This window comes from Actinomadura fulvescens, from assembly GCF_039533225.1.
Taxonomy (GTDB): Bacteria; Actinomycetota; Actinomycetes; order Streptosporangiales; family Streptosporangiaceae; genus Spirillospora; species Spirillospora fulvescens.
The window spans coordinates 864,667-921,331 of the sequence record NZ_BAAATD010000002.1 but is presented as its reverse complement, the minus strand read 5'-3'; the positions used below and the strand labels follow the sequence as shown (position 1 = coordinate 921,331).

Here is a 56,665-nt window from a genome sequence, read left to right as displayed (position 1 = left end):
CTCCGGCGTTCACCAGACGGACGGCCTGCGCGAGTTCGGCGGCGGGCAGGTCTTTGAGCAGGTAGCCGCTCGCGCCGGCCCGCAACGCGGCGAAGACGTACCGCTCGTCGTCGAAGGTCGTGAGCATCAGGATCCGGCAGTCCGGCAGGCTCGCGCGCAGGAGGGCCGTGGCCTCGATGCCGTCCGTCCCGGGCATGCGGACGTCCATGAGCACGACGTCGGGTGTGAGGGCGAGCGCCTTGTCGACGGCCTCCCTGCCGTCCTCGGCGACCGCGACCACGGTCACGGCGGGCTGGAGGCCGAGCAGGGAGGCGATGCCCTCGCGGATCAGCCGCTGGTCGTCGGCGACGAGCACCCGGACGTCCTTCATCGCGACGTGCCCGGGACCGTGGCCGTCACGCGGGTGCCGCTGCCGGGCGCGCTGTCGATGCGGAGTGAGCCTCCCACGAGTTCGAGGCGCTCGCGCATACCGCGTACGCCGAAACCTTCGGTGGACGTGAAGCCGCTGCCGTCGTCGGTGACCACAAGACGCGCCTCCCTGCCGTCCAGGACCGCTTCTACCGTCACCTTGGTCGCGGCGGCGTGCCTGCGGGCGTTGGTGAGGCTCTCCTGGGCCGCGTGGTAGAGCGCCGTCAGCGCCGGGCCGTCGAACCTGGACTCGTCACCGGTGACGTCGACCGTGACCCCCATGTCGAAGCGTGCGGCCATATCCGTCAGTGCGGTCGAGAGCGACACCCGGCCGTCAGTTCGCAGGCCGCCGACCGATCGCCGCACGTCCTCCAGCGCCAGCCGCGCGGACTCGCGGGCGTCTTCCAGCGCCTGGGCGGCGGTCTCCGGGTCGAGGGTGCGGAACGCCGCCGACTTCTCCAGCTGGACGGAGATCACGGTCAGATGATGCCCCACGTTGTCGTGGATGTCGCGGGCCAGCCGGGCCCGTTCGGCGGCGATGGCCAGCTCGGCGGCCTGGTCGGCGTACCGGTGCGCCACGGTCGCCATGGCGATCGCGAAGACCAGTCCGATCACGAACATCAACAGGTCCGAGACCGCTTCGGAGTCGGTGTACCAGCCGGGCCGGGTGGCGAGCGCGGCGACCACGGCGGCCAGGCACCCGCCGGCGAGCCCGTATCCGGCGCGGCGGCCGAGCGTGAAGTAGCCGATGAACGGGATGAGCAGGAACAGCGAACGGCCCGTACCCGAGCAGTCGAGCACGGCGACCGACACGTAGAGACCCGCGCGGACCGCCAGCATGAGGGCCGCCGGCCGATGCCGGCCCACCGCTTCGAGCACCAGCAGGACCGCCAGCGCACCGACGAAACCGGCGGTACGCGGCGTACTGGCATGGCACAGGCCGGCCACCTGTCCGTACAACCCCGCCACCAGAACGGTGACGTACAAGAATGTCGCCAACCACGACACCATGCGAGGCATGCGCTCAGACTAGGAGCAGTGCCCCTCGGCCGATATGGAACGGCGACGACACTGGCCAAAGGTCATGGGTCGGGCAGCGACCTGACGTGCGGGCACGGTGCGCCACGTTCCGCCGTCGTCGGCGGACACCTCGACCGTGACGTTCCGGACCGTCGCGCCCGGCGCGTCCCGGTTGCGCTCCAGGCGAAGGACCAGGCGATCTTGACCCCGGTCGACAGTATGCATATGGGCCGGAGTGCTCGGCTTGGCGAACAGGGGGAGCCTCGGCCGTGCGCGAGGGGTCGTGGCGGGTGTCTCTAAGCCGGCGACAGCCCCGGGGTTTCGTCCGGGCCGCCGCCGTCAGTGCGGCGCGGCCTCCGCCACCACGCGGTGACGGCGAACGCGATGACGGGAACGACGATCGCCGCCAGGTCGGTGGGCACGAAGGGGCCGACGAAGGTGATCGCCGGAGTCAGCGACGTGATGGTGATCAAGGCGCCGAGGGGCACGGCCAGCAGGAGCATGGTCCGCCTGCCGACCGGGGACCACGCGGCGGTGCCCGCGGCCCAGCCGTACAGCAGCGGCACGAGCACGGTCAGCGGCCACAGCTCCGTCGGCTCGGAGAACACGAACCACGGCGCCGCCGCCAGCACCAGCCCGGAGGACAGGCACCACAACAGCAAACCGTGGCTCCGCATGAGCTCCAGACCGGAACGAGGGGCAACCGGCACGCTGAGCAACAAGGCCGCCACCAGCGCAACGGCCACCGACTCGTACGACGCCATGCCGGCGGCCGGATCGGAGTCCACACCCAAGTCCGCCGCCGCGGCGGTACCGGCGAGCGTGGCCCACGCCCCGAACACCGTCAGCGTCCGGCGTCCGGCCCAAACGCCCGCGGCCATCAGCACGGTCGTCGCCGGGACGATCACCGTGAGCGGATCCGGGGAGCCCAGCAGGTTGCCGAGCCCGTGATAGACCAGATTCGGCAACGCCATGATCAGCATCAACGCGGCCAGCGCCGCCCCGGCCGTCGCGGCCGCCTCACGCCACCGCGCGCGGGCGGCGCGGCCGAACGAGCCGCGCAGGCGCACCCGCACGGCACCCAGCAGCAGGTCGGCCGCCTCACGAACGCCCGGGCGGCGCCTGCCGTCCTCGGAGGCCGCCAGCAGAACGCCCACCAGCTCCTCCTCGTACTCCTGGCGGTAGGCGCGCGGGTACCAGGCCAGCAGCTTGCGGTAACCGGTCTCCAGTGACGTCATGACGTTCCTCCCGCCAGGCGACGGCCACCGGTGGCCAACCGCTGCAATGCGCTGTCGGCGTTGCGACGCATCCGGTCGGCCTCGACGGCCAGCCGCTCGGCGCCGGTGGCCGTGATCCGGTAGTAGCGGCGCAGCCGGGTGTCCACGACCTCCTCCCGATCCACCTCCACCAGGCCCTCTTCGCGGAGCCGGTCCAGCGCCGCGTACAGCGTGCCGGGCCGCAGCTTGACGCGCCCGCCGGAGATGTCCGTGACCTCAGTCATGATCGCGTAGCCGTGCTGGGCCTCCGCCGCCAGCACGGTCAGGATCAGGAACGAGGGTTCCTGCATCGGTCTGACACTCATGCGCCATGTATATACCGATGACGAGAGTATGACAAGACATCAACCGAGCCGGCCGTCCATCTGTTCTCGTGTGAGCAACGGTGCGCGGCCACCTTGCTGACTGCCTCGTGACCGGCGGGCGGACGCGTGGACGCGTCCGTGTGACAACGCCGTTGAGCTGGGAAGGCTACTGCCCATGAACCAGCATTGGAACGGGCGTGTCGTTGTGGTGACGGGGGCCAGCGGAGGGATCGGCCGTGCGACCGCGAGGGCGTTCGGCGCGCGCAAGGCCCGGGTGGCGCTGATCGCGCGCGGTGAGGCGGGGCTGCACGCCGCCGCCGAGGAAGTCACCGCGGCCGGTGGGCAGGCGCTGGTGCTGACCGCCGACATGGCCGACTTCGCCCAGGTGCGGGCGGCGGGACGGCGCGCCGAGGCCGAGCTGGGGCCGGTGGAGGTCTGGATCAACGCGGCGTTCAGTTCGGTGTTCGCGCCGTTCAGCCAGATCGATCCGGCCGAGTTCAGACGTACGACCGAGGTCACCTACCTCGGCTTCGTTCACGGGACCAAGGTCGCCCTGGAGCTGATGACCCCGCGCGATCGCGGCGTGATCGTGCAGACGGGCTCGGCGTTGGCCAAGCGCGGCATCCCCCTGCAGTCGGCCTATTGCGGAGCCAAACACGCCATCCAGGGCTTCCATGAGTCACTGCGGACCGAACTGCTGCACGACCACAGCGGCATCCAGACCACGATCGTGCACATGCCCGCGGTGAACACTCCGCAGTTCGACTGGGTGTTGTCCAAGCTGTCCAAGCGCCCCCAGCCGGTCCCGCCGATCTACCAGCCCGAGGTCGCCGCCCGGGCGCTGGTACATGCGGCCCAACATCCCCAGCGGCGCGAGTACTGGGTGGGCGCCAGCACCGTCGCGACCCTGCTGGCCAACAGGATCGCCCCGGGCCTGCTCGACCGCTACCTGGCCCGCACCGGGTACGGCTCCCAGCAGACCGACCAGCCCGCGGACCCCCACCAGCCCGTCAACCTGTGGGAGCCGGCCGACGGCCGCGATGGACGCGATTTCGGCGCGCACGGTGACTTCGACGACCGGTCACACGCCCACAGCCCGCAGCTGTGGATGTCCCGGCACCGGCGAGCCCTCACCGCCACCACGCTCGCCGCCGCATGTGCCGCCGGCGCCGCCACGCTGCGCCACCGCTCACAATGACCTGGGGATCGCCGCGCGCCTCGCGGTGACCGGTCAGCTGTCGGCCGCGAGGGTGACGCCCAAGCCGATGAACACGGTGCCGGTCGCGGCGTCGATACGGCGGCGCACCGCCTGGCGGGCACGCAGCCAGCCGCCGATCCGGCCGGCGAGGACGCCCACCGTTCCGTCGGCCAGGAACTCCAGGACGATCAGGACGCTGCCGAGGATGGCGAACTGCAGCCAGACCGGTCCCGCGGCGGGGTCGATGAACTGCGGCAGGAAGGCGACCATGAACGTGAACGTCTGCGGGTTGGCCGCGGACGACACCACGCCGTTGAGGAAGGCGCGCCTGCCCGGCATCCCGCTGCCGGCCAGATCGTCGGCCTGGCCGTTCCTGCGGTTGCGGATCATCTGGACGCCGAGGTAGATCAGGTACGCGGCGCCGGCGATCCGCAGCACCGTGAACACCACCGGGAACGTCGTCAGCAGCACCGCCAGCCCGGCGGCGGCAGCGGCGATGTACAACGCGTCACCGGTGATCACGCCGAGCGTGGCCAGCAGCCCGGCCCGGGCGCCGCCCTTGAGGCCGCATCCGAGGACGAACAACATGTCGGGCCCGGGGGTGATGAGGGCGATGATGGTGGTCATGGTGAACACGGCGAGCAGATGCGGATCGATCGGCATGCGATGATCTTCCCATCTCACCGCCGGGGCACCTCGCCTAGTCAAGCGTTTGACTAGAACGTTCCCCATTACGATGACCACCATGGGCGGGCGGGCTGGACGTGCCAGGCGGGTCACCGCGGCGGATGTGGCGCTGGCCGCCGGGGTCTCCACCACGACGGTCTCCCTGGTCGTCAACGGCAAGGACACTCGCCGCGTACTGCCCGAAACGCGGCAGCGCGTGCTGGCCGAGGCACGCCGGCTCGGCTACCAGGTGGACCGGCGTGCGCGGAGTCTGGCGACCGGACGATCCGGGATCGTCGGCTTCGCCGCCACGGGACTGTCGAACTCGTTCTTCGGCTCCGTGCAGATGGGGCTGCTGGAGGAGTTCGGCGACCGTGTCCAGATGTTGTCGGTCGCCACGGAGGTCGGGCACACCGGCGCTCGCGCGAACATGACCACGCTCCTGTCGGTCGGCGTGGACGGCGTGATCGTGGAGGCCGACGCCCTCGACGTGGTCGGCGACCGGCCGCCCGTACCGATCGTCCTGCTCGACTCGCCCGGCGGGCCGCAGGAGTTCGTGCGCGTCAACTTCGACCTCACCACGGGCGCGGATTCGCTGGCCGCCCACCTGCTCGAACTAGGGCATCGCCGCATCGGCTACCTCCAGGCGGGCCGCAACGGCAGCACCTTCGCCGTGCGCTTCAAGGCGTTCGCCGACCGGATCCGCGCGGCGGGCGGGACCGTGGTCGAGGCCACGTCCGCCATCAACATCGAGGGCGCCTCCGAGCGCATGCTCAAGGTGTGGCCCGAGTGGGACGCGCTCGGGGTGACGGCCATCGTCTGCGCCTGCGACGTCCTGGCCTACGGAACGCTGGACATCCTGCGGAGCCTGGGGGTCGGCGTACCGGATCGCGTCGCCCTGGCCTCCTTCGACGACCTTCCGACCGCCGCCCTGATGAATCCCGCGCTGACCTGCGTTCACCTGCCCGCCCTCGAACTCGGCCGGCAGGCGGCCCGGGTCTTCCTCGACGTGCTGGCGGGGAACACCGCCGCCCGCGAGGTGGTGCTTCCCTCCACGCTGGTCGTGCGCGCCTCGACGGGACCGGTGGCCGGCCGCTGACGGCGGCCGATCTGCAGTCAAACGCTTGACCACGTTCGGCGAAGTGGGATATCAACAGCTCACCCGAATCAGGACATCGGCGTCCTACCGATCTGGGCCCTCACACCTGAAGGGGCGTTGCCGATGAAACCGTCCGCTCTCCGCCGGGCCGCGCGCGCATGCGCCGCCCTCGCGACCGTCTCAGCCGTGGTCACGGCAGGAGCGGGGATCGCGTCCGCCACCCCGCGACCCGGATCAGGGGGCGGCGCCCTCGTCGTCAGAACCGACCTCGGTGTCGCTCGTGGCCTCGACAACGGTTCCAGCGTGGAGTTCCTGGGGCTGCCGTTCGCCGCGCCGCCGGTGGGCAAGCTGCGCTGGAAGCCGCCTGTCCCCGCGCGACCATGGCGAGGCGTCCGGGACGCGACCAGGCCCCACCAGCAGTGTTCCGCCGTGGCCGGAGGCGACGGCCTCGAAGTGGTCAACGAGGACTGCCTGTACCTGAACGTCTACCGCCCCGCGAAGGTCTCACCCGGCAAGCGGAAGCTGCCGGTGATGGTGTTCATCCACGGCGGCGCGTCCACCCAGGGCTCACCCGGCATCTACGACGGCCGCAAGCTCGCCGACGCCCACGAGGCCGTCGTGGTCATGCCCGCCTACCGCCTCGGCGTCTTTGCCGGGCTCGCGCTGCCCTCCCTGACCACCGAGTCGGCCGACCGTTCGTCCGGGAACTACGGCCTGCTCGACCAGCAGGCGGCATTGCGCTGGGTGCGGCGCAACGCCGCGGCGTTCGGCGGCGACCCGCGCGAGGTCTCGGTCCTCGGCCAGTCCGCCGGCGGAAGCGCCGTCTGCCACCAACTCGTCTCCCCGACCGCTGCGGGGCTCTTCACGAGCGCCGCGATCTGGAGCGGCGGTTGCTCGGCGCGTCAGCAGGCCGACGCGTACGTGGCCGGAAAGCGCGTGGCCACCGCTCTGGGCTGCGAGGACGCCAGGTGCCTGCGCGCGCTGCCCGCCGACAGGGTCTTCCGTGCGGCGCAGGGGGTGGCCGGAGGCAACAGCGGCAGCCCGGTGATCGGCGGACGCGCGCTCCCGCTGGACCCGATGCGGGCCATCACCACCGGCCGGATCAACAAGGTCCCCGTCGTGATCGGCGTCGCCCGCGACGAGTGGATGGGCTTCGCCTTCGGCCTCTACCCGCTGTCGCCCGAGGGCTACGTCAAGGAGGTCACCGCTAAGGTCGGGCAGGCGAACGCGCAGCGCGTGCTGTCGGCCTATCCGCTCCGCGACTACGAGCACACCGAGTACGCGATGGGCACGGTCAACACCGATCAGTACATCTGCAGGACGCTGCAAACGGCCGGCCACCTCGCATCGAAGACCCGTACCTACTTCTACGAGTTCGGTGACCGCGACGCACCCCAGTGGCGGTCGATCGGAACTCCGATGCCCCCGCCGCCCGGGTACCACGCCGGGGCCGCCCACACCACGGAGATCCAGTACGTCTTCGCCTACAAGGCCACCCCTGGGGCACTCAACGCCGCACAGCTGAAGCTCTCCCGGCAGATGCGGAACTACTACCTTTCCTTCGCCGAGAAGGGCACGCCCAAGGCCTACGACGGCCCCCGCTGGCCGACGTTCGACGCGGCGAGGCAACGGAGCCTGTTCCTGGACACGGTCAACAAGAACAACCCCGTCGGCACCCACGTCAGCACCAGCACCGGCGACCGCCACAAGTGCGGCCTCTGGAATTCGCTCTGACCATGCTCACCGCCCTGCGAGGTGACCGGTGATGAGGATCGCCGTGGTCGGTACGGGCGTGACCGGGCTGAGCTGGGCAGAACTGTTCCTGTCGTACGGACACGAGGTGATCGCGGCCGATCCCGACCCGGCCGCCGAAGAGCGGCTGCACGCGGCTCTGCCGGGCCGGGACGGGCTGTCCTTCACCGCCGACCCGGCCGAGGCCGCGGCGGAGGCTGATTTCGTCCAGGAGAACGGCCCGGAACGATCCGACGCCAAGGACGAGATCTTCGCCGTGCTCGACCGGGCGGCCCCCGCCGGAGCGGTCCTGGCGAGCAGCTCGTCCAGGTTCATGCCAAGCCGGATCCAACGGGCCTGCGCACGCCGTCCGGAGCGGATGCTCGTCGGGCATCCGTTCAACCTGCCGCACCTGGTCCCGCTAGTGGAGGTGGTGCCAGGCGAACAGACCTCGCCGCAGGCCATCGAGATGGCGATGTGGTTCTACCAGGAGCTCGGCAAGAAGCCGATCCTGGTGCGGCAAGAGCTGCCCGGCCACGTCGCCAACCGGCTGCAGGCGGCGCTGTGGCGCGAGGCGTCCTCGCTGGTGCACCGCGGAGTCGTCACGATCGCCGAGATCGACACCGCGATCAGCCATGGCCCGGGCCTGCGCTGGGCCGACCTCGACGACCCGCGCCTCACCCCCGAACTCGCCAGCGATCCTCGTCGCCGGCGCTCTACGAACGGGAGGCGGCCCGTCCGCGGTGTCAGGCGGGCTTGCGGGCCTCGATGAGGAAACGGGTGGTGTGCGCGACGAACGGGCCCTGGTCGTTGATGCGGTCGTGCAGCTGCCGCAGCCGGTCGCGATACTGGTCGACGGTGAATCCGGGCACCATCCAGATCACCTTCCGCAGGAAGTAGATCACCGCGCCGACGTCGAAGAACTCGGTGCGCAGGGACTCCGAGCGCAGGTCGACGACCTCCAGGCCGGCCGCCTCGGCCGCCCGCCGGGCGTCGCCCGGGTGCCGCCCGGCCGGAGCACGCGGGCGAGCTCCTGCCACCACACGGTCACCGGATGCCGGCTGACCACCAGATCGAAGGCCTCGTCGGCGAACGGAAGCGGCGGCTCGTCCTCGTCCGCGACGACCACCACGCCCAGCGGATGCAGCAGCCGGGTGGCCTTGGCCACGTTCGGCGGCCAGGACTCCGTCGCCGCGACCAGCGGCGGCAGCGTCGGCACCCCGGCCAGGACCTCCCCGCCGCCGGTCTGCACGTCCAACGCGGCCGAGGCGCGGGCCATCCGCTCGCCCATGAGCCGCTGGTAGCCCCACGACGGGCGTTGTTCGGTGGCCCGGCCGTCCAGCCAGGAGAAGTCCCAGCCCTCCACCGGGGCCGCCTCCGCCTCCCCCACCAGTTCCTCGAAGCTTCGCGCCATACCTGGATCGTCTCAGGCCCGCGCCGGCGGAGTCATCGCGAGAAGCCGTTGAGGAGGGCGTCGACCATCTGGGCCGGCTCGGGCATCGGCAGGCCGATGAGGACGCGGTAGACCACCAGGCCGACGACCAGGTCCGACAGCAGCCACAGATCGGCGTCGGGAGACAGCTCGCCCCTGGCGATCGCGCGGTCGTAGATCGCCCAGTCGCGTTCCCTCTTGTCGCGCATGCTGGTGCGGATGACCTCGGCGACGCCCGGGTCCCGGCCCGCCTCGCCGAAGATCTCCCTGGTCATCTTCGTGAACTCGGGTACCTGCACGCCGGCGAGGGTCTGGGTGACGATCACCGTCAGGTCGCCTTCGAGTGACCCGGTGTCGGGGGTCTCGGGTACCTGGGCGTCGAGAGCGAACGCGAGTGCTTCGAGCAGCATGTCGCGTTTGGTGGCGTAGCGGCGGAACACGCTGGCCCGGCTGACACCGGCGGCGGCGGCCGCCTCGTCCATGGTGAACGACACGCCCTTGGTCACCAGCAGGGTGACCGCGGCCTCCTTGATGCGCGCATCGATGCCGGGATCGGGCTTGCGTCCGCGTGCCTTCATTGTGATACTCCAAGTATCAGAAACTGTAGGTCTCAAATTAAGGACAGGACAGAGGGTACTCATCGCCGGCGGAGGTGTCGCGGGACTGGCCGCGGCGCGCGGGCTGACCGCGGCGGGTCATGACGTCGAGGTGTACGAGGCGGCCGCCGCCTGGAGACGCTGGAGACCTGGTCCGTACGCGAGCGCACGCTCGGCAAGATCGACCTCAGCGTGGCCGAGCGCCGCTTCGGCGGCCTGTACTCCATGCACATCGCCAGGCACGAGCTCGTGGAACGCCTCGCCGACGGCGTGCCCGTCCATTACGGCCACCGGATCGAACGGGCGGGCGCTCGGCAGCATGGCTCCGGCCGAGCACGGGAAGGTGCTGTGGTGGTTCGACCTGCGCGCCAAGCCGGGCAGCCCGTTCTGGGGGGACGCGCCCCACCTGATGGACCGGCTGCGCGAACGGTTCGGCCACTGGCCGGAACCGTTCCCCACGGTGCTCGCCCAGGCCGAGACACCGATGTTCTATCCGCACTACGGCCACCGCGTGCCGGACGTCTGGAGCCGCGGCCCGACCACGCTCATGGGCGACGCCGCCCACACGATGTCACCGGCGATGGCGGCAAGGACCACTGGCGGGCCTCATCCCCGACACGTTCTCCACCAAGTCCACCCTCTCCTGGCTCCACTCGGCCAGCGGCTACCTCCAGCAGGAAGCCTGGCACGAGCGCCCCCTGGCGACCCCCGTCACCGAATGACGAGCATGGAGGTGGTCAGGCGGCCAGACCTGGGCCTGGCCGCCGTTCGGTCCTCTTCCGCGCGGCTTCCGGGACGGTTTGTTACGGCCTGCCGGGGAGATCGCCCGACTTGTTCACAACGCCGCGCTGGAGGACCGCGGTGGTGGCGGTGACCATGCCCTTCTTGGCCGCCTTGGTGTCCTCCACCATGTAGCCGCGCTCGCCCAGGTAGTTCAGCGTCTTCTTGTCGAAGATCCATTCGCTGCGCTCGCCGTGGGCGACCAGCGCGACGGCCACGCCGTGCCGGCCCGCCGCGTCGACCGAGTCGGGCACCACGAGGACGCCGGGGATCTTCGCGGCGGCGCGGTAGATGGCGGCGGCGAGCTTGGGCGGCAGGATCTGCTCGCTCAGGAGCCGGCCGAGTTCCTGGAAGGCCGCGGCGTTCCGGGCGGCCGGGTCGGCGGTCTTGCCGGACTTCGGGATCTTCGCGTAGACGCCGGCCAGCAGAGCGCCCGGCTCGGTCGGCATGGCGGCGAGCTTCCGGTAGGTCAGGTCGTTCCTCGAACCGACCAGCACCATCTTCTTTGCCCAGCCCGCCTCCCGGATCAGGCCGCGCTTCCCCGGGCTTTGCGGCAGCCAGATCTCCCGCTCCCGCAGCGGCTGCGGAACCCGCGGTCCGTTGCCCGTCTGGGTGGTCCACGCGACCTTGCTCTTGATGTAGACGAACTGGTTGTCGCGCACAGGCGAAGTGGGCCGGTGTTCGGCGGCCAGCGAGATGCGGTCCAGCAGCACGGTGGCGCCGTTCCCGCCGCCGGGCTTGGCCGCGGGCGGGGGTGGGGTGTCACCGCTGCCGTGCAGGCCGGTGAACAGGCCCGCCGCCACGGCCGCGGCGGCGAGCGGGGCCGCCAGCAGTACGAGTCGGCGGCGCTTGGGCCGGTGCGGGGCGGTCGCGGGCTCTTCGATCTGCAGCATCAGATGCTCCTTGAGGAGGTGGTGCCGGCCGTCGGAGAGCTCCGGGTCGCCCGGGGGCGGAAGGAGCCGCACGAGCTCGGCGAGCTCGCCGGGTTCTGGTCCGCGCTGTGGGGTGCCGTTCATGAGTGCCTCTCCTGCTTCGACCGGACCGCGTTCGCGCGGTCGTCACTGATGAGCTGTCCGCCGCCCGGCGAGGGTTCCCGTTCGTCGTCGGTGAGTTTGCGCAGGCGGGCACGGGCCCGTGACAGCCGCGAACGCACAGTGCCCTGCGGAACGCCGAGTGCTTCGGCCGCCTCCGCGTAGTTCAGGCCCGCCCACACACAGAGCGTGAACACCTCACGTTCGGCCTTGCGCAACCTGCCGAGCGCGGTATGTGCGGCGGCCAGCTCCTCGGCGTCGGCGAGACGGCCCACGAGCTCGTCGGAGAAGTCCGGCACTACGCCCCGGCCGGGCATCCGGCTCAGCGCCGCCTCGTGCCGCCGCGCGGACCGGGCGGCGTTCCGCAGGACGTTGGTCGCGATACCGAGCAGCCAGGGGCGCAGCGACTCGCCCTCCAACCGGACCTTCTCCCGCAGGCGCCACGCCTCCAGGAAGGTGAGCGACACGATGTCCTCGGCCGCCGCCCAATTCCCGGTGACCCGGACCGCGTAGCGGTACACCACTCGTGCATGCTCATCGAATAGGTCCCCGAACGCGCCGGGGTCACCTGCCCGTATCCGGGCTCGCGTTGACAACTCCACATCCTGTCCTGTCCGGCGGCCCCGCCGGGTTCCGTGTGACCCCGGTCACTGTAGGCGGGCGACTTGACCTCAAGTTTGGTTGAGGCCCCAAGATCAGGTCCATGACGGAAACCAAGAGCTCAGCGCGTCGGGTGGCAGTGATCGGCACAGGAGCCATCGGCGGTGCGGTGGCACGCCGGCTGCTCGCCGAGGGGCACCACGTGGTCGTGTGGAACCGGACCGCGAGCCGTTCGGCCGATCTGGTGAACGCGGGCGCGAGGCCGGCGGGATCGATCGGCGAGGCGGCATCCTCCGCTGAGCTGATATTGCTCACCCTCACCGACTACGCGGCGGTCCGGCAGTGCCTTGCCCAGCTGGACGGCGACCTGTCCGGGCGGACGATCGTCGTGATGTGCACCGGGACCGCCGACGAGGCGCGGCAGGCCGCCCGGCAGGTCGCCGCACTGGGGGCGCACTACCTCGACGCGGGCGTCCAGGCCTCGCCCGAGATGATCGGCACCGAAGCGGCGACCATCCTGTACAGCGGCTCGCGGCCCGCGTTCGAGCGGCACCACGCCATCCTGGGGCTGCTGAGCGAGCCGCGCTTCGTCGGGGAGACGCCCGAGGCGGCCGCGATCTGGGATCTCGCCCTCTTCGGCGTCTGGTACGACGCGCAGCTCGGCCTGTTGCGGGCCCTCGACACGGTGCGCGAGGCCGACATCGACGTCGCCGAGTTCGCGCGCACGGCGGCCACCCAACTCGGTCACGTGGTCACAGCGGTCCCCGCCACCGTCTCCGAGCTGCGGGAGGCCGACTATCCCGCAGGACCTGCCAACCTCGCCGAGCACCTCACGGTCGTACGCCACCTCATCGGGCTGCGGGCCGGCCGGCGTCTCGGCGACGGAGGACTGCCTCCGGTGGCGGCCAGGATCGAAGAACTCATCGCGGACGGGCGCGGAGACGAGGGACTGACCGCGGCGATCGGGTGACGGCGCCACGCGGCGATGCCGGTCAGCTGGCTTTGAGGCACGGGCTAGGCGGCGGCGGAGATCCGTGTGCCGATCCGCAACCAGTAGGAGGTGGTGACCGTTTGGCGGGGCGGGGCGGTGATCTGCGGGTCGGCCGCCGCCTGCGCGCATCCCGCGGCCGACAGCTTCACCAGGGTGTCGCTGGCGTTGACGACCGTGGTGACGGGGCCGAAGGACGACGTGGGCGTCGTGGTGCACTGGCCGGGCGGCGGCGCCGTCACGACGAACATCACCTTTCCCGACGGGTCGTAGCCGCACACCTGGCCATTGCCGCAGATCCAGGGGACGGAGGCGTGCGCGGGAGCGCCGATCACCAGCGTCCCGGCACTGAGGGCGAGCGCCAGGACGGCCATCCCGGCGCGGTTCCTGTACGAAGCGACGAAGTCCACCGAAGACTCCTTCCGACCCTGGCATTGTGCACGGCGTGGGCCGGTACGGCGAGGTCATCCGGCGGCCGGCGGCGGCGATCCGCCTGGAGAACTTCGGCGGGAGCCGACGGTCCGGGCCATGAAGGCTTCGATCCGGCCGTCGGCCGCGGCGGTCCGCCACAGCCGCGCCGTCGTCGCCTCGCCCTCGCGACGATCGTCGGCGTCGCCGCGCAACTGCCGCTTGGTGTGCCGGAGGACGTCGGCGGGCACGGCGGTGGCCAGCCGGCCGGCCACGGCCAGGGCACGGTCCAGCAGTTCTCCGGGCTCGGCCAGCTCGTCGACGAAGCCGTGGGCGAGCGCCTCGGCGGCGGTGTGGTTGCGGCCGTCCAGGATCGCCCGGCGCGCGGCGACCGGCCCCAGCGCGTACTCCATGATCTCCAAGGCCACGGCCGGGAACGGCACCCCCACGTACAGCTCGGGTACGCCGATCGTGCCCGTTCCGGCCGCCATGACGCGGTGGTCGCAGGCCGCGGCCAGTACGCAGCCCCCGGCGATCGCGTGGCCGTTGACCGCGGCCACCACCGGCTTGCCCGCCTCGAAGACGGCACGGAACGCACCCGTCAGCGCCGGCAGGTAGTCGTCGACATAGCCCGCGCCGCCCTCGACGATGCGCGCCAGATCGACCCCGGCGGAGAACGCCCGTCCCGTGCCGGTGAGCACCACGGCCCTGGCCGGCCCGGCGTCCAGGTCGCGCAGCGTCTCCTCGATCGCCCGGCACAGCTCCAGGTCCAGGGCGTTGACCTTGCCGTGCGCCAGCCGCACGACCCCGATCCCGTCGGTGACATCGACCTCGATCACAGCGCTCCCTCCGAGCGGAACCCATTGGACTCGGCAGGCTACCGGGCTTCGGATTCAGGTCCCCGGTGAGAGGGACCGGGTTTTCCCCTCGGCGAGGGACGACGACGGTCGACGGCCTTCCGTAGCGTTCCGGGAATGCGAACAAACCGTTGTTCTCCCGGTGCCAGAACGGTCGCGGTCGCGGTCGGAATGATGGGCGTTGTCGGTGCGTGCGGCGGGGACCCTGACCGAGGCGCCGCCGCGCTCCGGCACGCTGATCGCCCTGTTGCGGCATCGGCACCGGAACGTACCGACGCGTCCATTCAGAGCTTTCTCGACAAAGCTTTGCCGAAGGGCCCCGGCGGAACGGTCGTCGCGGCCCACGATGGCAGGCTCGTTCATTGCAAAGGCTTCGGACTGGCCGACCGCGAAAAGAAGGTTCCAGCGCGCTGCGACACCGCCTACGACATCATGTCCATCACCAAGCAGTTCACCGCCGCCGCCATCATGAAGCTGGAGCTGATGGGAAGGCTGCGGGTGTCCGATCCGATCAGCCGGTACCTCGGTCCCGTGCCCGCGGGCAAACGAGAGATCACCCTCCACTCGCTGCTGACGCACACGGCGGGCCTGGACGACGACGCGATCGGCGGCGACGACTATGAGCCGGTCTCGCGCGACGGCATGCTCGGCATCGTGCTGAAATCCAGGCTCCAGTCCGTTCCGGGCGCCGCGTTCCACTACTCCAACGCGGGATACAGCGTCCTGGCGGCGATCGTCGAGAAGGTCTCGGGCGTCGGTTACGAACGTTTTCTCGCCCGGCACCTGTTCGCGCCGGCCGGGATGACGCGGACCGGGTACGTGCTGCCGAAGTGGGACCGTGACCAGATCGCCGTCGAATACGACGAGGACGGCCGGCGGAAGGGCAGGCCGAACGAGCACCCGTGGGCCGCCGATGGCCCGCACTGGTTTCTCCGGGGCAACGGCGGCGTGATTTCCACGCCGCGCGACATGTTCCGTTGGCATCGCGCGTTGGAAGGCGACCGGATTCTTTCCCGTCAGGCCAAACGGAGGATGTTCAAGCCGCACGTGGCCGTCGGCGTCCGGAACGGCTTCACGTTCTTCTACGGCTACGGCTGGGGAATCACGCTCGCCGGCGGCCGCAGGATCATCGAGCACGACGGCGGGAACGACTGGTCGTTCGGCGAGTTCGCCCGGTTCCCCGACCGCCGCGCGATGGTCTTCTGGATCAGCAACCACGCCCACCGGAAGGGTGTCTGGGACCTTCCGGAGCAGAACGCGGAACTGACGCTCGGCATCGAGGCCCGCGCCCGCGACTGACCGTGCCTGTGATTGACCGCGTCCGCTCAGATGCCGAGCAGGTCGACCAGGTCGTCGGCGTGCTCCTCTTCCTCCTCCAGGATCGACTCCATCAGCCGCCGGGTGGTCGGGTCGCCCTCCCCCAGCCACCTGATGATCTCCTGGTAGGTGGAGATGACGATGCGTTCGGCCTCCAGGTTGTCGCGCAGCATCGTGTTCAGGTCGTTGTCGGGCGGCGTGGTGTAGTCGGTGTGGGAGCGCTGGGCGAGCTTGGCCGGATCGAAGTCGGGCGAACCGCCGAGCTGGTTGATGCGCTCGGCCGCGCGCAGCGCGTGGTCCATCTCCTCCTTGGCGTGCTCGGTGAACTCGGCCGACACCTGCGCGCGGTCGATGCCGGAGGCGCTGATCGCGTGGCGGGTGTAGCGCAGCCAGCAGACGACCTCGGTCGCGACCACATCGTTGAGCACCTCGATGACGCGGTTCTTGTCATGCCCGTAGGTGCCGGTGACCGCCCCGGCGTCCATCTTCTGGCGGACCTGCTCGCGGATTCTGGTGACGTCCAGGACGAAGTCGTCGCTCATGGAAAGGGCTCCCGGCTGTTGGAAAGGCGGTGAACGGACGCCTCGTTGATTCCCGGACACGTTCCAAGAGAGGTCCCGGAAGGGGTAAAGCGCGGAGCATGATCGCGGCGGTGCTCGGCCGTGAGCTCGGCGAACGCCCGGATGGCGGCGGTCTCGGCGGCGGTCGTCCACATCGGCGCCAGGTGCTTGGCGCCCGCGTCGCGCATGGGCACGAGGTCGAGGCCCTGGTACGGGAAGTGTTCCAGCAGCGTCGTGATGCTGACGTAGAGGCCGCGTCCCAGGGCGACGAGGAGCATCAGGTCCTCGACCGTGCGCTCCCGGCCGCCGCCCATGGTCATCACATCGTCGGCCGTGTAGCGGAGGACACGGCCGGACGGGGCCGAACGCGGCGTCCACAGGTCCCGCAGCTCCGGGCGGACGGTGTTGCTCGGGTTGAGCAGCTCGTAGTTCGCCAGGTCGTCCCAGGACACGGTCTCCAGCGCGGTCAGAGGATGCCCCTGGGGGACGACGACCGCGCGAGGCGTGCTGATGAACGTCGAGCCGACGGTCAGGCCCGCGGCGGCCACCACCCTCGGGTCTCCGCTGGGCGCCCAGGCCACGACGATGTCCCACTCCCCGGAGGCCAGGGCATCGTAGGGGATGAGTGCGGCGGGCAGCGGGATGGAACTGGCCTCCACGCGGCAGTCGGCGTAGCGCGCCTGGAAGGCGGCCACCATCGGCGCGATGTAGGCCCCGGCTCCTGGAAGGTAGCCGATCCGCAGCAGGCCGCCGACGCTGGTCGCCGCCTCCTGGCATTCCCGCAGAGTCCCCATCAGCTGCTCGTAGCCCGCCAGTGCCCCGGCGCGGAACCGTTCGCCCAGCAGGGTGAGCCGCACCTTGCGGCTCGTGCGCACGAACAGCGCGGCGCCGATCTCACGTTCCAGCGAACGGATCATCTGGCTGACCCGGCCCTGTGTCACACCGAGGCGAACGGCCGCTCTGCCGAAATGCAGTTCGTCGGCCACTGCGAGGAACGCCTCGACCACACGAAGTTCCATGCCGTCCCTTCTCGTGGAAGCCCATCGCTGCATTGGACCCGTTCGGCACGGTCTCTCGTCGACGTCGGACGATTTCGCTCCATATCGGACGGCGTCGATCGCCGTCGTACACGGTCGAGGGGCCGCGACTACGCCGGCTCGCCCAGGGCCGCGATCACGTCGGGGCCGTACCCGGCCGCCGCCAGGGGCTCGTGGATGTCGGAGACCAGGTCGGGCAGGTAGCCGAGGAGGACGTCGGCGGGCCCCTCGACGCGGAGCTCTCCGAGGGCCGCGGGCATCAGCAGGCTGCATCCCGGTCCCAGCACGTCCTGCCACCCGTCCACGGTGATCTGCACCGCGCACCCGACGTTGCTCACGATGACGGCGGTGCCGAAGGCGCACCGCGCGGTCGCGCCTGCGGCCGCGCGCCACCGTTCGAGCGCGAAGTAGGGGCCGGCGCAGCAGATGACGCGTTCACCGTCGTGGTCGACGGGGAGGGACAGGCCCGGCTGGAACTCCGGACGCGGTTCCGGCTTCCACTCGGCGAGCAGCATGTCGAGGTTCTGCTCCCACTCCTTGTCGGGGAGCCGGGAGCCGTCCTCCATGCGCCACGGCATGGCCGACTGCTGGACGTCCGACGTCTGCTCGATCTCGTACACCAGCGTGTCCGGGCCGAAGCTGTGCAGCGTCCCCGCCGGTACGTAGAGCGTCTCTCCGGCGCGTACGGGCAGGCGGCGCATCACGGCGTCGAAGTCGCCGCGCACCAGGGCGTCGCGCAACGTGGCGTCGTCCACTCCCGGCTTGACGCCGACCAGCGCGGTGGCGCCGAGGGCGGCCTCAAGGATGTGCCACGCCTCGGTCTTTCCGTTGGGCTCGCCTTCCAGCGCCCGGGCGTCCTTGTCGTCGGCGTGCAGATGGACCGGCAGCGACCGGCTGGCGTCGATGAACTTCGTGAGGATCGGGAACCGGTCGCCACTCCAGCCGGAGCCCATCATCTCTTCGGGATGCCGTTCCACCAGCGAACGCAGGGACTCGCCCGCCAGCGGGCCCGCGGTCACCTCACCGACCTGCCCATCGACGTCGCTGACCTCCCAGGTCTCGGCGATACGGCCGGGCCGGGGCGCCGACGAGCGCCGCAGCCGGTCGGCGATCGCCCGCCCGCCGAACACATGCCCCTTCATGGGCGTCGTCAGGCTCAGCGGGTACCAGTCCACGCTCATCGGTCCCCCGCTCACAGAATCGGCTGGCCGCCGGTGACGGCGACCCGGGCACCCGACACGTAGGCGCCGTCGTCGCTCGCCAGCAGCACGTACACCGGTGCCAGCTCCGCGGGCTGTCCCGGCCGCCCGAGCGGTACCTGCTTCCCGAACGACTCGACCTCGTCGGGAGGCATGGTCGCCGGGATGAGCGGCGTCCAGATCGGGCCGGGAGCGACGGAGTTCGCCCGGATGCCGCGCGGGCCGAGGAGCTGGGAGAGGCTTCCCATGATGTTCGCGATCGCGGCCTTGGTGGCGTTGTACGCGAGCAGCTTGGGCGGCGGCGAGTCGGAGTTGACCGAGGTCGAGCCGATGATGGAGCCGCCCTCGCCCATGTGCGGCAGGGCCGCCTTGCAGAGGTGGAACAGCGCGGACACGTTGGTCTGCCAGGTGTAGTCCCACTCCTCGTCCGGAGTCTCTTCGAGCGAGTCCCGCGTCATCTGGTACGCGGCGTTGCTGACGAGAACGTCGATCTTCCCGAACCGTTCCACCGCCGTGTCGATCACCTGCCGGCACCGCGCCGGCTCGGACAGGTCCCCACGCACGAGCACCGCCGTGCGCCCGGCCTCCTCGACCAGCCGCGCGGTGTCCGCGGCGTCCTCGTCCTCGACCTCGCTCAGATACGAGATCACCAGGTCGGCGCCCTCGCGGGCGAACGCGATCGCCACCGCGCGCCCGATGCCGCTGTCCGCGCCGGTGATCACGGCCACCTTGCCGGTCAGCTTCCCCGTGCCGCGGTAACTCTCCTCACCGCAGTCGGGCCGAGGCGTCATCTCGGACTGCACGCCCGGGGGCTTCTGCTGTTGCGCTGGTTGTCCCACGAGGGTGCACTACCCGCAGCCGAGCGTCGCATCTCGGATGTGAGCAGACTTGAAGGACACTTGAGACAGGTGTGACGCGGCTATCACGGATCGGTGACGCGGCCTGGATTGAACGGCGTCCTGCGGGGCATCCTCGGCGAACCATTCAGACAGATCGTCGAGCTAGGGAAGAGGGGCGACGTGACGCTGACCGCAGACCGGATCGTGGACCTGGTGGAGGACCGCACGGCCGGCGAGCCCGCGACGGACGAGCAGCTGGAGCCGTTCCGGCGGCTGCGCCGGTATCCCGAGGGGCACCCGGAGTGGTGGCGCGTCCGCGAGGAGATCTTCGAGCGGTATCTGCCGATGGTGCGGAGCCTGGCCGGCCGGTTCACCCAGCGCGGCGAGCTCACCGAGGATCTCCAGCAGGTCGGCATGGTCGGCCTGGTCAAGGCGGTCAACCGGTTCGACCCCGAGCGGGGCATCCCGTTCGAGGGGTACGCGACGCCGACGATCGTCGGCGAGATCAAGCGCCACTTCCGGGACCGGGGCTGGGCCGTCCGGCCGCCGCGCAACATCCAGGAACTGCGCAACGAGCTCAACAAGGCCCGCGGAGAGCTGACCCAGCGGCTCGGCCGCTCACCCAAGGTGAGCGAGCTCGCCGAGCACACCGGCCGCGACCAGGAAGAGATCATCGAGGCGATCGCCGCCGGTGAGGCCTACCAGACCAGGTCGTTCGACCAGCCGGCCGGCGAGGACGACGAGGGGCCCGCCTACGCCGACCTGCTCGGGTACGAGGACGAGCAGCTCAACGTCGTGGAGTATCGCGAGGCCCTCAAGGCGGCGCTGGCGCGGCTGCCCGCGCGGGAGCGGCGCATCGTGCTGCTGCGCTTCTACGGGAACCGCACCCAGTCGCAGATCGCGGAGGAGATCGGGATCTCCCAGATGCACGTGTCCCGGCTGCTGGCCCGGAGCCTTCAGCAGTTGCGCGCGGAGGTCGGCGCCGTCCCAGAGCCGGTCCTGGAGCCCGCCTGAGCGGGCGGTCGCAGGCCTTGGTCGCGCGCCTGAGCGGGCGGTGGCAGGCCTTGGTCGCGCGCCTGAGCGGGCGGTCGCAGGTCCTGGTCGCCCGTCTTCTTCGTGTCGGTGGCCGACTCTAGGCTCGGGGTCATGTCACGGCGACGTTTCGACCAGGCCATGCGACTCATGCGCGAACACGACCCGCAGGTCCAGGAGGACGCCTTCGACTTCCTGCGCGAGCACGCCGACGCGTACGTGGACGAGCTCATCGAGGAGTTCAGGGCCGAGCGGGACGACCACGGGCTCCATTGCTGGCTGCTGGAGCTCATCGCCGAGGCGCGGTCCCCGAAGGCGCTCGACGTCTTCCGCGACCAGCTGGAGAGCTTGGACGAGTCGTTGCGGTTCTGGGCCGTCCGCGGCCTGGAGATGCTCGACGACCGCGAGTCCCGTCAGGCGCTCCACCAAGCGCGCGCCAACGGCTGGATCGCCTGACCTGGAAACCCTCACTGCCCGGCAAAGGAACGGCATACAAGGACAAAGGGCGGGAAAGAACGGGATCTCCGTGGCGGGTGATCGAGGAGCGTATGTGGACACGCAGGTGGACAGGCAGCAGGCTCCGGCGGCTCGACGACCCCCCGGATGGCTGGTCACCACGCTGCGGTGCCTCGCGGTGCTGCTCGCGCTCGGCGTTCTGGCCCTGTTCTCGTACGTCGCGTTCCAGCTCACCCTCACCCCGATCCACGACAACGGGCAGGCGGGCGGCAACACCGACCCGGGACGGTCGCTGCGGTTCTATCTCGACCAGCCCCCGCGGGACGCGCTCATCCAGCTCGGAGGCAACCTGATGCTGCTGGCGCCCCTCGGCGTCCTGCTGCCGGTGGTGTCGACGCGGCTGCGCGGACCGCTGCGGCTGTTCGTGGTGGGCGGCCTGGTCTCGCTGGCGATCGAGTCCACCCAGGGCCTGCTGGTCGAGGGCCGGGCGTTCGACGTCGACGACGTGATCCTGAACGCCGCGGGCGTCGTTCTCGCCTACCTCCTGGCCGGACGCAAGGTCTCGCATGTGGCACGCGGCCGGAGGCAGGGCTCGCACGGAGGCAGGTGACCGTCAAGGCGATGGACGAAGACCGCCTCCGCAACGCCGAACACGCCATCTGGCTGGCCAGGCCGCACGCGGTGGCGAGCACGGCGATCGACGTGGTCACCAGGCACTTCCCCGTCACCGGGGCCGAGGTCCTGCTCGCCGACTACCCCAACGCCTTCCTCATCCCGGTCGCGTCCGGACTGGACCCGATCCGGGTCGACACCACCGCGGCGGGCCGCGCGTTCGCCGCGCAGCGGCCCGTCGTCGAAGAGCCCGGCGACGGCGCCGACCGGCCGTACCGGGCCCATCTTCCGCTGACCGTGCACGGCGACCGGCTGGGCGTGATCACGCTCACCGCCCTGCGGCCGTTCCGGCCCGAACAGCTGGAGCGGTTCACGGCCATCGCCGTCGTGCTGGCCCGGGCCCTGAAGGTCGCCGACAGCAGCACCGACCTCTACCGGCAGGTCCGCCGCCGCAGCCGGCTGACGCTCGCCGCCGAGATGCAGTGGGACCTGCTGCCCGGCCGCTCGACGTCGTGCGAGGAGTACACGCTCGCCGGCCAGCTCGTGCCCGCCTACGCGGTCTGCGGCGACAACTACGACTGGGCCGCCACCGCCGACCGCCTCACGCTCACCGTGACCGACGGCACCGGGCAGGGCACGCAGGCCGCGCTGCTCACCCACCTCGCCATCAGCGCCATGCGCAACGCCCGCCGCTCGGGCGCCGGCATCCTGGACCAGGCCGCCCTGGCCAACGAGACGATCTACTCGCACCACGGGGGCCGGACGCATCTGGCGACGCTGCTGCTGGAGTTCGACGTCGCCGGCGGCCGGGTGCACGCCGTCGACGCCGGGTCACCGCGGCTCTCGCGGATGCGCGGCGGCAAGGCGGAGCCGATCGGGCTCAGCGCGCAGATGCCGCTGGGCATGTTCTACGACACCGTCTACACCGAGGAGTCGTTCGCCGTGGAACCCGGAGACCGGCTCTTCATCGTCAGCGACGGCGTGCACACGGCACTGTCACCGGACGGGGCCGCCTACGGGATGAGCGCCCTGCCACGCGTCCTGCGCGACACCGTGCTCCAGGGGCCTCTTGAGGTGGTCCGGACTCTCTCCCGCGGCCTGCTGGACCACCACGAGGGCACCGAACTCCTCGACGACGCCGTCATGCTGTGCCTCGACTGGAGGGGGCGGACGCCCTAGCGCCGAGGACGGCGGCCTGCTCGTCCAGGACGGCCAGCGCGGCGGCGACCGCGGGATGATCGCCTGAGCCCGACCGGATGAGGACCTCGGTCGTGCGGCCCTTCCCGGGCATCGGGACGATCGCGACGCCCGGCGGCGGGGCGCCGCAGAGCAGGCCCGGCAGGATCGTCACGCCGAGTCCGAGGGCGACCAGGGCCAGCGCGGCGGCGAGATCGTCGTACTCGTGCTCGATCACCGGGGTGAAGCCCGCGCTGTGGCAGGCGTGCAACGTCACGTCCCGGCAGCTGCTCGGCGCGGCCGTCGTGATCCACTTCTCGTCGCGCAGGACGGCCGGGCCCTCCCGTTCGACGGCGGGGCGGAGGCGTTCGGGGATCGCCAGGCAGAGCGGGTCGTCGAACAGCGGCGCGACGGTGAGCCCCTGCGGCGCCGGAGTGCCGAGGTGCAGGTAGCGGTAGTGCAGCGCCACGTCGAGGTCGCGCCGCTTCAGCATCGGGACCACGTCCTCCGGCTCGGCCTGGGTGATCCGTGGCCGGAGACCGGGATGGCGTTCGGCGAGCGCCGCGACGAACGGGGCCGCGACGGGCACGAGCGCGCTCGGGAAGCAGCCCACGCGCAGCTCGCCGACGACCTGGTCGCCGAGCGAGCGGACGATGCTCTGGGCCCGTTCCAGCTCGGCGAGCACATGCTCGCTCTGCCGCGCCAGCGCGGCGCCGACCGCGGTGAGCCGCACCGTCCGGCCCTCCCGGTGCAGCAGCGCCGCGCCCGTCTCGGTCTCCAGCGCCCGCAGTTGCTGGGACACCGCCGACGGCGTGACCTGGTGGATGTCGGCCACCGCCGTGACCGTGCCGTAGTCCGCCAGATCCCGCAGCAGCACGAGCCGCTTCACATCGAGCATGAGGACAGCTTGGCAGGAGAGGTCCACGTGGCGTTATCAAAGAGAGACGGGCGGGACAAAAACCGCTCTTGTCTCACGGTGAGATGCAGGTCACACTCTCTGACATTGAGCCGAGCTGGATTCCCACCACCGGACGGCGCTCATGCTGAGTGTTCGGAATCTCGAGGTCGTCTACCACGATGTCATCCTGGTCCTGCGGGGCGTCAGCCTCGAGGTCCCCGAGGGCGAGATCGTCGCGCTCCTGGGCGCGAACGGGGCGGGCAAGACCACGCTGCTCCGGGCGATCTCCGGGCTGCTCGACGTCCATGACGGCGAGGTCACCAAGGGATCGGTGCTGCTCGACGGGCGGCCGATCCACGAACTGGCCCCGACCCGCGTCGTGCGCCTCGGCGTGCGGCAGGTCATGGAGGGCCGGCGCATCTTCGCCGAGCTGACCGTCGAGGAAAACCTGCGGCTAGGCGCGCACACCAATCCGCGCGGTCTCGCCGAGAGCCTGACCCGCGTCTACGACCTGTTCCCCGTGATCAAGGAACGCCGCGGCCGTACGGCGGGATACCTGTCGGGCGGCGAGCAGCAGATGCTGGCGGTGGGCCGGGCGCTGATGTCGGAGCCGCGGCTGCTGCTGCTGGACGAGCCGAGCCTGGGCCTCGCCCCGCGGCTCGTGGAGCAGATCCGCGACATCATCGTGGAGATCAACCGGCAGGGCACCACGGTGTTGCTGGTGGAGCAGAACGCGACGATGGCGCTGGCCATCGCGGGCCACGGCTACGTGCTGGAGACCGGCAAGATCGTCATGGACCGGCCCGCCCGCGAGCTGCTCCAGGACGACGACATCCGGGAGTTCTACCTCGGCCTCGGCGCGGAGGGCGCGGCCCGCTCGTTCCGCGACGTCAAGCACTACCGGCGGCGGAAGCGGTGGTTGTCATGACGGAGGACGCTCCGATCGTGGAGGGCGCCGCGGTCGTGCCGGAGGGTGCCGCGATCCTGGAGCTGGCCGGCGTGCGGCTGTCGTTCGCCGGCGTGACCGCGATCGACGGTGTCTCGTTCGGCGTCGCGCCGGACGAGCTGTTCGCCGTGATCGGCCCGAACGGCGCGGGCAAGACCTCGATCTTCAATGTGATCTCCGGCGTCTACCGGCCGCAGCAGGGCCGGGTCACGTTCGACGGCGCCGACCTGCCGGGCCGGCGGCCGCACGAGATCGCGGGCCTCGGCATCGCCCGCACGTTCCAGAACGTCGAGCTGTTCGCCAACCTCACCGTCCTCGACAACCTGATGCTCGGGCGGCACCAGCAACTGCGGTACGGCGCGCTCGCCGGGATGGCCTGGCTCGGCCGGGCACGCCGGGCCGAGCTCGCGGCCCGCCTGGCGGTCGAGGACATCATCGACTTCCTGGAGCTGGAGCAGTGGCGGCGGCACACGGTCGGGCTGCTGCCGTACGGCGTGCAGAAGCGGGTGGAGCTCGGCCGTGCGCTGGCGCAGGAGCCCAAGCTGCTGCTGCTCGACGAGCCCGTGGCCGGCATGAACCTTGAGGAGACCGAGGACATGGCCCGCTACATCCTCGACATCCGCGAGGAGCTCGGCATCCCGATGATCCTGGTCGAGCACGACATGGGCCTGGTGATGGACCTGGCCGACCGGGTGCTCGTCGTCGACTTCGGCGTGCCGATCGCGCTCGGCGCCCCCGCCGACATCCGAACCGACCCCGAAGTCATCAGGGCGTATCTGGGGGAAGCCTCATGACGCAGGTGAAGACCACCACCGAACGGCCGGCGACCACGACGACCACGATCGCCACCAGGGTCCGCGACCGCGCCGCGGCGGCCCCGGGCCGCGTCGCGATGCGCGAGAAGGACCTCGGCATCTGGCAGGAGGTCACGTGGCACACGTACTGGGACACCGTGCTGACCGTCGCGCACGCGCTGCTGTCGCTCGGCGTCGAGCCCGGCGACCGGGTGGCGGTGCACTCGGAGAACCGGCGCGAATGGCTCTACAGCGACCTGGCCACCGTCGCGATCCGCGGCACCACGATGGGCCTCTACCCGACCAACCCGGCGGCCGAGGTCGGCTACCTGCTGCGGCACTCGGGCTCGAAGATCCTGATCGCCGAGGACCAGGAGCAGGTCGACAAGGCGCTCGCGGTCACCGGCGAGCTCCCCGGTCTGGAGCGCATCGTCTACATCGAGCCGCGCGGCATCAGGAACCGCTACACCGACCCGCGGCTCATGTCGTGGGACGAGCTGTGCGAGCTGGGGCTGCGCCACCGCGCCGAGTTCCCCGGCGCGGTCGAGGAACGCATGGCGGCGGCGCGGCCCGACGACGTCATGGTGCTGGTCTACACGTCCGGCACCACCGGCCCGCCCAAGGGCGCGATGCTGACGGTGGCGAACGTGGAGTTCGCGATCAAAGTGCTCATCGAGGAGGGCGGCTTCACCTCGCCGCCGCCGACGCCTCGTGACCTCGCGCTGTCGTACCTGCCGCTGTGCCATGTCGCCGAACGCATCTTCACGGTGTGGTTCAACGCCTCGTCCGGCATGCAGGTCAACTTCGCCGAGTCGATCGAGACGGTGCCCGCCAACCTGCGGGAGGTCCAGCCGACGATCCTGTTCGGCGTGCCGCGCATCTGGGAGAAGATCCTGGCGAGCGTGGAGATCCGGCTCGGCTCGGCGAGCCCGGTCAAGCGCTGGACGACCCGGCTGTGGCTGCGGCTGGCCGACCGGCTCGGTGACACGCTCGTGCGCCGCGGCGGACGGCACACGCCCGTCACCAGGCTGCTGTACGCGGTGGGCTGGGTGTTCTGTTTCCGGGCGCTGCGCGAGCGGATCGGGATGCGGCGCGTACGGTACGCGGCGTCCGGGGCCGCGCCCATCGCGCCGGAGGTGCTCAAGTTCTTCATGGGCATCGGCGTCCCCATGCACGAGGTGTACGGGATGACCGAGAACACCGCCATCGCCACCGCCAACAGGCCCGGCCGGGTCAAGCTGGGCACGGTCGGGGAGGCGCAGCCGGGCTGCGAGGTCCGGGTGGACGAGGACACCGGCGAGATCCTGACCCGCCATCGCGGGGTGTTCGCCGGGTACTGGCGCGACGAGGAGGCCACCCGCCGGGTCGTCGAGCCCGACGGCTGGCTGCACACCGGCGACGTCGGCGAGTGGGACGGCGAGCACCTGCGCATCACCGGCCGGATGAAGGAGATCATCATCACCTCCGGCGGCAAGAACGTGGCGGCGCCGCTGATCGAGAACGAACTGAAGGTGTCCCCGTACATCCGCGAGGCCATCGTCCTCGGCGACCGCCGCGCCTACCTCACCGCGCTCATCGGGATCGAGCTCGACACCGTCGGCGAGTGGGCGACGCGCCGCCGCCTCGCCTACACCACCTACCGCGACCTGTCCGAACGCCCCGAGGTGCGCGAGCTGGTGCAGGGCGTCGTGAACGGGGTCAACGCCGGTCTCGCCCGGCCCGAGCAGCTCAAGGACTTCCGGCTGCTGCCCAAGGAACTCGACCACGAGGACGGCGAGCTCACCGCCACCCAGAAGGTCAAGCGCACCGCCATCGAGCGCGTCTTCGCCGACCTGATCGACGAGCTCTACGGGAAGGCGCACACGTGATCGCGAGCGGAGCGGGGCGGCGATGACCGAGTTCTGGCAGAGCGTGGCGCGCGGGCTCGGCAACGGGTCGATCTACGCGCTGCTCGCGCTCGGCTTTGTGATCATCTACAAGTCGACCCGGGTGATCAGCTTCGCCCAGCCCGCGTTCATGCTCGCCGGCGCGGTCCTGGTCACCTATCTCGCGGCCGAGGTCAACTTCTTCGCGGCACTGCTGCTGTCGGCGGTCGCGGTGGCGCTGCTGGCCCTCGGCGTCGAACGGGTGGCGGTCCGGCCGATGGTCGGCAAGCCGGTCTTCGTCGTCGCGATCATCACGCTCGGGCTCGACATCGTCATCCGGGTCATCGTCAACGGCTTCATCGGGCTCGACGTGCGGCAGGTCGGCGACCCGTGGGGGCTGCGGACGGTCGACCTGCTCGGGGTGCCGGTGCAGCAGCGGTACCTGGCCATGCTGCTCACCACCGCGCTCATGGTCGCCGCCCTGTTCGCGTTCTTCCGCTACACGCGCTTCGGCCTGGCGATGCGGGCCGCCGCGTTCGACCAGGAGACGGCGCTCGCGCAGGGCGTGCCGGTCGGCGCGGTGTTCGCGACCTCCTGGGCGATGGCGGGCGGGCTCGCCGCCGTCGCGGGCGTGCTGGTCGGCAGCGGCGCCAGCGTCGACCAGAACCTGTGGATCATCGCGCTGAAGGCGCTGCCCGCGATCATCCTCGGCGGGCTGGACTCGCTCGGCGGCGCGGTGCTCGGCGGGCTCGCGGTCGGGCTGGTGGAGTCGCTGGTCGGCACCTACCAGGCCGACCTCGCGCCCTGGCTCGGGCAGAACTTCGCGGTCGTGTCGCCGTACGTGCTGATGCTGCTCGTCCTGCTGATCAGACCGTACGGCCTGTTCGGAACGCCGGAGGTGGAACGGGTATGACGCCTGTGCTCGAACGGCGGCGGCCTCGGGGGCGTCCCCTGCTCCACACGTCCTACAAGCAGGACATGGCGCTGCTCGACACCCCGGGCAAACGGCGGTGGCTCGGCGCGCTGCTGGTGGCCGCGGTGCTCGCCCCGTTCATGCTGACCGATGACATCCTGCAGCTGCTCGCGGTCGGCTTCGTCGCGTCGATCGGGGCGATCGGGCTCAACATCGTCACCGGCTACGCCGGCCAGATCTCGCTCGGCCACGCGTTCTTCCTGGCGATCGGGGCGTACACGGCCGCGGCGATCTCCGGCGATCCCGACGGCAAGGTCATCGGCTTCGGGGTCACCTCCATCCTGATCTGGCTGCCGGCGGCGGGGCTGGCGGCGGCGCTCGCGGGCGTGATCGTGGCGCCCCTCGCGACCCGGCTGCGCGGGCTGTACCTGGCGATCGTGACGCTGGGGCTGGTGTTCCTCGGCGAGCACATCTTCAAGGAGTGGGACAGCCTGACCGGCGGCCCCGGCGTAGGACGGCCCGCGGCGGTGCCCGAGCTTTTCGGGATCCGGCTGGACGAGGCGGGGGCGTACAGCAAGGAACAGAAGCTCTACCTGCTCATGCTGGTGATGCTGGTGCTCTTCGCGGTACTGGCCCGCAACCTCATGCGCTCGCGCGTCGGCCGCGCGTTCGCCGCCGTCCGCGACCGCGACATCGCCGCCGCGATCATCGGCGTGGACCTGCGCCGCTGCAAGCTGCTCGCGTTCGCGATCTCCTCGTTCTACGCGGGCGCCGCGGGCGCGCTGATGTACACCGTCGCCGGGTACTTCGATCCCGGCTCGTTCAACCTGCTGCTGTCCGTCCAGTTCATCGCCATGATCCTGATCGGCGGGGTGGCCACGGTGAGCGGATCGATCATGGGCGCGATGTTCATCACGCTCCTGCCCCGCATCACCCGTGAACTGCCCGGCGTGCTCCCGTTCATCAGCTCCGAGTCGGGCGACGCCCCGAACATCTTCCAGGTCGAGACCGTGCTGTACGGGCTCCTCATCATCGTCTTCCTCATCCTTGAGCCCCGCGGCCTGTTCGGCATCTGGACCCGGATCCGCAACTACTGGAAGGCCTGGCCCTTCAGCTATTAGGAGCCCACATGAAAACCAGGATCGGCGCGGTACTGGCCGCGGGCATGCTGGCCGTCAGCGGCTGCGGCGTCTTCCGGGGGGACGAGGACAGCAGCGCCCCCGGCGTGAGCAAGGACGCGTGCCCGAACGCGGTGAACAAGAACAACGGCTGCATCTACCTGGGCAGCATCTCCGACCTGACGGTCGGCCCGTTCAAGACGCTGGCCGTGCCGATCACCGAGGCGCAGAAGGCGTTCTGGAAGCGGGTGAACCAGCAGGGCGGCATCGGCGGCTACGACATCGACGTCACCAAGTACGTCCGCGACAACAAGTACAACCCGGAGACGCACAACCAGGTCTACCAGGAGATCAAGGGCAAGGTGCTGGCGCTCGCCCAGACGCTCGGCTCGCCCACCACCGCCGCCATCATCAAGGACCTCAAGTCCAGCAAGATCATCGCCGCGCCCGGCTCGTGGACGTCGGCGTGGAACTTCGAGGACGTCATCCTGGAGTCCGGCGCCAACTACTGCATCGAGTCGATGAACGCGATCGACTACGCCGTCGACACGTTCAAGCCCAAGAGCGTCATGGCGGTCCACTACGCCGGCGACTACGGCGCGGACGCGGCGGCCGGCGCCAAGGCGGGCGCGGCGGCGCGCAAGCTGACCTTCAACGCGGTCGAGACGCCGCAGGGCCAGGACAACCAGGGCCGCGCCGTGGACGCCATCGTCAAGGGCAAGCCCGACCTGGTCATCCTCACCACCGGGCCGACCGACGCGGCGACCGTCATCGGGCAGACCGCCGCCCGCGGCTTCAAGGGCCGCTATATCGGCACCGGCCCGACGTGGAACAAGGGCCTGCTCAAGAGCCCGGCCGCGCCAGCGATCAAGGCGCAGTACCTGCAGTCGGCCCCGTGGGCGCCGTTCCAGACCCAGTCCCCCGGCCACCAGGCCATGCGGCAGGCGGTCGGCCAGGTCGACCCCAACGACGGCTACACCTCGGGCTGGGTCTGGTCGTACCCACTCAAGGCCGTCCTGCAGAAAGCCGTCGCCAACAAGGAAGTGACGCGCGACGGGCTGCTGAAGGCCGTCAAGCAGATCAACCAGGTCGACTACGAGGGCATGCTGCCACCAGGCACAGGCAACTTCGCGGGCGACGCCGCCGCCGGCGCGGTCCGTACCAGCCTCATCGCCAGACCGGACGACAAGGAGCCGACCGGAGTCAAGGTCATCAAGGAGGCCTTCACCGGCCCCACCGCGAAGGCCTACACCCTGGACGCCCCCTGCTTCGGCAAGCTCTGACCGCAGTGGCCTGCTCGCCGCCCACGGCGAGCAGGCCCACTGATAGGGGCGACGCACACGGTCCCCGTCCAGGTGACCCACCGGCGTCCGACCTCACGCTCCGCTGCTCGCCCTGGATCCTTTGTCATCGGAGACAGAAACGATGCGGACGTTCCGTGTTGTCACGATCACACGAGCGGACTGCCGATCCACTACCCTGGAACGCCCCCGCTCCGCACTCCAGGGATGGCAGATGAGCGACCGCGATCCCCTTTTCAACGGTCCCGCCAGCGCCCGTGTCTACGACTACTCCCTCGGCGGCAAGGACAACTACGCACCCGACCGCGACGCCGCCACCGACGCGCTCGACGCCCACCGCGTGGCGCACCTGCTCCCCCGCGAAAACCGCAAGTTCATGCGCCGCGCGGTCCGCTACCTGCTGGCGGCGGGCATCCGCCAGTTCGTCGACCTCGGCTGCGGTCTGCCCGGCAAGGGCAACGTGCACGACCTCGCCCTGGCGGCCGATCCCGCGTCCAAGGTCGCCTACGTCGACAACGATCCAGTGGCCGTCGTCCACTTCCAGGCGCTGCTCCACACGCTGCCCGGGGCGACCGCCGTAACGGCCGACGTCCGCCGCCCGGACGCGGTCCTCAACCACCCCGACATCACAGCGCTCATCGACTTCACCCGGCCCGTCGGCATCCTGATGATCTCGATGCTCGACTGGATCCCGGACGAGGACGACCCCGACACGATCGTCGCCACGTTCCGCGACGCGCTCGCCCCCGGCGGCCATCTGGTGATCTGCGACTTCCTCGCCGACAACCTCTCAGAATCGGACTGGACCGCACACCGCGAGCTGACCGAACGCTACGGAATCTCGCTGACCTTCCGTTCCACCGAACGCTTCAAGGGTTTCTTCGACGGCCTCGACCTGGTGGAGCCGGGCCTCGTCCTCGCCCCGGAATGGCGCCCCGACCGCCCGTACGACCCGCCGTCCGGCTGGCTCCTCGCAGGCGTCGGCCGCAAACCCTAGCGCGAGATGTAGTGCACGATCACGTCGTGCACATGGTGCGTCTTCTCCTCCCCGCGAAACTCGATCTCGTACAACTGCGTGCCCACATGGATCGCGATCGTCCCACTGGAGAAGAACGAGCCCGCGATCGACTTGTTGCTGACCACGCTCACCGAGCTGATCTTCGAGTACGGCACGCTGGTGATCGCCATCCGCTTGCCCGCGAACGACTTGTCCTGAATGATCACGCGCCGATCGGTCAGCCCGATGAACCCCGTCCCGGTCCCCACCGCGTCGTACACGGCGATGATCTGCTCGCCCGCCAGCAGCCCACCCTCGATCTGCTTCAACTGCCCCGACTTGTCATGCGGAATCGCGCTACCCATGACCCTCCCTAGAATCGCCGGCCCATCCCAACGTCTACCGAGACCAGCAAACCCCATAGCCAAGCCCGACAAAAGCCACGGCCAGTAGCCAGCCCTGCACCCCCTCACCCACCCAGCAGGAGAACGAGCCAACCTAACGCCCCACCCAGGTCAAAGCCCCTGACACTCTCCGCGGATACCGCACACCGACAACGTCCACCCTCGTGACGGTCGACGTCGGCGAGCGGCATCGGTGACCCCATTGGTGCAGGTCGGCGACCGTCTGCGACTGATGCTGGCGTCAGGGTTCAAACTTGGCGGCGAGGTGACCGAGGGGCAGAGCAACGCGCCAACCTGACGGCCTCTGTCGGCGGGGAAGAGACCTTGCCGCGCTCCGCGCGGAGTAGCCGCCACTACCGCACACCGACAACGTTCACGCTCAGGGCGGTCGACGTCGGCGACGGCGGCAACGGCCACTCCACCAGTGCAGGTCGCCACCCGCCTGCGGCCGACGCCAGGGCTGGGGTTCAAACTTGGCGGCGAGGTGAGTGAGGGGCAGAGCAACGCGCCAACCAGACGGCCTCCGGCGGCGGGGAAGAGACCTTGCCCCGCTCCGCGCGGAGTAGCCGCCACTACCGCACACCGACAACGTTCACGCTCAGGGCGGTCAGCGTCGGCGACGGCGGCAACGGCCACCCCGCCAGTGCAAGTCGCCACCCGCCTGCGGCCGACACCAAAGCCGAGGTTCAAACTTGGCGGCGAGGTGAGTGAGGGGCAAGGCAACGCGCCAACCTGACGGCCTCTGTCGGCGGGGAAGAGACCTTGCCGCGCTCCGCGCGGGGTGGCCGCCGCTGCCGCACACCGACAACGTTCACGCTCAGGGCGGTCGACGTCGGCGAGGGCGGCATCGGTCACCCCATTGGTGCAGGTCGGCGCCCGTCTGCGACTGATGCTGGCGTCAGGGTTCAAACTTGGCGGCGAGGTGAGTGGGCGCAGAGCAACGCGCCAACCAGACGGCCTGGCCTGGGTAAAGGACTCTGGTGCGCTTCGCGTGGAAAGTCGGGGTTGCATGCCGACAGTGTGGGTTCAGGCTGGCAGCGCTTCGGCATGGCGGCTTTCGGTGGCTGGTGCATGCCGTGTGGCTCGATGTTGTGGGGCCTGGGTGTGCCGGTGCGGTTGGTCGCGGGCATGTGCTCGTTCGTGGGCGTGCCTGTAGGCCCGGTGGGGCGCCGGGCCTCAGGCTGCTAGGCGTTCGTCTTGCCAAGGGTTGGCGGCTTGATCGGGTGGGCGGCCGCGTCTGGGTCTTGTGATCCCGTCGGGTGGTAGTGCCCGGTAGGTGTAGCGTCCGTCGTTGGTCTTGGTGATCTGCATCTGGTGGGGGTGGGTGTGTTTCCACCGGTTGTGCCAGCCGCAGCAGAGGGTGAGCTTGTCGATGTCGGTGGGGCTGTTACCCAGGGCCCAGCCATCGACGTGGTCAACCTCGCAGAGGAAGCCGGGGGTTTCACAACCTTGGACGGCGCAGGTGTCGTACAGCGTTTCCAGGACTCGGCGTTGGCCGGGGCTGGCGATGCGTACGGTGTGGCCGAGGTAGAGCGGCACATGTCCGGGGCCGAAGAGCAGTGGTGAGACTCCGGCGGTGAGCGCGAGGCGCCGCACCTGCTCGGCCGGGATGGGCGTGCCGTCGCGTAGCCAGCCGGGCTTGTCGTCGCCGGTGAGGGTCTCCAGGTCGGCGATGACGGTGACGCGGGTGGCCTTGTGACCGCCTGCCAGCACGCTGGACAATGCGGCGGCGGTGCGTTCTGCCAGGTCACGCCGGTCGTCGGTACCGGCGGGTTTGGCCAAGGGCGCCAGGGTGCCATCGAGGATGGCGGTGTCTTCGGGGTTGAGCCAGCCCTTGAGGTAGCAGCCGCCATCCAACGAGCGGCTGACCGTGACCCAGGAGCGTTCATAGCCACGCCGCGCATCCTCGGGTGGAGTGCTTGTCCCGTTGTGCTCGGCTACCAGGTCATGGATCTTGTTGCCGAGGCGGGCGACCTTGCCCGCCGACAACCCGTCACTCGCGGCTCGCAAGAGGATGTCTTCAGCTGGTGCGCAGTCGTCATCACCCAGGCGCTGTACTGCATCAGCGATGGTCGCGGCATATCCGTAGGACAGGGTGCCGGTCGCCAGCTGCTTGCTCACTTGCTGAAGCCGGGGTAGCTGGCGGGCCAGGGTGAGGCGTTCTTTGGCGCGGCCCTCACGCATACCCAGGTGGCAGCGCAGCCACGCCTGGGTGGAGGGCAGCCCCCAGTGCTTTGTCTCTGCGGTGCGGTCCACTACCGCGATCAGCCCGGCCAGCGCAGATTCGGCTTGGTCGGTGGCAGAGGCCAGCTTCTCGGCCAGCTCCATGCACGCCGCCCCGGAGTCGGGGGCGGAGCGTTGTGCGAGTTCGGTGGCGATCGCGGCTGCCGCTTCCACCAATTCAGCGGTGGAAGCGGAGCTAAGGTCCGCCACGATCGAACGCATACAGTTATTGTATCGCTACGGCATGTGTTGTGCGGGGTGATTGCTGGTTTATTGTGGCCGTATTTGGCCAGCTGTTTGTAGTAGGGCTGATGCGGATCAGTATTTCCCTGTTGTTGTGGGTTGGGGGCGGGTGAATTGGAGGTTGGAGCGGGTGGCCGCGCACCATTGCGGGTTATCTCGACTTGTTGTCAGGTTGGTTGACCGTGCGGGGGTCAATCATGCGCGAAAGTGCGGGTAAGCTGCCACCTTAGGCTGTGAAACACCGCGCTCCGCGCGGATCGAGGTCGAACGTCAGCCACCAGGAAACCCACGCGCACGCACTCGGCCGGACCCGCCCCTACCTTCTTGTCGCTGCCGCTTTTAGGTCTGCAGCCCCGCCCACCCGCAAGCCGGGCGGGATGCGCAACCAAAGGGGTGACCGTTGCCGCAAAAGCGCGAAGCGCATCGAACAGTGAAACGCGATCATTGAAGGAACGAGGTGTCGCCGTGGCCGCGAATTCGTTCTTGATGCTTGTCGTCTTCGACGCCCGAGCCGCCTGCTTGCTTCTACCGCATTCGCTGGCGCATGAAATGGATCGTGAAGACTTCACTAATTCGCTTCGCTCCGAGCCATTTCTTGGCTGTTGCGGGAGAGGAGGCGAGGTTTCTCAAGCCGCAGTGGTACGCGCTGCTGCCAGGGAGGATTGCGATCTTGTCCTGGAGGTGCCGAGGGGGTCAGACGGTGACGGCGGCGGTGGAGCCGGTGCGTTGCTTGCTGACGCGGAGTTGGGCGGGGATGCGGGTGCGGAGCTCGGCGACGTGGCTGACGATGCCTACGGCGCGGCCGCCGTCGCGTAGGGCGTCCAGGACGTCCATGACCTCGTCCAGGGTCTCCTCGTCGAGGGTACCGAAGCCCTCGTCGACGAAGAGAGTGTTGATCTCGGTGCCGCCGGCTTCGGCGGTGACCACGTCGGCGAGGCCCAGGGCCAGGGCCAGGGACGTGATGAACGACTCGCCGCCGGAGAGGGTCACGGGGTCGCGTTCTTGGCCGGTCCAGGCGTCTACTACGCGCAGGCCCAGGCCGCCGCTGCCGCCGCGCCGGTCGCCGGCCGCCTTGTCGATGGTGTGCAGGAGGGCGTAGCGGCCTGCGGACATGCGAGCCAGGCGTTCGTTGGCGGCGGCCACGACCTGTTCGAGGCGGGCGGCGAGGACGTAGGCGGACAGGCGCATGCTGAGGCGGTTCGCGGTGTGCTGGCCGGAAGTCAGGCCGGCGAGGCGGGCGGTGATGGCGTGGCGTTCGGCGGCGGGGCGCCAGGATTTCACGCGGGTGATGAGTTCGGCGCGCAGGTCGGTGAGGCGGGCGCGGCGCTGGCGGGCACGGTCGGTGGCGGAGGCGACCGCGGTACGTGTCACCTCGGCTGATGACAGGGCCGTCTCCAGTGCCGGAAGGTCGGGGGCGGGCTGAGCGGAGGCGGCGGTGAGGTCGCGGTCGGCGAGGATCTCCTTGACCGCCGCCTCCTCGTTGTCGAAGCGGCGGATCCGGTCGCGCAGGGTGGCCTGGTCCTCGTCCTCCAGCGCGGCAGCCGTCACCTCGTCGGGTGTGGCGAAGCCCTCGTCGGCGGCGGTCTGCTTGGCTCGGGCGCGGGCGGCGGCCAGTTCCTCGGCGGCGCGGTCGGCGGCCTGGAGCCTTCGAACGGCGTCGGCGAGCGCGTCGGCCTCGCGGCCGAGCCGTTCGATGCGGGCCTCCAGCGTCGGGTCGTCGCCTCTGGCCTCGTCGAGCTCGGCGCGGAGGCGGGCCTGCTCGGCGGAGAGCTCGCTGTGGCGTGTGCGGTTGGCGGTGAGAACGCGGGCGACCTCGTCGCGGCGGTCGCGGACCCGTTCCAGCTCCTGTGCGGCCTGGTGGACGAGGCGTTCCATGCGTTCGACCTCGGTGAGGCGGGCATCGATCACCGCGAGGGTCTCCTGCGCCTCGGCTACGTCGGCGCTCAGGCTTGTGGTGTCGGCCTCGCCCGACAGCTCCAGGGCGGCGTCGCGTTCGGCACGCAGGGACTCGACGAGGCCGCTCGCCTCCTCGCGGCGGGCCTGGGCCTCTTCGTAAGCCGAGTGTGCACGCTCCTCATCCTCCTCGCCGGGGATGACGACGAGGGAGGTGGCGGGCGCGGGGTGGTCGGTGGATCCGCAAACGCGGCAGGGCTCCCCGGGGGTGAGGTCTTCGGCGAGGGCCGCCGCCATGCCCTCCAGACGGGCCTGCCGGAGATCCTGGAAACGACCGCGGGCCTGCTGGGCGAGGTCGATCGCGTCGCGCAGCGCCTCTTCGGCTTGGGTCAGCCGCGCGGTCACCTGGTCACGGCGCTGGGCCGCGTCCAGGCGGCGTGCCGCTTGCTGCAGGGCCGCTTCGACACCGGAACGTCCGGCCACCATGACGCGGGCCTCGTCGAGCTGGGTGCGCTGCTCGTCCAGCAGGCCGGGAAGCTCGTCGAGCGTCGCGGCGAGCCGTGCCTCCTCGGGTTCCAGGCGGTCGTGTTCGGCGACCAGCCGGTCGAGTTCGGAGGTGATCCGCCGCAGGCGGTCGGCGGTGCCGCGCCTGGCCTCCAGCGCGGCGAGGTCGTCGCGGCGTTCGCGTTCGGCCTTGGCGAGCACATCCTCGGCGGCGCCCGGTGTCACCAGCGACGCGACCCGGGCACGGGCCTCGCCCGCCTCGCGGTGGGTCAGCTTGGCGTGTTCCGCGCGCTCGCGGACCTGGTGGATCAGCGCGATCACCCGGTCGGCGCGGGCGGCGGCGTCGAGGCGGGCGGTGAGCCGTGAACGTTCCTCCGCGCGTTCTTCGAGCGCGGCGCGGCGGCGCAGTGCCTCGGCATGGCGGTGCTGGCGTTCGGCGAGGGCGCGGCCCTGGTCGAGGGCCGTCTTGGCGGAGTCGTACGCGGCGGACGCCTCGTCGAGCAACGTCTCGTTCGCGGTGAGGACGGCCTCGTGGTGACCGGCCAGTTCGGCGGCCCAGGCGGGGAGGATCTCGATGTCGTCCAGGGGCTCTTCGGCCGGCTCGCCTTGACGGGGCTCGGGGATCAGCGTCTGGCCTGGGCGGTGGGCACCGGCGGCCTCGGCGATGCGGTCGGCGATCGACTCGGCGGCGGAACGCAGGTCGGCGGCCTCGCGGCGGGTCGCGGCGCGGCGGTCGGCGAGCCACTTCTCGACCTGGGTGAAGACCTCGGTGGCGAAGAGCCGCTCCAGCACCTTGCGGCGTTCGTCGGCGCCGGCGCGCAGAAAGCTCGCGAACTCGCCCTGCGGCAACATCGCCACCTGGCAGAACTGCGCGGCCGTCATGCCGAGCAGGCGGTTGATCAGGTCGCCCGCCTCGTCGAGACGGTTGGTCAGGCCGATCCAGCCGCCCGGGCCGAGCTCTTCGAGGATGACGGAGGCGTGCTCGGTGGTGGTGCCGGTGCCGCGTTTCTTGGGGCGGTCCCAGGCGGGAGAACGGGTGACCCGGAAGCGGCGCCCCCGGATCGTGGTCTCCAGGACGACCCGGGGCGCCTGGTGGGCGGCGGCGTGGTCGCTGCGGAGGTTCTTGATCGCGTTGCGCACCCCGGGGACCTGCCCGTACAGCGCGAAGCACACGGCGTCGAGCACACTGGTCTTGCCCGCCCCCGTCTGGCCCTGGATGAGGAACAGCCCCGCGTCGGAGAGCGCGTCGAAGTCGATCTCCTCGGTGCCCGAGAAGGGTCCGAACGCGGTGATCTCCAGCCGGTGCAGCCTCACGCGAGGGCCTCCTTCCGGCGGCAGCTCTCGAAGGCCTCGTGGAGCAGGTCGCGTTCGGCGGCCGAGGCGGGGACCTGCGACACCTCGGCCACGAAGTCACCGGCGATGTCCAGCTCGGAACGTTCACGGACCCGCTCGGACCAGCTCCGCGTGCCCGCCGCGGCCTCGCCCTCGGGGTCGAAGCCGAGGACGAGGGCGTACGGGAACCGGCGGCGCAGCCGTTCCATCGCGGCGGACGGGCGCTGCGCGTCGATGAGCGTGATCTGGAGCCAGCGGTCCTCGTACGGCTCGTACGACGGGTCGGTGAGCAGGTCGTCGATGCGGCCGCGCAGGCGCGCGACGCGGCGCGGCACCGGGGCCTCGACGAACTCGACCGAGGCCCGTTCGCCCGGCCGTACCTCGACCAGCAGAGAGCCCTTGTGCTGCCTCTCCTCGGAGAACGAGTAGGCCAGCGGAGAGCCCGAATACCAGACCCCGTCGGCCATCTCCTGCTTGCCGTGCAGGTGGCCGAGGGCCGTGTAGCCGACGCCCTCGAAGACCGAGGCGGGCACGTTGGCCGCACCGCCGACGGAGATGTCGCGCTCGCTGTCGCTGGGCTCGCCCCCGGTGACGAACGCGTGGGCCAGGACGATCGAGGCGATGCGGTCGCCCCGGCGCCCGAGGTCCGCGCGGACGCGCCGCATCGCCTCGGTGAGCGCGGCGGCGTGGCCGCGTTCGTCCAGGCCCCAGGGGTGGCGGACGAGCTCGGGCTCCAGGTAGGGGATGCCGTAGATCGCGGCGTCGCCGATGACGATCGGCTCGCCGACCGACGCGGGATCGGTGCGGACGTGCACGCCGGCGCTGTCCATGAGGGACGAGCCGAAGCCGAGGCGCTGCACCGAGTCGTGGTTGCCCGCGATCAGGACCACCCTGGTCAGCGCGGCGAGCCGTTCGAGCGCCTCGTTGCAGAGCCGCACGGCGTCGACGGCGGGCAGCGCGCGGTCGTAGACGTCGCCCGAGATGAGCACGCAGTCCACGCGTTCCGACCGGACCGTGTCGACGAGATGGTCCACGAAGGACGCCTGGGCACCCAGGAGGTCCTCGCGGTGGAACGATCTGCCGAGATGCCAGTCGGACGTGTGGAGAAGTCGCATGACGGGGTCACCATAGACAGCACCCACGCCCCATCCGGCGCAGAAACGCCGAGGAGCCCCAAACAATCTTTCGAATGGAGAAGTCGGCACGGATGGTGATGTTAGCGTCACTCTCAGTGAGCAATGTCTTGGTCCCCTAGAGTTGCGCCGTGAGCGAGCGTCCTTACGTACTGCTGAGCTGCGCGATGTCGGTGGACGGATACATCGACGACGCGAGCCCCGAGCGGCTGCGGCTGTCCAGCCCCGCCGATTTCGACCGGGTGGACGGCGTCCGCGCGACCTGCGACGCGATCCTGGTGGGCGCCGGTACGGTCCGGCGGGACGACCCCAAGCTGCTCCTCAAGTCGTCCGCCCGCCGCGACCAGCGTGCCGCCAAGGGGCTGCCGGCCGACCTGACGAAGGTGACGGTCACCGAAAGCGGCGACCTCGATCCCGGGTCGCGCTTCTTCACCACGGGCGACTCTCCCAAGCTCGTCTACTGCGCGTCGGCATCCGCCCATGCGCTCGCCGCCCGGCTGACCGGCCGCGCCGAGGTGATCGACGCGGGCGATCCGGTGGACTTCCCGCTGATGCTCGGCGATCTCGCCGCGCGCGGTGTGCGGCGGCTGATGGTGGAGGGCGGCGGGGGCATGCACACCCGGTTCCTGACCGCGGGCCTCGCCGACGAGCTCCAGCTGGTGGTGGCGCCGTTCTTCATCGGCGACCCGTCCGCGCCGCGCTTCGTGGGCTCCGGGGTGTTCCCGCAGAGCCCGGACCGTCCGATGCGGCTGGCCGAGTGCACGCGGATCGGCAACCTGGCCCTGCTGCGCTATGTGATCGGCGCGCCTGCCCATGGATGACCTCGGCTGGCTGCGGATCGCCTGCGAGCTGGCCGGACGGTGCCCGCCGTCGGCCACCGCGTTCTCGGTCGGCGCGGTCGTCGTCGGTGCGGACGGGCGGGAGGTCGCGCGCGGGTACTCGCGGGAGAACGACCCGCACGACCACGCCGAGGAGGCGGCGCTCGCCAAGACGTCCGCCGACCTGAGCGGGGCGACCGTCTACAGCTCGCTGGAGCCGTGCGCCGAACGAAAGTCACGTGCGCTGACGTGCTCGGAGCTGATCGTGCGGGCGGGGGCCCGGCGGGTGGTCTTCGCCTGGCGGGAACCGTCGCTCTTCGTCGAGGGCACAGGCATGGAACGATTGCGCGCGGCGGGCGTCGACGTCGTGGAACTGCCGGAGCTGGCGGATCTGGCACGCGCACCCAACGCGCATCTGCTCGGCTGAGCCCATCCGCTCGGCTGAGCCCGCTCGCTCTAGCTGAGCTCCGGCTCCGCGTGCGGCGCGCCCTTCAGCTCGTGGAAGCCCGGCGTCCCGGCCACCAGCAACGTCCCGTCCCACAGGCGCCCGGCGTCCTCACCCCGCGGGACACGGGAGATCACCGGCCCGAAGAAGGCCACGTCCCCGACGGCGATCACGGGCGTGCCGACGTGGGTGCCGACGCGGCCGATCCCGTCGGCGGTGGAGGCACGGACGGCGTCGTCGTACTCGTGTGACGTCGCCGCCTCGGCCAGCTCCGGGGGCAGCCCGGCGGCGGCGAGCGAGCCCTCGAAGCCGCCCCATTCGCCGTCGCGGTGCGTCCGGGTGCCGAACGCCGTGTAGAACCTGCCGAGCGCCTCCTGACCGTGCCGTTCGGCGACGGCCGCGAAGACCCGGACGGGATACCAGAGGTAGCCCTCGGGATCGTCCTCCGGATCGTCGTCGCGCCCCTCGTTCAGTACCGAGAGGCTCAGCACATGCCATCGGACCTCGAACGACCGCACGGCCGCCGCCTCCAGCAGCCACCGGGAGGTCACCCAGGTGTACGGGCAGGACGGATCGAACCAGATGTCGGCGACCATCCCTCCACCCTAGTGATGAGACTCCCGTCTCACACACTCTTGCCAACCACCCGGGTCGCCGTGCGATGCTAACAACCAAGCAAGCATTCGGTCGATAGCGGGAGGCTCCAGCAGCATGCGTGAACACGATCGGCTGTTCATCGGCGGTCGGTGGACCGCACCGGCCGGCACCGGCACCATCGATGTGATCTCCCCGCACACCGAAGAGGTCATCGGACGGGTGCCCGAGGGCACCGAGGCCGACATGGACGCCGCCGTCGCCGCGGCGCGGCAGGCGTTCGACCAGGGCCCGTGGCCCCGGATGACCCCCGCCGAGCGCGCCGCGGTCCTCGGCCGGTTCTCGGCGATCTACGCCGAGCGGCAGCAGGACATGGCCGACCTGGTCACCGCGGAGATGGGCTCGCCGATCCTCTTCTCGATCTTCGGCCAGGCCGCGATGCCGCAGATGGTCCTGCAGTACTACGTGGACCTCGCCGCCTCGTTCGCCTGGGAGGAGGAACGCGCCGGCATGCTCGGCCCGGTCACCGTGACCCGCGAGCCGGTCGGCGTGGTGGCCGCGATCTACCCGTGGAACGTCCCGCAGTTCACGCTGATGCTCAAGCTCGCGCCCGCGCTGATCGCGGGCTGCACGGTCGTGGCCAAGCCCTCCCCCGAGACACCGCTGGACGCCTATCTGCTGGCCGAATGGATCAAGGAGGCGGGCGTCCCGGACGGCGTCATCAACATCGTCCCGGCGGGCCGCGAGGCGGGGGCGTACCTCGTCTCGCACCCGGGCGTCGACAAGGTCGCCTTCACCGGCTCCACCGAGGCCGGACGCAAGATCGGCGCGACCTGCGGCGAACTGCTGCGGCCGGTCACGCTGGAGCTGGGCGGCAAGTCGGCGGCGATCATCCTGGAGGACGCCGACCTGGCCACGACCATCGAGGGCTTCAAGCTGGCCTCGCTGATGAACAACGGCGAGGCGTGCGCCGCGCAGACCCGCATCCTCGCGCCGCGCAGCCGCTACGACGAGGTCGCCGACGCGCTGGTCACGATGGTGAGCTCGCTCAACGTCGGCGACCCGGCCGACTACGGCACCGAGATCGGCCCGCTGGTCGCCAGGCGGCAGCAGGAACGCGTCGAGGGCTACATCCGCGTCGGCCAGGACGAGGGCGCCAAGCTCATCACCGGCGGGCTCGACCGCCCGCACGACCGCGGCTGGTACGTGGCGCCGACCGTGTTCGGCGACGTCACCAACGACATGCGCATCGCCCAGGAGGAGATCTTCGGCCCGGTGCTCGCGCTGCTGGCGTACGAGGACGAGGACGACGCGGTCCGGATCGCGAACGACAGCAGGTACGGGCTCGGCGGCTCGGTCTGGACGGCCGACGTCGACCACGGCATCGAGGTCGCCCGGCGCATCCGTACCGGCAGCTGCGGCGTGAACCTCTACGTCCTCGACCCGAACACCCCGTTCGGCGGCTACAAGGACAGCGGGCTCGGCCGTGAGCTGGGTCCCGAGGGCCTCTCCCCCTACCTGGAGTACAAGTCCATCCCGCGACCCGCCTGAACCGGACGGGACCTCGCCGGCCCGGCGGTCGCGCGAGGTCCCGCCACGGTCACACGGCTCCGGCTCCGGCGGGGGCGTCGGCCGGCTGCCCGAACAGTGCCTCGTGGGCACCGCGCAGTGCCCCGAGCTCCTGGTCGAGCCGGGCGAACGCCTCCTTGGCCACGACGTCACCGAGGCTGTCGGCCAGCAGGCTCATCGCGCTCTCCACGGCGGACAGCCGGTCGTTGACCTGGCTGACCAGCCCGGCGCCGCGGGCCAGCCCCGTGACGGCGCCTGGGAACAGGCCGCTCAGGATCGCCGACTGCTCGCGGGCGCGGCGCCGCTGCTCGTGCAACTCGATGAGGATCTCCACCTTGGATCGCAGCACCCACGGGTCGAACGGCTTGACCAGGTAGTCCACCGCGCCGACCGCGTAGCCGCGGAAGGCCAGGTCGGGCTCGCTGCGCGCGGCGGTCAGAAAGATGATCGGGACGTCCTTCGTCCGGTCCTTGCGTTTGATGTGGTAGGCGGTCTCGAAGCCGTCCATGTCCGGCATCACGACGTCCAGCAGGATCACCGCGAAGTCCTCGGTCATGAGTGCCCGCAGCGCGTCCTCCCCCGAGCGCGCCGTCACCACCGTGGCGTCCACCGTCTTGAGGATCGCCGCGAGGGCGACCAGGTTCTCCTCCTGATCGTCCACCAGCAGGATCTTCGGTAGGTCGGACTGGTCCATCACCGCTGTTCCCCCTTGCGATCCGTTGTCCGCCCGGTCGCGTCGCCGGGCGGCATCCCCGCGGCCTCTCCCTCGAAATCGTCCGCGAGCCCCCCGGCCCGTCCCGCTCCCGCGGACACCCCCGTGTCCGCGCACTTCCCCGCACCCGCGTCCGCGTGCTCGCCCGCTCCCGCGTCCGCGCACGCTTCCGGCAGTTCAAGCCGCTCGGTCGTCTCCAGGCGCGCGCCGAGCCACTTGCGCATCACGCCGAAGAGGTGCTCGATCTCGACCGGCTTGGTGACGTAGTCGGACATCCCGGCGACCAGGCTCTTCTCCTGGTCGCCCTTCATGGCCTTGGCGGTGAGCGCCACGATGGGCAGCGTCGCGAACTGCGGCATCGCACGGATGGCGCGGGTCGTGGCGTACCCGTCCATCTCGGGCATCATCACGTCCATGAAGACCAGCGCGATGTCGTCGTTGTTCTCCAGGCTCTCGATGCCCTTCTTGCCGTCGGCGGCGTAGAGGACCTTGAGACCGGACCTTTCCAGCACGGTGCTGAGCGCGAAGACGTTGCGGATGTCGTCGTCGATGATGAGCACCTTGCGCCCCTCGAAGACCGCGTCCTCCGTGACGACCACGCCGGGCTCGGCGAAGTCGTCGCCGACGTGCGCCCGGACGGCCGGCTCCAGCGCGACCATGGCGTCGTCGCCGATCGTGTCGATCGCGCCGGCCTGACCGCTCTCCACCGCGACCTCCCGGCGCCGCGGGTAGGGGCTGCGCTCGGGCAGGTAGAGGACGAAGGTGCTGCCGACGCCGGGCCTGCTGTCGGCCCTGATCTCGCCGCCCAGCAGCCCGGCGATCTCGCGGCAGATCGACAGCCCGAGCCCGGTGCCGCCGTACTTGCGGCTGGTGGTGCCGTCCGCCTGCTGGAACGCGTCGAAGATGACTTCGAGCTTGCCCGGCGGGATGCCGACGCCCGTGTCGGTGACGACGAACGCGATGACCCGGTCGGTGGTGCCCTTCGTGTCGGCGGTGCCCGTCGCGTCGGTGGTGCCCTTCCCCTCGGCGGTGCCCTTCGCGCCGGTGGCGAAGCGGACGCCCCGGGCCGACTTGATCTCCAGCCGGACGCCGCCCTCGCTGGTGAACTTGATGGCGTTCGACAGCAGGTTGCGGATGATCTGCTGGAGCCGCTGCTCGTCGGTGGCCAGGACCCGGGGCAGGTCGTCGTCGACGAGCACCTCGAACTCCAGGCCCTGCTCCACGGCGATGTGCCGGAACGTCACGTTGACGTAGTCGACCAGCTTGGCGAGCGGGATCTCCTCCGGGTGGATCTCCATCTTGCCGGCCTCGATCTTCGACAGGTCGAGGATGTCGTCGATCAGCTGCAGCAGGTCGCGTCCGGCACCGTAGATCGTGCGGGCGAACTGGACCTGCTCGGGCGTCAGGTTGCCATCGGGATTGGCCCACATCAGCTTGGCCAGCAGCAACAGGCTGTTGAGCGGCGTCCGCAGCTCGTGCGACATGTTGGCCAGAAAGTTGGACTTGTAGCGCGACGAGAGCGCCAGCTGCTCGGCCCGTTCTTCCAGGGCCCGGCGGGCCTGCTCGATCTCGGTGTTCTGGACCTCGATCTCGTGGTTCTGCTGGGCCAGCAGCGCCGCCTTCTCCTCCAGCTCGGCGTTGGACCGGCGCAGCTCGGCCTGCTGGCGCTGCAGCTCGCCCGACCGCTCCTGCAGCTCGCGGGTGAGGCGCTGCGACTCGCCGAGCAGCGCCTCGGTGCGGGCGTTGGCGATGATGGTGTTGATCGCCACCCCGATGGTGTGCACGAACTGGTCGAAGAAGGCCAGATGAACGTCGCTGAACCGGCTGAACGCGGCCAGCTCGATGACGCCGAGCACCTCGTCCTCGAACACGATCGGCAGCACGACCACGCACGCCGGGGACGACTCGCCCAGCCCCGAGGAGATCTTGATGTAGTCGGGCGGCGTGTCGACGATGATGAGCCGCTTCTTCTCTACGGCGGCCTGGCCGACCAGGCCCTGCCCGAAGGCGAGCTCCTCGTTGAGGCGGTTGTGCCTGCGGTAGCCGTAGCCCGCGATGAGGCGGAGCGTCGGCTCGCACCCGGCCTCGCGCTGTGCCAGGAAGAACGCCCCGTAGTGCGCGGCGACCAGTGGTGTGAGCTCGCTCAGGATGAGGCTGGCCACCTCCACCAGGTCGCGGTGGCCCTGCATCAGGCCCGCGATGCGGGCGAGGTTGCTCTCCAGCCAGTCCTTCGCCCTCGTGGTCTCGCGCAGGTTGGCCACCATCAGGTTGACGTTGTCCTTGAGCTCGGCGACCTCGCCGCACGCCTCGACGGTGATGGCGCGGGTCATGTCGCCGCGGGCGACGGCGCTGGCCACCTCGGCGATGGCGCGGACCTGGGTGGTCAGGTTGCTGGCCAGCAGGTTGACGTTGTCGGTGAGGTCCTTCCAGGTGCCGGTGGCGCCGGGCACCTGGGCCTGGCCGCCCAGCTCGCCGCGGCTGCCGACCTCGCGGGCGACGCGGGTGACCTCGGAGGCGAACGCCGACAGCTGGTTGACCATCGTGTTGATGGTGGTCTTGAGCTCCAGGATCTCGCCCTGCGCGTCCACGTCGATCTTCTTGGTCAGGTCGCCGTTGGCGACGGCGGTGGTGACCTGGGCGATGTTGCGGACCTGGTAGGTCAGGTTGTTGGCCATCGCGTTGACGTTGTCGGTGAGGTCCTTCCACACGCCGGAGGCGCCGCGCACCCGCGCCTGGCCGCCCAGCTCGCCCTCGGTGCCGACCTCGCGCGCCACGCGGGTCACCTCGTCGGCGAACGCCGAGAGCGTGTCGACCATCGTGTTGAGCGTGGTCTTGAGCTGGAAGATCTCGCCGCGGGCGTCCACGGTGATCTTCTTGGTCAGGTCGCCGCCGGCCACGGAGGTCGCCACCTGCGCGATGTTGCGGACCTGGTTGGTGAGGTTGTTGGCCATCGAGTTGACGTTGTCGGTCAGGTCCTTCCAGACCCCCGACACACCCCGCACCTGCGCCTGACCGCCGAGCCGCCCCTCGGTGCCGACCTCCCGCGCGACCCGCGTCACCTCGCCCGCGAACGCCGACAGCTGGTCGACCATCGTGTTGAGAGTGTCCTTCAGCTCCAGGATCTCGCCCTGCGCGTCCACCGTGATCTTCTTCGACAGATCACCGTCGGCCACCGCCTTGGTGATCTGCGCGATGTTGCGCACCTGCGACGTCAGATTGTTGGCCATCGAATTGACGTTGTCGGTCAGGTCCTTCCAGACCCCCGACACACCCCGCACCTGCGCCTGACCACCGAGCTCGCCCTCGGTGCCGACCTCGCGGGCCACACGGGTCACCTCGTCGGCGAAGCCCGACAGCTGGTCGACCATCGTGTTGAGAGTGTCCTTCAGCTCCAGGATCTCGCCCTGCGCGTCCACCGTGATCTTCTTCGACAGATCACCGTCGGCCACCGCCTTGGTGATCTGCGCGATGTTGCGCACCTGCGACGTCAGATTGTTGGCCATCGAATTGACGTTGTCGGTCAGGTCCTTCCAGACCCCCGACACACCCCGCACCTGCGCCTGACCGCCGAGCCGCCCCTCGGTGCCGACCTCGCGCGCGACGCGCGTCACCTCGGAGGAGAACGCCGACAGCGTGTCGACCATCGTGTTGATGGTGGTCTTGAGCTCCAGGATCTCGCCCTGCGCGTCCACGTCGATCTTCTTGGTCAGGTCGCCGTCGGCGACCGCCTTGGTGATCTGCGCGATGTTGCGCACCTGCGAGGTCAGGTTGTTGGCCATGGCGTTGACGTTGTCGGTCAGGTCCTTCCAGACCCCGGACACGCCGGTGACCTCGGCGCGGCCGCCCAGGTTGCCCTCGGTGCCGACCTCGCGCGCGACCCGCGTCACCTCGCCCGCGAACGCCGACAGCTGGTCGACCATCGTGTTGAGAGTGTCCTTGAGCTCCAGCAGCTCGCCCTTGACGTCGACCGTGATCTTCTGGCTGAGGTCGCCCTTGGCCACCGCCGTCGCCACCTGGGCGATGTTGCGCACCTGGTAGGTGAGGTTGCTGGCCATGACGTTCACCGACTCGGTGAGGTCCTTCCAGGTGCCGCTGACGCCGCGTACCTGCGCCTGCCCGCCGAGCCGGCCCTCGGTGCCGACCTCGCGCGCCACGCGGGTCACCTCGTCGGCGAACGCCGACAGCTGGTCGACCATCGTGTTGACGGTGAGCTTGAGCTCCAGCATCTCGCCGGTCGCCTCGACCGTGACCTTGCGGGTGAGGTCGCCCTTGGCGACCGCGGTGGTGACCACCGCTATGTCGCGGACCTGGCCGGTCAGGCGGCCCGCCATGTCGTTGACCGCCTCGGTCACCTGCGCCCAGCTGCCGGTGAGGCCGCGCACCTTGGACTGGCCGCCGAGCCGCCCCTCGGTGCCCAACTCGCGGGCGACGCGGGTCACCTCGGAGGTGAACAGCGTGAGCTGGTCGATCATCCGGTTGGTCGCCTTGCCGGCGCGGCGCAGGTCGCCGTGCAGGCCGCGGTTGCCGACCTCCAGGTCGGCCCGCTGCGACAGGTCGCCCGCCGCGACGGCCTCCAGCACGCGCGCGGTGTTGCTCAGCGGGGTGGTGATGAGGTCGAGCAGCGTGTTGGCGGACTCGACGGCGCTGGTCCACCGGCCGGAGCCGGGGCTCGCGGCGAGCCGTTCGTCCAGGCGCCCCTCCCGGGTGACGTGGCGGCAGACCCGGCTGAGCTCGTCGGAGAGATGCCGGTTGCGGTCCAGGATCTGTTCGAGGACCTCGCCGATCTCGGCGAGCGTGCCGTCCTGCGGCGCCTTGAAGCGCGGGCGGAAGTCTCCGTCCCGCATCGCGCGCATCGCTTCCAGCAGGGACCGGAGCGCGGCCTCGCTCTCCGCGGGCCGGGGTGCGGCCTCGCCATCGGGCGACGGCGCGGCCTCGCCGCTCGCGGGCTGCCGGGCTTGCGACTTGCTCGACGTTGCACTCATTGGACGGACCTTGCCAACTCGGCGTATCTGAGCCCGTTCATTCTGTCACTATGGCTTGAGGTTCACCTCGCGAATCACATGTTTCCCGCAGGGGGGTCATCGTGTCGGTTCCGCGGAGGTCCAGCGCCACGTACGTGCCCGAAAGCACGACGGTCCCGGCTGCCCGCGAGCAGGTCCGGGAGACGCTTCACGCATGGGATCTCCCGTTCGACCGCGTCGAGGACGCGGTGCTCATCGCCAGCGAGCTGGTGACCAATGCCGTCGTGCACGCGGGCACCGACATCGAGGTCACCTGCGGTCTCGACGCGCCCGAGGGCAGCGTCCGGGTCGAGGTGCGCGATCTGCTGCCGATGCGCCGCGTGGACCCACCGGACCACCCCTCGGGCCACCTGGACGCGCATCGCGGCCTGGTCCTGACGCATTCGCTCGCGGAGGCGTGGGGCGTCACCTACACCAAGAACAGCAAGACGGTCTGGTTCGAGCTGGCCGGTCCGGCGCGGGAGCCCGCCGAGTCACCGCCGCCCCCGGCTCCCGCCCGCGCGCGCCAGGACAAGCCCGCCGACCCGGTGCCGCCATCGCGCACAGCCGCACCTTTCGTGACGACGTCGGCGGTTCCGCCATCTGTCACCCCATCGGGGGAGTTCTCGTCGGGCGGCGTGGAGGTCTCGCCCGGCATCGCGGCGCCGGTGTCCGCGGTGCCCGTGTCCGCGGTGCCCGTGTCCGCGGTGCCCGTGTCCGCGGTGCCGCAGGGCTACGCGGCCGACGGACTGCCCGCCGAGCAGCTCTTCGACCACCTCGTGCAGTGGGCACGCGCGTCCACCGGCGCCGACGCCGCGTACGTGCTGGTGGGGTCCGACGACGAGACCCTCAAGGTGCGGGCCTCGGCGGTCGGCGACGAGGACTCGTCCAACAGGCAGGCCAACGGGCAGATCAACGGCCAGGGAGCGGACCGGGCCGCGGACCAGGCGGCCGATTCCCCGATGTTGCGCCCGGGAGAGGCCGCCCGGCTGGGCTTCGTCGCGCACGAGGACGCGGCGGTGGTATCGCCGCCGCCGGGCAGCAGGTTCCGGTCGCTGGCCACGGCGCCGCTCCGGGCGGGCGGCAAACGGCTCGGCCTGATGGTGGTGACCGCCGAGGCGCCGGGCCGGTTCGGCCCGGCCGACCTCAGCCGGCTGGAGTACGCGGCGGAGTCGCTCGCTCCGGTGGTGTCGCGCGAGCGCCAGGCCACCGCGCGGCACGGCTACCGCGGCTGGCTCGGCTTCCTCGCCGAGGCCAACGACCTGCTCGCCGGGACGCTGGACGAGAAGCTGGTGCTCGCGCTGGCGGCGCAGCTGTTCGTGCCGAGGATCGCCTCCTGGTGCGCGGTCTACCTCGACGACCCGGCCGGCAAGAGCGTGCTCACGCATGTCTGGCACGCCGACGAGCAGCTCATCGGGCCGCTGCGCGACCTGCTGGCGAGCCGTCCGGCGCCGGTCTCGCACCAGGTGCGGGAGGCACGGCAGTGGAGCACGTTCGCGTCGCTGCCCCCGTCCGAGCGCCGCCTCACCGGCGCCGACGTGCTCGAACTGCCGCTGGCGTGCCGGGAACGCCGGTTCGGCTGCCTCCTGCTGGGCGGTTCCGGCGACGGTGACTTCCGGCCCGAGCTGGTGCGGCTGGCCGAGGATCTCGGCGGCCGGGTCGCGCTCGCCCTCCTGAACGCGCGCCGCTACGGCGAGCAGGTGGCCGTCAGCCAGACGTTGCAGCGCAGCCTTCTGCCCTCGCATCTGCCGCAGATCCCCGGCGTCGACTACAGCATCGTCTACCTGCCCGCCGGACCGGACGCGAAGGCGGGCGGCGACTTCTACGACCTGTTCCCGGCGGGCCGCGACCGCTGGCGTTTCATGCTCGGCGACGTCTGCGGCACCGGCGCGGCCGCCGCGGCGGTGACCGGGCTGGTCCGGCACACGCTGCGCGCGCTCAGCCGCGAGGGCCGCAGCACGGCCCGCGCGCTCGACAGCCTGAACGAGGCGATGCTCGACGACGACGCGTCCCGTCTGCTGACCGTCGTGCACGGCGAGCTCGAACGGCTGTCCACGGGCAACCTGCGGGTCTCGGTCACCTCGGCGGGCCACCCCCTGCCGCTGCGGCTGCGGCCGGACGGCGAGGTCACGGCGATCGGCACGTCGCAGCTGCTGGTCGGCGCGGTCACCCGCCCGGCCTACCGGCTCGACTCGGTCGAGCTGGTCCCTGGCGACGTGATGCTGTGCGTGACCGACGGCATCACCGAACGGCGGCACGGCGACGCGCAACTGGACGATGACGACGGGCTGGCCCGCATGCTGTCGGACTGCACCGGCCTGACCGCGCGGGCGGTGACGCTGCGCGTCCAGGCCGCCGTACGCGAGTTCGGCACCGATCCGCTCGACGACGACATGGCGATCTTCGCCATGCGGGTGGAATGAGCCCGCCGGGCCGGCGGGTGCACGTCAGGCGGGGTGCACGTCAGGCCAGCGGGGAGACCGTCCAGCCGTGCCGGTCGCGGCAGGCCCGCACGACCTCGGGGTCGGCCGCCCCGGTCACCAGCAGCCGCAGGCCCGCGCGCGGCGCGGCGTCGTGGTCGTAGGCGAGGGCACGCAGTCCCGCGGGAGACACGACCGCGATCGTCGCCGCGTTCCGTTCGACCGCCGTGAGCAGCGCGGCGCCCTCCGGCACGTCCGCAGCGCCCACGAATGTCGCGCCGTGCGCCAGGCACAGGTCGATCAGCCCGATCCAGGTCGGCATCGGGACGTCGCCGGCGCGGCAGGCGAGCACGTCGCACTCGGTGATCCCCACGGCACCGGCCAGCCGGTAGAGGTCGGCGAGCCGGTCGGCATGGGTGAGGTCCTCGCGCGGGTCGCCGAGCCGCAGCGCGAGATCGCGCAGCGGGTCGACCGGCGGGGCCGCGAGGCCGGCGGGCTCCGCGCCCGCGCCGCCGTCCGCCACGAGCCGGGCGAACGGCGTCGCGCCGGCCACCTCGCCGAACGTGAAGACCTGGCGGACGTACGACCGTTCCGTGGCCGCCATCGAGACCGGCGCCAGCGCCCCGCCCGTCAGCAGGAAGCGGGCTCCGCTCTCGGACATCAGCGCGGCCAGCTCACCGGCCGTCGCGCCGGGCGGCAGGAGCACGGGCACGGCGCCGGCGGCGGTGATCGAGTGCACCGCGACGGCGACGTCGCAGGCACGGCCGAGGTGAACCGCGCCCAGGTCGCCGGGCCGCACGCCCTGGCGCCGCAGTCCGGCCGCGGCGGCGGGCACCACGGCGGCGAACCGGGAGTAGCTCAGGGTCTCGTGCGGGTCCCTCAGGGCGGCCCGTTCGCCGCGCCGCACGGCCATTTCCCGGGCGGTCTCCAGCACGGCGCCGGTGACCGTGGTCTCGGCGACGGCGAGCCGCCCGGCGTCGTCTCGCGGATGCCGGTCTGGGTAGGCCATGGGCCGACGGTACGACGCGGGCGGCCGGTGCCACATCCGAAGATGTGTGTACGCGGGTATGTAGGTCACGACCCGAGACCCGCCCGTTCCAGCAGCGCCCGGCGCAGCACCCGGCCGCTGGGCGAGCGGGGGATCAGGTCGACGACGGTGACGGCCGGGACGCTCCGGTACGACGGCACGTGCGCGTTGACGTAGTCGAGCAGGACCTCGGCGGGGATCTGCTCGTCCAGCACGACGAACGCGTGCGGGACCAGGCCCAGCTCGGGGTCGGGCGCGGGGGCGACCACGGCCTCCCGCACCGCCGGATGCGCGGCCAGGACCGCCTCGGGCTCGGCGGGCGGCTCGGGGCCGCGTTCACCGAGCCGCCCCAGGATGAAGACGCGGCCGTGCTCGTCGGCGAACGCCGAGTCGCCGCTGCGCACCCACCGGTCGAGCACGCGTACACATAGCTCGCCCGCCTGGTACGCGGGCTGCTCGGCGCCGGTCGCGGAATCGGTGACGCTCCACCGCACGCCGAGGAGACCGCGGCCGACCGAGTCGAGCGTGCCCTCCTCCGCCGCCCGCAGGTTGAGGTGGGTGAGCCCGGCGGCCTCGGCGAGCCCGTACGCCTGCCGGACCGGGCAGCCGAGCCGGGTCGCGCACGCCCGTGCCACCTCGGCCCGCAGGGGCCCGCCGACGGCGACGACGGCGCGCAGCGACCGCAGGTGGTAGCGCGGCACGACCCGGTCGAGCGCGAGCATCTCCACGGTCTCGGGGGTGACCAGCGCCATCGTCACCCGCTGGTCCTGGACGGCGCGCAGCAGGTTGTCCCGGCCCGCGCCGGACAGGGTGACGACCGTGGCGCCGAGGCGCAGCGCAGGATTGAGGACGCCGTTCAGCCCGAGCACGTCGGCGAGCGGCAGCGCCGACAGCACCACGTCGGAACCGCCGATCATCCCGGCCTCGGCGACCCGGAACAGGCCGCCGCTCACGTCGGCGTGGGTGAGCGGGACGCAGCGGACGCGTCCCGCGGAGCCGCGCGTGCCGGCCAGGAGGGCGAGGTCCGCGGGCTTCACGGCCGTCTCCGGCGGCTTCGCGGCGCCGGTCGTCAGGCCGCTGAACGGTTCGGCGTCGGGCTCATCGCCGAAGCACAGCACGCGGTCGACGTCGGCGGACTTGGCGGCCCGCCGCGCGATGTCCAGCATGACGGGCCAGGTGACCAGGGCCCGGGCACCGGCCTCGGCCAGCAGCCGCGCCAGTTCGGTCGCGGTCACGGTGGCCCGGACCGGGAACGGCACGGCCCCGGCCGCGAACGCCGCGTGCAGGGCCACGGCGAACTCCGGGCTGTCGGGCAGGTGCAGCGCGATCACGGTGCCGGGTCCCAGTCCCGTACGGACCAGGCCGGTGGCGATGGACGCGACCGCCGCCGCGAGTTCGTCGTAGGAGAGGGTGCGCCCCGAGGTCGCGGCCACGAGCGCCGGCTTGGCGGCGCGTTCCGGCGCGGAGCCGCCGCCGCCGAAGACCGCCTCGGTCACCGTCGCCCGGGGGAGCGAATCCGCCGGTTCCGGGCCTATTGAGATCATGATTCGACGCTACGGGCGGGCCGCCGCCGGCACATGAGCCGGACTGTGCATCCGGGGTCGTATTCGTTGCACGCTCCCAGGGACGCCGATGCGTACACACGCCCCTGAGCGGGCGGCTACGTGGGCGGTTCGTCTTCGGGGATGTGCTCGACCGCCCAGGCGGCGACCTGCGCGCGGGACGCGAAGCCGAGCTTGGTCAGGATGTTGGTGACGTGCCGCGCGACGGTGGCCGGGCTGATGATGAGCTCGTCGGCGATGCCGCGGTTGCTGAGCCCTCGCGCGACGAGCCGGGCGATCTCGCGTTCGCGGACGGTGAGCGTGCTCGGCGGCGTCACCGGCGCCGCGAGCGGCCGGCCGGCCGGGGCGGGCGGCACCGATTCGGCCGCGGCCGGGACGCGGGGCGCGGGCACCGCGCTGATGCCGGGCGCGCGCAGCGCCAGGGCGACCGCCTCGTCCGGCGAGGTCACACAGCCCTCTCCCCACAGCTGCGCGACCAGGGTGTCTCCGAGCCGCTTGCGGATGGGTTCCAGCGTGCGTTCGAGCCGGGAGCCGGTGCCCGCCGGGCCGCCCGCCGCCTCGCGCAGCGCGGCCGACGCGCCGCCGAGCCGCACGGCCCCGTGGTCGTCGCCCTCGGCCGCGACGAGTGCGGCGAACGCCTCCAGCGTGCGCGCGACGTCGAGCCGGATGCCGGTGGAGCGGCTCAGGCCGACGCTCGCGGCGAGCGATTCGCGGGCGAGGCTCAGCTCGCCCTGTTCGAGGGCGACCCGGCCCACTCCGGCGAGCCCCCGCGCCAGCTCGGGCCGCGCCTGGATCTCCCGGAGGATCGGCAGCGCCTCCCCGTACCGCTCGCGGGCGGCCGCCAGGTCGCCGCGCTGCTCGGCGAGCCGGCCGAGCCCGATCAGCGCGTGGCTCGCGCCCCACAGCTGGCCGATGTCGCGCATGATCTGCAGCCCGGCCTCCAGCAGCTCCCGCGCCTCCCGCAGCCGGCCGCGGTGGGTCTGGAGGTAGCCGCGGACGGTCAGCGCGTATGCCCGGTTCCACTCCTGCCCGGGCCGGGCGGCGATCGCGTCGACCTCGTCCAGGCGTTCGGCCGCCTCGGCGAAGAGCCCGGCCCTGGTGTTGGCCTCGGCGACCGCGATCAGCGCGGCGGCCACCATGAAGTCGTCACCCGCCTTGCGGCAGTGGTCGAGCGCCTGCCGCGCGAACTCGCCCGCCTGGGCGAAGTCGCGGCTTCCCGCGGCCAGCTGCGCGCGGCCGGCCAGCCCCGGCCCGCGCACGGACGACGGCAGGCCCGTGCCCCGCGCCAGGAAACGGTCGGTCCACTCCGCCCACTCCGCGATGCGTCCCCGCACGATCCAGTACGTGCGCAGCGCCGTGCAGATCCGGAGGCCCTCCTCGATCTCGTCCCGCTCCAGCGACCAGCCGAGGGCCGTCCGCACGTTGCCGACCTCCGCGTCGTACCGGAGGAACAGCGCCACCCGGTCGTACCAGCCGGCCGACCGCTCCGCGATGGCGATCTCGCCGTGCCGCTCGGCGGCCTCCAGCACCGCGTCGCGGTGCCGGGCGCGCATCATCGTCACCTCGCCGGCCGCGGCGAGCCGTTCGGCCGCGTACTGCCGGATGCTGTCCAGCAGCCGGAACCGGACCTCGCCCGCCGTCTCCCCGGCGACCACGACCAGCGACTTGTCCACCAGCGCGGTCAGCAGGTCGAGGATCTCTCCTTCCGGCAGTTCCGGTCCCTCCGGCAGCCCCGGCCCGGCCGGTAGCCCCGCCCCGGCCGGCAGCCCCGCCCCGGCCGTGCCGCCGAGGGCGTCGTCCGCGCAGACCTGCTCAGCCTGCCCCAGGGTCCACCCGGAGAAGACCGAGAGCCGCCGCAGCAGCACCCGTTCGGGCTCGTTCAGCAGCTCGTGGCTCCAGTCGATCGCGGCGCGCAGCGTGCGCTGGCGCGCCGGCGCGGTCCGGTCGCCCGTGCTGAGCAGCCGGAACCGGTCGGCCAGGCGGCTGGCGATCTGTTCCACCGACAGGACGCGGATCCGCGCGGCGGCGAGCTCCAGCGCCAGCGGCACGCCGTCCAGCGCCCGGGTGATCTCGGCGACCGCCCTGCCGTCCCCGCCCGGGAACCCGGGACGCACCGCGCCGGCCCGCGCCAGGAACAGCCGCGCCGCCTCGCCGGGCTCCAGCGGCGGTACGCGCCAGACGTTCTCCCCCGCCATCCGCAGCGGCTCGCGGCTCGTGACCAGCACCCGCAGCCGCGGGCAGCGCTCCAGCAGCAGGCGCGTCAGCTCCGCGCAGTCGTCCACCAGGTGCTCGCAGTTGTCGAGCACCAGCAGCGCCTCGGACGGCCGCAACGCGTCGGCCAGCGTGGCGGCCACCGGCCTGTTGTCCTCCTCGGCCACGCCGAGGACGGCCGCGACCTTGCGCGGCACCTGCCCGGGCGGCCCGTCCAGCGAGACGTCGGCCAGCTCCACGAGCCAGATGCCGTCGGCGTAGGCGTCGAGGAGCGAGTGGGCCACGTGCACCGCCAGCCGCGTCTTGCCGATGCCGCCCGGCCCGCACAGCGTCACGGCCCGCATCGTCTCCAGCAGCCGCCGCAGGTCGTCCGCGTCCCGTTCACGGCCGATGAAGTCGTCGGGTTCGACGGGCAGGTTCGTCTTCGCGGCAGGTGAGTTCAGCGATGTCATGCGCCCACAAATCTCGATGGTCGGAGGCCCGTGCATCCCGTGTGGTCACTGCGAGTTTGACATCAGCTCCCCCGCGTCGTCCCAGGTTTGGGGGTGTTGACTATCTTCCCTGGCTTTACCTGACCTTCTCGTCAGGTCGCCTGGGCCGGGTCCCGTCCGCCGGGCGGCGCGCCGCCCGGCGGTGGCGCGCCGTCACGGGGCCAGGGACACCGTGACGCCGCCGGAGAAGGCGGAGTCGTGGAGCTCAAGAGAGGTGAGCCTGGTCCCCTTGGGGACGTCGAAGGCGAGCAGGCCCTTCACCGAGTTGCCGGGGTTGATGTCGGAGAGGAATGCCTGGGTCTTGTCGTTGAGGACGACACCGGCCTCGGTGGAGGGGGTGTACTCCTTGCCGCCGGAGTCGACGCCCTTCTGCTCGGAGTCGATGAACATCTGGGCCTCGTCGCCGATGTTCTTGACGGTGACCGCGACGAGGACGAACTCGCCCTGCGGCTTCTCGGCCAGGATGCCCGACCCGACCTTGCGGACGCCGGGCTTGACCTTGGTCACCGTGAAGGCGAACTTGCCGTCCCTGGCCTCCTGCCCGATCTTGGCGGTCTGCTTGCCCGCCTTGCCGGTCTTGCCCTTGGCGCTGGTCTTGCTCTTGGAGCCCTTCGACGGCTTGGACGTC

Annotated in this window: 48 protein-coding genes and 2 pseudogenes (2 of these 50 running past the window's edge); 22 read left to right on the top strand and 28 right to left on the bottom strand. The window is 71.0% G+C overall.

Annotated elements, in window-relative coordinates:
- The 4 genes from ABD333_RS11025 to ABD333_RS11010 form a co-directional block, all read right to left on the bottom strand.
- Positions 1–370 carry the 5' portion of a response regulator gene (locus tag ABD333_RS11025; protein WP_344540210.1) on the bottom strand. 263 nt of this gene lie to the left of the window's left edge, so 370 of the gene's 633 nt are visible here — the first part of the coding sequence; its start codon is at positions 368–370; the stop codon falls past the left edge of the window.
- Positions 367–1,407, bottom strand: coding sequence for a sensor histidine kinase (locus tag ABD333_RS11020; RefSeq protein WP_344540208.1), 1,041 nt, complete (start codon positions 1,405–1,407; stop codon positions 367–369). The genes ABD333_RS11025 and ABD333_RS11020 overlap by 4 nt, the downstream gene beginning before the upstream one ends.
- A gap of 317 nt (positions 1,408–1,724) precedes the next feature.
- The gene (locus ABD333_RS11015) at positions 1,725–2,666 is read right to left on the bottom strand and encodes a hypothetical protein (RefSeq protein WP_344540206.1); all 942 of its coding nucleotides are present in this window, start codon (positions 2,664–2,666) and stop codon (positions 1,725–1,727) included.
- Positions 2,663–3,010 (bottom strand): PadR family transcriptional regulator, encoded by a 348-nt coding sequence (locus tag ABD333_RS11010; RefSeq protein ID WP_344540204.1) that lies wholly within the window; start codon positions 3,008–3,010, stop codon positions 2,663–2,665. The genes ABD333_RS11015 and ABD333_RS11010 overlap by 4 nt, the downstream gene beginning before the upstream one ends.
- Positions 3,011–3,185: 175 nt before the next feature.
- Between ABD333_RS11010 and ABD333_RS11005 the strand changes: the two genes are divergently transcribed.
- On the top strand, positions 3,186–4,208 hold the full coding sequence (locus ABD333_RS11005) for an SDR family oxidoreductase (protein WP_344540203.1): 1,023 nt from the start codon (positions 3,186–3,188) through the stop codon (positions 4,206–4,208).
- A gap of 33 nt (positions 4,209–4,241) precedes the next feature.
- Here the strand turns inward: ABD333_RS11005 and ABD333_RS11000 are convergent, their stop codons facing one another.
- Entirely contained in the window at positions 4,242–4,871 is a 630-nt protein-coding gene (locus ABD333_RS11000) for a LysE family translocator (RefSeq protein ID WP_344540202.1), read from the bottom strand.
- An 82-nt stretch (positions 4,872–4,953) separates the two neighbouring features.
- Between ABD333_RS11000 and ABD333_RS10995 the strand changes: the two genes are divergently transcribed.
- The 3 genes from ABD333_RS10995 (at position 4,954) to ABD333_RS10985 (ending at position 8,476) form a co-directional block, all read left to right on the top strand.
- Entirely contained in the window at positions 4,954–5,973 is a 1,020-nt protein-coding gene (locus ABD333_RS10995; protein ID WP_344540201.1) for a LacI family DNA-binding transcriptional regulator, read from the top strand.
- Between the two features lie 186 nt (positions 5,974–6,159).
- Positions 6,160–7,707, top strand: a complete 1,548-nt coding sequence (locus ABD333_RS10990) for a carboxylesterase/lipase family protein (RefSeq protein WP_344540199.1) — start codon at positions 6,160–6,162, stop codon at positions 7,705–7,707.
- A 31-nt stretch (positions 7,708–7,738) separates the two neighbouring features.
- Entirely contained in the window at positions 7,739–8,476 is a 738-nt protein-coding gene (locus ABD333_RS10985) for a 3-hydroxyacyl-CoA dehydrogenase NAD-binding domain-containing protein (RefSeq protein ID WP_344540197.1), read from the top strand.
- On the opposite strand, the pseudogene ABD333_RS10980 reads toward ABD333_RS10985, so the two are convergent.
- Positions 8,451–9,118: pseudogene (locus ABD333_RS10980) on the bottom strand (class I SAM-dependent methyltransferase). The gene ABD333_RS10985 and the pseudogene ABD333_RS10980 overlap by 26 nt on opposite strands.
- 32 nt (positions 9,119–9,150) lie before the next feature.
- Positions 9,151–9,714 carry a TetR/AcrR family transcriptional regulator gene (locus tag ABD333_RS10975; RefSeq protein WP_344540195.1) on the bottom strand — a complete coding sequence of 188 codons (564 nt, stop codon included), beginning with the start codon at positions 9,712–9,714 and terminating at the stop codon, positions 9,151–9,153.
- Here ABD333_RS10975 and ABD333_RS47480 point away from each other — a divergent pair.
- A pseudogene (locus tag ABD333_RS47480) lies at positions 9,617–9,820 on the top strand (hypothetical protein); the annotation flags it as partial. The gene ABD333_RS10975 and the pseudogene ABD333_RS47480 sit on opposite strands and share 98 nt — an antisense overlap.
- 11 nt (positions 9,821–9,831) lie before the next feature.
- On the opposite strand, the gene ABD333_RS10965 reads toward ABD333_RS47480, so the two are convergent.
- The 3 genes from ABD333_RS10965 to ABD333_RS10955 all read right to left on the bottom strand — a co-directional run bounded on the left by ABD333_RS10965 (position 9,832) and on the right by ABD333_RS10955 (position 12,145).
- The gene (locus ABD333_RS10965; protein ID WP_344540479.1) at positions 9,832–10,053 is read right to left on the bottom strand and encodes a hypothetical protein; all 222 of its coding nucleotides are present in this window, start codon (positions 10,051–10,053) and stop codon (positions 9,832–9,834) included.
- Positions 10,054–10,535: 482 nt separating this feature from the next.
- Positions 10,536–11,528: a CU044_5270 family protein gene (locus tag ABD333_RS10960; protein WP_344540194.1), complete on the bottom strand. Its 993-nt coding sequence runs from the start codon at positions 11,526–11,528 to the stop codon at positions 10,536–10,538.
- Positions 11,525–12,145, bottom strand: a complete 621-nt coding sequence (locus ABD333_RS10955; protein ID WP_344540192.1) for an RNA polymerase sigma factor — start codon at positions 12,143–12,145, stop codon at positions 11,525–11,527. The genes ABD333_RS10960 and ABD333_RS10955 overlap by 4 nt, the downstream gene beginning before the upstream one ends.
- 101 nt (positions 12,146–12,246) lie before the next feature.
- Here ABD333_RS10955 and ABD333_RS10950 point away from each other — a divergent pair, with 101 nt between their 5' ends.
- On the top strand, positions 12,247–13,113 hold the full coding sequence (locus tag ABD333_RS10950; protein ID WP_344540190.1) for an NAD(P)-dependent oxidoreductase: 867 nt from the start codon (positions 12,247–12,249) through the stop codon (positions 13,111–13,113).
- A 44-nt stretch (positions 13,114–13,157) separates the two neighbouring features.
- Here ABD333_RS10950 and ABD333_RS10945 read toward each other — a convergent pair whose 3' ends face one another.
- On the bottom strand, positions 13,158–13,541 hold the full coding sequence (locus ABD333_RS10945; protein WP_344540188.1) for a hypothetical protein: 384 nt from the start codon (positions 13,539–13,541) through the stop codon (positions 13,158–13,160).
- A 54-nt stretch (positions 13,542–13,595) separates the two neighbouring features.
- Positions 13,596–14,378, bottom strand: coding sequence for an enoyl-CoA hydratase/isomerase family protein (locus ABD333_RS10940; protein ID WP_344540187.1), 783 nt, complete (start codon positions 14,376–14,378; stop codon positions 13,596–13,598).
- Positions 14,379–14,702: 324 nt separating this feature from the next.
- On the opposite strand from ABD333_RS10940, the gene ABD333_RS10935 reads away from it, so the two are divergent.
- Positions 14,703–15,695, top strand: a complete 993-nt coding sequence (locus ABD333_RS10935; protein ID WP_344540186.1) for a serine hydrolase domain-containing protein — start codon at positions 14,703–14,705, stop codon at positions 15,693–15,695.
- Between the two features lie 26 nt (positions 15,696–15,721).
- Here the strand turns inward: ABD333_RS10935 and ABD333_RS10930 are convergent, their stop codons facing one another.
- The 4 genes from ABD333_RS10930 to ABD333_RS10915 all read right to left on the bottom strand — a co-directional run bounded on the left by ABD333_RS10930 (position 15,722) and on the right by ABD333_RS10915 (position 19,300).
- On the bottom strand, positions 15,722–16,255 hold the full coding sequence (locus tag ABD333_RS10930) for a ferritin-like domain-containing protein (RefSeq protein WP_344540185.1): 534 nt from the start codon (positions 16,253–16,255) through the stop codon (positions 15,722–15,724).
- On the bottom strand, positions 16,252–17,292 hold the full coding sequence (locus ABD333_RS10925; protein WP_344540184.1) for a LysR family transcriptional regulator: 1,041 nt from the start codon (positions 17,290–17,292) through the stop codon (positions 16,252–16,254). The genes ABD333_RS10930 and ABD333_RS10925 overlap by 4 nt, the downstream gene beginning before the upstream one ends.
- A 128-nt stretch (positions 17,293–17,420) precedes the next feature.
- A complete protein-coding gene (locus tag ABD333_RS10920; RefSeq protein ID WP_344540183.1) occupies positions 17,421–18,491 on the bottom strand; it encodes a class I mannose-6-phosphate isomerase in 1,071 nt (356 codons plus the stop codon).
- Between the two features lie 11 nt (positions 18,492–18,502).
- On the bottom strand, positions 18,503–19,300 hold the full coding sequence (locus ABD333_RS10915) for an SDR family oxidoreductase (protein WP_344540468.1): 798 nt from the start codon (positions 19,298–19,300) through the stop codon (positions 18,503–18,505).
- A 261-nt stretch (positions 19,301–19,561) separates the two neighbouring features.
- Between ABD333_RS10915 and ABD333_RS10910 the strand changes: the two genes are divergently transcribed.
- From ABD333_RS10910 to ABD333_RS10895, 4 genes are all read left to right on the top strand, one after another.
- Positions 19,562–20,362 (top strand): RNA polymerase sigma factor SigF, encoded by an 801-nt coding sequence (locus tag ABD333_RS10910; protein WP_410556933.1) that lies wholly within the window; start codon positions 19,562–19,564, stop codon positions 20,360–20,362.
- Positions 20,363–20,494: 132 nt separating this feature from the next.
- Positions 20,495–20,836: a HEAT repeat domain-containing protein gene (locus ABD333_RS10905; RefSeq protein WP_344540181.1), complete on the top strand. Its 342-nt coding sequence runs from the start codon at positions 20,495–20,497 to the stop codon at positions 20,834–20,836.
- A gap of 94 nt (positions 20,837–20,930) precedes the next feature.
- Positions 20,931–21,446, top strand: coding sequence for a VanZ family protein (locus tag ABD333_RS10900; protein ID WP_344540180.1), 516 nt, complete (start codon positions 20,931–20,933; stop codon positions 21,444–21,446).
- Positions 21,447–21,457: 11 nt separating this feature from the next.
- A complete protein-coding gene (locus ABD333_RS10895) occupies positions 21,458–22,627 on the top strand; it encodes a PP2C family protein-serine/threonine phosphatase (protein ID WP_344540179.1) in 1,170 nt (389 codons plus the stop codon).
- On the opposite strand, the gene ABD333_RS10890 is transcribed toward ABD333_RS10895, so the two are convergent.
- Positions 22,590–23,522: a LysR family transcriptional regulator gene (locus tag ABD333_RS10890; protein WP_344540178.1), complete on the bottom strand. Its 933-nt coding sequence runs from the start codon at positions 23,520–23,522 to the stop codon at positions 22,590–22,592. The genes ABD333_RS10895 and ABD333_RS10890 overlap by 38 nt on opposite strands.
- 142 nt (positions 23,523–23,664) lie before the next feature.
- Here ABD333_RS10890 and ABD333_RS10885 point away from each other — a divergent pair, with 142 nt between their 5' ends.
- The 7 genes from ABD333_RS10885 (at position 23,665) to ABD333_RS10855 (ending at position 31,456) form a co-directional block, all read left to right on the top strand.
- On the top strand, positions 23,665–24,450 hold the full coding sequence (locus ABD333_RS10885) for an ABC transporter ATP-binding protein (protein ID WP_344540177.1): 786 nt from the start codon (positions 23,665–23,667) through the stop codon (positions 24,448–24,450).
- Positions 24,447–25,262 carry an ABC transporter ATP-binding protein gene (locus ABD333_RS10880; protein WP_344540176.1) on the top strand — a complete coding sequence of 272 codons (816 nt, stop codon included), beginning with the start codon at positions 24,447–24,449 and terminating at the stop codon, positions 25,260–25,262. Before ABD333_RS10885 ends, ABD333_RS10880 begins: the two co-directional genes overlap by 4 nt.
- The gene (locus ABD333_RS10875; protein ID WP_344540175.1) at positions 25,259–27,130 is read left to right on the top strand and encodes an AMP-dependent synthetase/ligase; all 1,872 of its coding nucleotides are present in this window, start codon (positions 25,259–25,261) and stop codon (positions 27,128–27,130) included. The genes ABD333_RS10880 and ABD333_RS10875 overlap by 4 nt, the downstream gene beginning before the upstream one ends.
- Before the next feature lie 22 nt (positions 27,131–27,152).
- The gene (locus ABD333_RS10870; protein ID WP_344540174.1) at positions 27,153–28,040 is read left to right on the top strand and encodes a branched-chain amino acid ABC transporter permease; all 888 of its coding nucleotides are present in this window, start codon (positions 27,153–27,155) and stop codon (positions 28,038–28,040) included.
- Positions 28,037–29,161, top strand: a complete 1,125-nt coding sequence (locus tag ABD333_RS10865) for a branched-chain amino acid ABC transporter permease (RefSeq protein WP_344540173.1) — start codon at positions 28,037–28,039, stop codon at positions 29,159–29,161. The genes ABD333_RS10870 and ABD333_RS10865 overlap by 4 nt, the downstream gene beginning before the upstream one ends.
- 8 nt (positions 29,162–29,169) lie before the next feature.
- Positions 29,170–30,441: an ABC transporter substrate-binding protein gene (locus ABD333_RS10860; RefSeq protein ID WP_344540172.1), complete on the top strand. Its 1,272-nt coding sequence runs from the start codon at positions 29,170–29,172 to the stop codon at positions 30,439–30,441.
- 232 nt (positions 30,442–30,673) lie between these two features.
- A complete protein-coding gene (locus ABD333_RS10855; protein WP_344540171.1) occupies positions 30,674–31,456 on the top strand; it encodes an SAM-dependent methyltransferase in 783 nt (260 codons plus the stop codon).
- Here the strand turns inward: ABD333_RS10855 and ABD333_RS10850 are convergent.
- The 4 genes from ABD333_RS10850 to ABD333_RS10835 form a co-directional block, all read right to left on the bottom strand.
- On the bottom strand, positions 31,453–31,821 hold the full coding sequence (locus ABD333_RS10850) for a PH domain-containing protein (RefSeq protein WP_344540170.1): 369 nt from the start codon (positions 31,819–31,821) through the stop codon (positions 31,453–31,455). The genes ABD333_RS10855 and ABD333_RS10850 overlap by 4 nt on opposite strands.
- Positions 31,822–33,036: 1,215 nt before the next feature.
- Entirely contained in the window at positions 33,037–34,305 is a 1,269-nt protein-coding gene (locus tag ABD333_RS10845) for an HNH endonuclease signature motif containing protein (protein WP_344540169.1), read from the bottom strand.
- 714 nt (positions 34,306–35,019) lie between these two features.
- Positions 35,020–38,037 carry an AAA family ATPase gene (locus ABD333_RS10840; protein WP_344540168.1) on the bottom strand — a complete coding sequence of 1,006 codons (3,018 nt, stop codon included), beginning with the start codon at positions 38,035–38,037 and terminating at the stop codon, positions 35,020–35,022.
- Entirely contained in the window at positions 38,034–39,170 is a 1,137-nt protein-coding gene (locus ABD333_RS10835) for an exonuclease SbcCD subunit D (RefSeq protein WP_344540167.1), read from the bottom strand. The genes ABD333_RS10840 and ABD333_RS10835 overlap by 4 nt, the downstream gene beginning before the upstream one ends.
- A 149-nt stretch (positions 39,171–39,319) precedes the next feature.
- Here ABD333_RS10835 and ABD333_RS10830 point away from each other — a divergent pair, with 149 nt between their 5' ends.
- On the top strand, positions 39,320–40,009 hold the full coding sequence (locus ABD333_RS10830; protein WP_344540166.1) for a RibD family protein: 690 nt from the start codon (positions 39,320–39,322) through the stop codon (positions 40,007–40,009).
- Positions 40,002–40,433 carry a cytidine/deoxycytidylate deaminase family protein gene (locus ABD333_RS10825; protein ID WP_344540165.1) on the top strand — a complete coding sequence of 144 codons (432 nt, stop codon included), beginning with the start codon at positions 40,002–40,004 and terminating at the stop codon, positions 40,431–40,433. The genes ABD333_RS10830 and ABD333_RS10825 overlap by 8 nt, the downstream gene beginning before the upstream one ends.
- A 29-nt stretch (positions 40,434–40,462) precedes the next feature.
- Here the strand turns inward: ABD333_RS10825 and ABD333_RS10820 are convergent, their stop codons facing one another.
- A complete protein-coding gene (locus tag ABD333_RS10820; RefSeq protein WP_344540164.1) occupies positions 40,463–41,047 on the bottom strand; it encodes a mycothiol-dependent nitroreductase Rv2466c family protein in 585 nt (194 codons plus the stop codon).
- Positions 41,048–41,162: 115 nt separating this feature from the next.
- On the opposite strand from ABD333_RS10820, the gene ABD333_RS10815 reads away from it, so the two are divergent.
- Positions 41,163–42,596, top strand: coding sequence for an aldehyde dehydrogenase (locus ABD333_RS10815; protein ID WP_344540163.1), 1,434 nt, complete (start codon positions 41,163–41,165; stop codon positions 42,594–42,596).
- Between the two features lie 49 nt (positions 42,597–42,645).
- On the opposite strand, the gene ABD333_RS10810 is transcribed toward ABD333_RS10815, so the two are convergent.
- Both ABD333_RS10810 and ABD333_RS10805 read right to left on the bottom strand, forming a co-directional pair.
- Positions 42,646–43,308 carry a response regulator gene (locus ABD333_RS10810; RefSeq protein WP_344540162.1) on the bottom strand — a complete coding sequence of 221 codons (663 nt, stop codon included), beginning with the start codon at positions 43,306–43,308 and terminating at the stop codon, positions 42,646–42,648.
- Positions 43,308–48,308, bottom strand: a complete 5,001-nt coding sequence (locus ABD333_RS10805) for a HAMP domain-containing protein (protein ID WP_344540161.1) — start codon at positions 48,306–48,308, stop codon at positions 43,308–43,310. The genes ABD333_RS10810 and ABD333_RS10805 overlap by 1 nt, the downstream gene beginning before the upstream one ends.
- Positions 48,309–48,409: 101 nt before the next feature.
- On the opposite strand from ABD333_RS10805, the gene ABD333_RS10800 reads away from it, so the two are divergent.
- Positions 48,410–50,749, top strand: a complete 2,340-nt coding sequence (locus ABD333_RS10800) for a SpoIIE family protein phosphatase (RefSeq protein ID WP_344540159.1) — start codon at positions 48,410–48,412, stop codon at positions 50,747–50,749.
- A 40-nt stretch (positions 50,750–50,789) separates the two neighbouring features.
- On the opposite strand, the gene ABD333_RS10795 is transcribed toward ABD333_RS10800, so the two are convergent.
- The 4 genes from ABD333_RS10795 to ABD333_RS10780 form a co-directional block, all read right to left on the bottom strand.
- Positions 50,790–51,755: an AMP-binding protein gene (locus ABD333_RS10795; protein WP_344540157.1), complete on the bottom strand. Its 966-nt coding sequence runs from the start codon at positions 51,753–51,755 to the stop codon at positions 50,790–50,792.
- Positions 51,756–51,820: 65 nt separating this feature from the next.
- The gene (locus ABD333_RS10790; RefSeq protein WP_344540155.1) at positions 51,821–53,317 is read right to left on the bottom strand and encodes an AMP-binding protein; all 1,497 of its coding nucleotides are present in this window, start codon (positions 53,315–53,317) and stop codon (positions 51,821–51,823) included.
- A 116-nt stretch (positions 53,318–53,433) separates the two neighbouring features.
- Positions 53,434–55,998: a LuxR C-terminal-related transcriptional regulator gene (locus ABD333_RS10785; protein ID WP_344540153.1), complete on the bottom strand. Its 2,565-nt coding sequence runs from the start codon at positions 55,996–55,998 to the stop codon at positions 53,434–53,436.
- Positions 55,999–56,190: 192 nt separating this feature from the next.
- A protein-coding gene (locus ABD333_RS10780) for a DUF4352 domain-containing protein (RefSeq protein WP_344540151.1) crosses the window boundary here: on the bottom strand, positions 56,191–56,665 show its 3' portion. The gene runs 83 nt beyond the window's last position; the window shows 475 of its 558 coding nt (coding positions 84–558); its start codon lies beyond the right edge, outside the window; the stop codon is at positions 56,191–56,193.

What these genes read in the sequence shown, in the direction of transcription:
- ABD333_RS11015 (WP_344540206.1), bottom strand. Translation starts at nt 2,666, where the DNA reads ATGACGTCACTGGAGACCGGTTACCGCAAGCTGCTGGCCTGGTACCCG.
- ABD333_RS11010 (WP_344540204.1), bottom strand. Translation starts at nt 3,010, where the DNA reads ATGAGTGTCAGACCGATGCAGGAACCCTCGTTCCTGATCCTGACCGTG.
- ABD333_RS11005 (WP_344540203.1), top strand. Translation starts at nt 3,186, where the DNA reads ATGAACCAGCATTGGAACGGGCGTGTCGTTGTGGTGACGGGGGCCAGC.
- ABD333_RS11000 (WP_344540202.1), bottom strand. Translation starts at nt 4,871, where the DNA reads ATGCCGATCGATCCGCATCTGCTCGCCGTGTTCACCATGACCACCATC.
- ABD333_RS10995 (WP_344540201.1), top strand. Translation starts at nt 4,954, where the DNA reads ATGGGCGGGCGGGCTGGACGTGCCAGGCGGGTCACCGCGGCGGATGTG.
- ABD333_RS10985 (WP_344540197.1), top strand. Translation starts at nt 7,739, where the DNA reads ATGAGGATCGCCGTGGTCGGTACGGGCGTGACCGGGCTGAGCTGGGCA.
- ABD333_RS10975 (WP_344540195.1), bottom strand. Translation starts at nt 9,714, where the DNA reads ATGAAGGCACGCGGACGCAAGCCCGATCCCGGCATCGATGCGCGCATC.
- ABD333_RS10965 (WP_344540479.1), bottom strand. Translation starts at nt 10,053, where the DNA reads ATGCTGCCGAGCGCCCGCCCGTTCGATCCGGTGGCCGTAATGGACGGG.
- ABD333_RS10960 (WP_344540194.1), bottom strand. Translation starts at nt 11,528, where the DNA reads ATGAACGGCACCCCACAGCGCGGACCAGAACCCGGCGAGCTCGCCGAG.
- ABD333_RS10950 (WP_344540190.1), top strand. Translation starts at nt 12,247, where the DNA reads ATGACGGAAACCAAGAGCTCAGCGCGTCGGGTGGCAGTGATCGGCACA.
- ABD333_RS10930 (WP_344540185.1), bottom strand. Translation starts at nt 16,255, where the DNA reads ATGAGCGACGACTTCGTCCTGGACGTCACCAGAATCCGCGAGCAGGTC.
- ABD333_RS10925 (WP_344540184.1), bottom strand. Translation starts at nt 17,292, where the DNA reads ATGGAACTTCGTGTGGTCGAGGCGTTCCTCGCAGTGGCCGACGAACTG.
- ABD333_RS10920 (WP_344540183.1), bottom strand. Translation starts at nt 18,491, where the DNA reads ATGAGCGTGGACTGGTACCCGCTGAGCCTGACGACGCCCATGAAGGGG.
- ABD333_RS10915 (WP_344540468.1), bottom strand. Translation starts at nt 19,300, where the DNA reads ATGACGCCTCGGCCCGACTGCGGTGAGGAGAGTTACCGCGGCACGGGG.
- ABD333_RS10905 (WP_344540181.1), top strand. Translation starts at nt 20,495, where the DNA reads ATGTCACGGCGACGTTTCGACCAGGCCATGCGACTCATGCGCGAACAC.
- ABD333_RS10895 (WP_344540179.1), top strand. Translation starts at nt 21,458, where the DNA reads ATGGACGAAGACCGCCTCCGCAACGCCGAACACGCCATCTGGCTGGCC.
- ABD333_RS10890 (WP_344540178.1), bottom strand. Translation starts at nt 23,522, where the DNA reads ATGCTCGATGTGAAGCGGCTCGTGCTGCTGCGGGATCTGGCGGACTAC.
- ABD333_RS10885 (WP_344540177.1), top strand. Translation starts at nt 23,665, where the DNA reads ATGCTGAGTGTTCGGAATCTCGAGGTCGTCTACCACGATGTCATCCTG.
- ABD333_RS10880 (WP_344540176.1), top strand. Translation starts at nt 24,447, where the DNA reads ATGACGGAGGACGCTCCGATCGTGGAGGGCGCCGCGGTCGTGCCGGAG.
- ABD333_RS10875 (WP_344540175.1), top strand. Translation starts at nt 25,259, where the DNA reads ATGACGCAGGTGAAGACCACCACCGAACGGCCGGCGACCACGACGACC.
- ABD333_RS10870 (WP_344540174.1), top strand. Translation starts at nt 27,153, where the DNA reads ATGACCGAGTTCTGGCAGAGCGTGGCGCGCGGGCTCGGCAACGGGTCG.
- ABD333_RS10865 (WP_344540173.1), top strand. Translation starts at nt 28,037, where the DNA reads ATGACGCCTGTGCTCGAACGGCGGCGGCCTCGGGGGCGTCCCCTGCTC.
- ABD333_RS10860 (WP_344540172.1), top strand. Translation starts at nt 29,170, where the DNA reads ATGAAAACCAGGATCGGCGCGGTACTGGCCGCGGGCATGCTGGCCGTC.
- ABD333_RS10855 (WP_344540171.1), top strand. Translation starts at nt 30,674, where the DNA reads ATGAGCGACCGCGATCCCCTTTTCAACGGTCCCGCCAGCGCCCGTGTC.
- ABD333_RS10850 (WP_344540170.1), bottom strand. Translation starts at nt 31,821, where the DNA reads ATGGGTAGCGCGATTCCGCATGACAAGTCGGGGCAGTTGAAGCAGATC.
- ABD333_RS10845 (WP_344540169.1), bottom strand. Translation starts at nt 34,305, where the DNA reads ATGCGTTCGATCGTGGCGGACCTTAGCTCCGCTTCCACCGCTGAATTG.
- ABD333_RS10835 (WP_344540167.1), bottom strand. Translation starts at nt 39,170, where the DNA reads ATGCGACTTCTCCACACGTCCGACTGGCATCTCGGCAGATCGTTCCAC.
- ABD333_RS10825 (WP_344540165.1), top strand. Translation starts at nt 40,002, where the DNA reads ATGGATGACCTCGGCTGGCTGCGGATCGCCTGCGAGCTGGCCGGACGG.
- ABD333_RS10820 (WP_344540164.1), bottom strand. Translation starts at nt 41,047, where the DNA reads ATGGTCGCCGACATCTGGTTCGATCCGTCCTGCCCGTACACCTGGGTG.
- ABD333_RS10815 (WP_344540163.1), top strand. Translation starts at nt 41,163, where the DNA reads ATGCGTGAACACGATCGGCTGTTCATCGGCGGTCGGTGGACCGCACCG.
- ABD333_RS10810 (WP_344540162.1), bottom strand. Translation starts at nt 43,308, where the DNA reads ATGGACCAGTCCGACCTACCGAAGATCCTGCTGGTGGACGATCAGGAG.
- ABD333_RS10805 (WP_344540161.1), bottom strand. Translation starts at nt 48,308, where the DNA reads ATGAGTGCAACGTCGAGCAAGTCGCAAGCCCGGCAGCCCGCGAGCGGC.
- ABD333_RS10795 (WP_344540157.1), bottom strand. Translation starts at nt 51,755, where the DNA reads ATGGCCTACCCAGACCGGCATCCGCGAGACGACGCCGGGCGGCTCGCC.
- ABD333_RS10790 (WP_344540155.1), bottom strand. Translation starts at nt 53,317, where the DNA reads ATGATCTCAATAGGCCCGGAACCGGCGGATTCGCTCCCCCGGGCGACG.
- ABD333_RS10785 (WP_344540153.1), bottom strand. Translation starts at nt 55,998, where the DNA reads ATGACATCGCTGAACTCACCTGCCGCGAAGACGAACCTGCCCGTCGAA.